The following is a 57671-nucleotide window of genomic DNA, read 5'->3' on the forward strand; positions in this document are numbered from 1 at the left end:
GGCCAGGGGCGGGTGAGGGTGGCCGGCACCTCAAGCTCAAGATCGATGCCCTGCTGATCCAGCAAGGGGGCGTGGGCCAGCACCAGCTGTTCGATCTGGGGCAGCAGGGCCTGCGGCTCGGCCTGACCCAAGATCGGGCTCGGGCTCAGGCTCGGGCTGGCTTCGCGGGACAGGGCCAGCAGCAACTCCACCGTTTGCTGCAACTGCCAGAGCGCGGCGCGCATGGAGTTGAGCGTGGCGCTCTGCGCAGGCGGCAAGCCCTGGCCGGCCAGGCGCTCGCAGGCCAGGCTCAGCACGGCCAGCGGTGTGCGCAGCTCGTGGCTGGCATCGCGGCTGAAGGCCTGTTCGCGGGCGATGAACTCGCGCGTGCGCTGGTTCAGCTGGGCCAGATGGGCTGCCAGCAGGCCGACCTCATCGTCGCCATAACGCGCCGCCAGATCGGTGGGTAGCTGTTCTGGCTGGCTCTGCGCCACGGTCTGCGCCAACCGGGCCAGGGGCGCACTGGTGCGCCGCGCCAGCCACCAGCCCAGGCCCAGGGCCAGCAGGGCCAGGCCGCCGCCCCAGGCGCCCAGCCAGACCAGCAGCTGCCGGCGCATGGGCCGCACGATCAGCTGGCCGCTGACCTCGGCGACCAAGAGGGCGCCCTGCTCGGGCAAGGGCCAGAGGTGGTAGTGGCGGCCTTGCTCCCCGCTGAGCTCGCGGGACCGGGGCTCGCGCAGGCGCGCCCGCGCCAGGTCTTCGGGCAGGGCCTGGCCAGGCCGGTACAGGCGGATGAAGTCCTGCGCCGGCTCGCGCCAGCCCTGGCCGGCACGAAGACTGATGTCTTGGGCTTGGGCTTCCTGGCGCAGTGCGCTGTCGAAGAACTGGTCTTCGACGGTGTAGACAAAGGCCATGGCAAAGAGGCCGAACAGCGCGCTGACCAGCACGGTGTAGCCGGTGAAGGCCAGCATCAGGCGCTGCCGCAGGCGGGCGCGGTAGCCGCTGGTGTGGAGGCTCAGGCTCATGCGGGAAGGTCCAGGCGCAGGCCGACACTGTGCACGGTCTTGACCAGGCCTTGCGCCGGCCCCAGGGCCTGGCGCAGGGTGTAGAGGTGGCTGCGCAGGGCGTCGGATTCGGGCCGCTCGTCGGCCCAGAGGGTGTGCTGCAGCTCGCTGCGGCTGAGCGTGCGCGGGTGAGCCTCGGCCAGGGCCAGCAGCAGGCGGTAGGCCTGGCGGGGCAGGGTCGGCAAGACCTGACCCTCGATGCGCACTTCGGCACTGCGCCGGTCGATTTGCAGCGGGCCGCGTTCCAGCAGGGGGCTGCGGCCCAGCTCGCCACGCCGGGACAGGGCCTGGCAGCGCCAGAGCAGTTCCTCGCCGGAAAAGGGCTTGAGCAGGTAATCGTCGGCGCCGGCGGCGAAGCCCTGACCCTTGTCGGCCAGGCTGTCGCGCGCGGTCAGCATCAGCACCGGGATGTGGCGATCGGCTTGCTGGCGCAGGCGCTGGCAGACCTGCAGCCCGTCGAGGCCTGGCAGGCCCAGGTCCAGTAGCAGCACGTCGGGCGGCTGCTCCAGGGCCAGCTGCAGGCCCAGGCGGCCGTCGCTGGCTTCCTCGACCCGCCAGCCGGCGGCCTGCAGCACCTCGACGATCTGGGCGCGCAGCGGCGCGTGGTCTTCGACCACGAGGATGCGCAGAGCCTGGCCAGTGGGTGGCGACATGGGGTGGGGTGGCTCGATCAGGGTTGCGTTTGGGTGACGGTGGCCAACGATTGTTTCGCTTCCTGGATGGTCAGGCTCAGACGCTCGTGCTTGAAGTGCGACTCGGCTAGGCGCATCAGCGAAAGCGCTTGGCGGCGGCTCGCATCATCGCCGGCATTCTTGAACTGGTAGACGCCCAGCATGGCGATCAGCTCCATTTTGTAGGCTTTGGCATCGGCGGCCAGCTGCGCTTGCACAGCGGCCTGTTCGCCCTCCAGCCAGCGCTGGGCCAGGCTCATGGTGGCTTCATCGCGGAAGGGCTGGCGAGCCTTGGGCTCCTGACCCAGCGCGCGCAGCACGGCCTCGGTCATGGCGGTGGTGGAGAAGGGGTTCTGGCCGGTGATCAGGCGGCCGTCCACCACCACCTTGGGCATCATCAGCGAGGCTTCGTCCCAGCGCGCGCCTTGGGCCTTGAGCTTGTCTTCCAGCAGCCAGGGAAACTGCGCCGCCCATTTCTTGCCGAAGGCGGCTTCTTCCTCGTTGCTGAAACCGGTGAGGCGGCGGCCGGCGACCAGGGGCTGGCCATCGGCGCGCCGCACCTCGGCCAGGGCGGCCGGGCCGTGGCAGACGGCGGCGATCACGCCGCCCTGGGCGTCCATCTCGCGCAGCAGGGTGTGCAGGCCGGGGTCTTTGGGCAGGTCGAACATGGCGCCCTTGCCGCCCATGACCAGCACGGCGCGGTAGTCGCTGGCCTTCAGTTCGGCGGTGCTGCGGGTTTGCTTCAGGGCGGCCAGGGCTTGCGGGTCGGCGGCCAGGCGGCTGTTGTAGTCGTCGCTCGGGTCGTAGCGGTCGGCCTCGACGGCGCCGCCCTTGGGGCTGGCGACCTCGACGTTCAGGCCGTTGGCACGCAGCAGCAGCCAGGCTTGGGCGAACTCGTCCATCTCAAAGCCGGGCCGGGTCTTGCCTTGGTCGCGGCCTTCACCGCTGACGACGATCAGGATCTTGCTGCTCGCGGGCGTGGCCAGGGCCGGGCTCCAGCTGGCGGCTGCCAGCAGGGCTGTGAGGGCGGTGAGTGCCGTGCTGAGACGGCGCAGGAAACGGGGTGCTTTCATTCGGGGATCTCCAGAGCTTCAGGGTGAACCCAGTCTAGAAATCCCCGTGTGAAGCCGATGTCAAGCCATGCCCTGATGCCTCAGCAAGGCATCGATCTGCGGCTCGCGGCCGCGGAAGGCCTTGAAGCTGTCCATGGCCGGCCGTGAGCCGCCGACTTCCAGGATGTTGTGCAGATAGCGGCGGCCGGTGTCGGCGTTGAACACGCCTTCCACCTCGAAGGCGCTCCAGGCATCGGCGCTGAGCAGTTCCGCCCATTTGTAGCTGTAGTAGCCGGCCGAGTAGCCGCCCGCGAAGATGTGCGAGAAGCTGTGCTGGCTTCGGTTGAAGTCGGGCGACTTCATCACCGCCACTTCGCTGCGCACCTCGTTGAGCACGGCCTGGATCTGCGCCGCGCTGCCGGTCTCGGCATGCAGGCGCATGTCGAAGAGGGCGAACTCGATCTGGCGCAGGGTCTGCATGCCGCTCTGGAAGTTCTTGGCCGCCAGCATCTTGTCGAAGAGCTCGCGGGGCAGGGGCTCGCCGCTGTCCACATGGGCGGTCAGCTGCTGCAGCACCTCCCATTCCCAGCAGAAGTTTTCCATGAACTGACTGGGCAGCTCGACGGCATCCCACTCGACACCTGAGATGCCGGAGACGCCCAGCTCGTCCACCTGGGTCAGCAGGTGGTGCAGGCCGTGGCCGAACTCGTGGAACAGGGTGGTGACGTCGTCATGCGTCAGCAAGGCCGGCTTGTCACCGACGGGCTGGGTGAAGTTGCAGACCAGCTGGGCCACCGGTGTTTGCTGCGTGCCCTCGGGTCGGGCCCAGCGGCTGCGCACCTCGTCCATCCAGGCGCCGGGGCGCTTGCCTGGGCGGGCGTAGAGGTCGAGGTAGAACTGGCCGACCAGGGCGCCATTCCGCTCCAAACGGTAGAACTTGACGGACTCGTGCCAGACCTCGGCGGCCTGCTCATGGATCGTCACCTGAAACAGGCGCTCGATGATGCTGAACAGGCCGGCCAGCACGCGCGGCACCGGGAAGTACTGGCGCACGGCTTCGTCGCTGAAGGCGTAGCGCGCTTCCTTGAGCTTTTCGGAGGCGTAGGCCGTGTCCCAGGCCTGCAGCTCGGCCAGGCCCAGCTCGCGGGCCGCGAACTCGCGCAGCTCGGCCAGGTCTTTCTCGGCAAAGGGGCGGGCGCGGCGGGCCAGGTCACGCAGGAAATCGAGCACCTGCTGCGGCGAATCGGCCATCTTGGCGGCCAGCGAAGCTTCCGCGAAATTGGCAAAACCCAGCAGCGCGGCTTCTTCCTGTCGCAGCTGCAGCAGCTCCTGCATCACGACGCTGTTGTCCTGCTCGGGCTTGTCGCCCAGCTCGCTGGCGCGCGTGACGTAGGCGGTGTAGAGCCGCTGGCGCAGGCCGCGGTGGCTGCCGTACTGCATGACAGGTAGGTAACTGGGGAAATGCAGGGTGAGCTTGAAACCTTCCTTGCCTTCGGCCTCGGCGGCGGCCCGGGCGGCTTGCACAGCGTCGGCCGGCACGCCGGCCATCTCGTCGGCGCTGGCGTAGTAGGCATAGCCGTCGGTGGCGTCCAGCACATGCTCGGAGAAGGTCTGAGCCAGCTCGGCGCTGCGCTCCTGGATGGCGGCGAAGCGGGTCTTGGCCTCGCCCTGCAGCTCGGCGCCGGAGAGCACGAAATCACGCAGCCAGAGCTTGAGCGCCTGCTGGCGCGCCGGCTTCAGCGTGGCTGCGGCCGGGCTGGCGGCGATGGCCTTGTACTTGGCGTAGAGCCGCTCGTCCGAACCCTGGCGGGTGAAGAACTCGGTGACGGCCGGCAGAGCGGCGTTGTAGGCCTCGCGCAGCTCGGGCGTGTTGGCCACGGCATTGAGGTGGCCGACGGCGCCCCAGGCGGCGCCCAGACGCTCGGTGGCCACGCCGAGGCTGGCGGACAAGGCCTCGTAGTCGGCCGGCGTGGCTTCCGATGTGGCCAGGGTCAGGGCTGCATCGGCTTCTTTCAGCAACTGCTCGACCGCCGGGGCGATGTGCTCGGGGCGGATGCTGGCAAAGGCCGGCAGGGCGGCGGTGGACAGCAGCGGATTGCTCATACGGCGCCTGCGGCTTGGGCGGCGGCGGCGGTGCGCTCGGCCGACTCGAGGGTGTTGACCAGCAGCATGGTGATGGTCATGGGGCCGACGCCACCAGGAACCGGGGTGATCCAGCCGGCCACGTCCTTGACGCCCACGAAATCGACGTCGCCGCAGAGCTTGCCTTCATCGTTGCGGTTCATGCCCACATCGATGACCACGGCGCCGGGCTTGACCATGTCGGCGGTCAGCACATCGCGCTTGCCCACGGCAGCCACGACGATGTCGGCCTGGCGGGTGTGCTGGGCCAGATCGGCGGTGCCGCTGTGGCAGACCGTCACGGTGGCATTGGCCTGCAGCAGCATCATGGCCATGGGTTTGCCGACGATGTTGGAGCGGCCGATCACCACGGCATGCTTGCCGCGCAGGTCCTTCATGCCGATGCTTTCCAGCATCTTCATGCAGCCGTAGGGCGTGCAGGCCTTGAAGCCGGTCTCACCCACCATCAGCGCACCGGCGCTCTCGATCGCGAAGCCGTCCACGTCCTTGGCGGGCGAGATGGCCTCGATGACCTTGTGATCGTCGATGTGTTTGGGCAGGGGCAGTTGCACCAGGATGCCGTGAATGGCGGGGTCCTTGTTCAGGGCCTCGACGCGGGCCAGCAACTCGGCTTCGCTCATGCTCGCGTCGTACTTTTCCAGCACCGAGTGCAGGCCGGCGTCGGCGCAGGCCTTGACCTTGTTGCGCACATAGACCTGGGAGGCTGGGTTGTCGCCCACCAGCACCACGGCCAGGCCCGGCTTCAAGCCCTGGGCCGTCAGCGCCGCGGCGCGTTGCGCCACCTCGGCGCGGACTTGTTGGGACAGGGCGTTGCCGTCGATCAGTTGGGCGGTCATGTTTGTGCTTCCAGAAATGCAACGAGGCCGCATTCAGCGGCCTCGTCAGGGTGAGTCGATATCAGGCCTTGGCCGGTGCGCCCAGGGCGATCTTGAGCAGATCAGCCACGGTGTTGGCGTTCAGCTTTTCCATGATGTTGGCGCGGTGCGCTTCCACCGTCTTGATGCTGATGCCCAGGTCATCGGCGATCTGCTTGTTCAGGCGGCCGGCGACGATGCGCTCCAGCACCTGGGATTCACGCGTGGTCAGGCGCGAGAGCAGGGCGTCGCGGCTGGCGGCTTCCTGGTGGGTGGAGAAGGCGTTGCGGGCCTGGTCCAGCATGCGCTCGACCAGGGCGACCAGCTCGTCTTCCTTGAAGGGCTTTTCGATGAAGTCCATCGCGCCCTTCTTCATGGTCTGCACCGCCATCGGCACATCGCCGTGGCCGGTGATGAAGACCACGGGCAGGGGGCTGTGGCGCTCGATCAGGCGATCTTGCAGCTCCAGGCCGCTCATGCCTTCCATGCGGATGTCGGCGATCAGACAAGCGACTTCGCGCGGGTCGTAGCGGCTGAGGAAGGACTCGGCGGAGTCGAAGCACTTGACCCGGTAGTCCTTGCCTTCGAGCAGCCATTGCAGCGAGTCGCGTACGGCCTCGTCATCATCGACGACGTAGACATTGCCCTTCTTCGGAATCAGACTCATGGTGTCGCTTGTTTGTTGTTCACTGCGGACCCCTCGGGGGATCCTGTCGTCGGTCCGAGCGATCCTGTGGGTACAGGCGGGTCCACTCGGGAGATGTCTACCGGGATGCTGAAGGCGAACCTGCAGCCCACAACAGCCTCCCCATTGTATAAGTTCTCAGCACGAATCCGGCCCTGGTGGGACTCCACGATAGACCGGCATAACCCTAGGCCGATGCCCAATCCGTCAGCCTTGGTGGAGAAGAAAGCCTCGTACATCCGGGAGATCACCTCCTCGGGCATGCCCGGGCCCATGTCGGTGACGCTGAAGTCGATATGGCCCCCGAGTTCGGGGGTGTGCTTGGGCACCACGCGCAGTTCGATGTGGCGGCGCGACACCGGCAGGCCGGCGTTGTCGATGGCCTCGGCCGCGTTCTTGAGCAGGTTCATCAAGACCTGCTCGATCAGGATGGGGTCCACCATCAGGGTCGGCAGGCGCTGCGCGATGTAGGTGTGGATGGCCACATTGCGGCGGCGCAGCTCGATGCCAGCCAGCTCGACCGCGTCCTCGACGATGTCAAAGGCCTGGGCCGGTTCGCGCTTGGGCTCGCTGCGTTTCACGAAGTTGCGGATGCGGTGGATGATCTGCCCGGCGCGCTGCGCCTGCTTGGCGGTCTTTTCCAGCGCGGCCAGCAGGTCTTCTTTCTGGATGCTGTCGTTGCGCACCCGCGAGACCATGCCGTTGCAGTAGTTGGTGATGGCAGTCAGCGGCTGGTTCAGCTCATGGGCCACGCTGGAGGCCATTTCGCCCATGGTCATCAGGCGACTGGTCATCTGCGCCTTTTCGGCCTGGCTGGCGGCCTGGGCCTCGGCATGGCGGCGGGTGGTGATGTCGGTGGCGATCAGCATCTGCGCCAGGCGGCCATCGGTCCACTGTAGATAGCGCGAGCGCACGTCGAACCACATTTCCAGCGACTCTACAAACACCTCGCGCGGATCCGAGCCCATTTCGGTCAGGGCCTGGGCGGGCAGGCCGCTGTAGTCGTCCACCTCTTCGTCGGCATCCGGGCCGCTGCTGCGGCCGAGCTGGCTGCCCGAGAGCAGGGCGTGGCCGGCCGGGTCGGCACCGAACCAGAGCCGGTAGCTGCGATTGGCGAACAAGAGCTCGCCTTGCTGCACCGAGAGCACCGACACCGCGGCGTCCAGCCCCTCCAGCACGGTGGTGAAGCGCTCGTGCGAGGCGGAGAGCTGGTCGCGCACGCGCTTGGCTTCGGTGATGTTGGTCATCGAGGTCATCCAGCCGGTCTGCTTGCCCTTGCTGTCCACCAGGGGCGAGATGTAGACGCGGCCGTCGAAGGTGGTGCCGTCCTTGCGCAGGATCTTCACTTCCACGCCGCCGGCCGGGCTGCGGCCCTGCAGCTCCTGCTGCAGCAGGCGGGCGTTTTCTTCCAGGCGGTCGGGCGGCCAGAAGGGGAAGGGTGGCTTGCGGCCGATCATTTCGGCTTCCGAGAAACCGGTCATGGCGCAGAAGGCCGGGTTGACGTAGGAGATGCGCGACTCCATGTCCATGGCCCGCATGCCGGTCAGCATGGAGTTCTCCATGGCGCGGCGGAAATTGGTTTCGCTGGACAGGGCATTCTGGATCTGCAGGCGCCGGCGCATGTGCTTCCAGGTGCCCAGCAGCATCCAGACGGTCAGCACCGAGAGCGCCACCACCATCCAGAACAAGGTGTTGCTGATCAGGCCGATGGAGGTGCGGTAGCCCTCGCCGCGCAGCACCAGGCCGTTCATGGCCGGGGCCAGGGGCACTTCGTGCTGGATCAGGGCGCGCTTGGGGCGCTTGCCCGGCATCTGCGTGACGGTGCTGGCCACGACTTGCTCGCCGGCGTCGAGGATGGCCACCACATGGCGGGTTGCCACCTCGCTGGGCACGTAGTAGCGCAGCAGGGCTTCGATCGAGTACTCGGCGATCACCACGCCGGCAAAGCCCGTGCGGTCGATCAGGGGCACATGGATCTGGAATACGCGGGTGCCGATGTTGTCGGCAAAGGGCGGCGAGTAGCTGGGCTGGCGGCGCTCGCGCGCGGCCTGGAAGGCCAGCTCGGCCGGGTTGCTCTGGTTGGCCAGGGGCATGGAGGGGTCGTTGCCCTCGGTCGTCATCAGCGACTCGTCCTGGAAGCCGGCGCCGCTGACGCTGGCGCGCGCCTCGCGGTGCTTGCTCAGCCAGGTGATGTGGGTGATCTCGGGCCGGTCGCGGGCAAAGGCCTTGGCCTGGGCGCTGAACTCCTGCGTGTCCACCGCGCGGGTGACGATCTCGCGGGCGATGCGCAGCAGCTGTTCCTGGTTGTCATTCAGGCGCACGCGGATCTGCTGCTGGGCGATCTCGCTGTCGCGCTTGACGGCCTCGGACTCGCGCTCGATTTCCTCGTTCCGCAAGTACCAAAAGGCCAGGATGATGGCGGTCAGGAAGAGCAGGACCGAGATCAGCGGGCCCAGGGTGGCGAAGCGGTCCTGCCGCGAGGGCGACTGGCTGAGCCACCAGCGCACCAGCACCCGGCGCAGCGGTTGAACCATCTGGCGCGCGGCGCCTTGGAGATCGGTAAGAAAAGACATAGCGGGCGATTATCCGGGTGCGGCCGAGCGCCTGAGTTTGACAACTTCATGTAATTGATTTCGCAATACGAAATGCTTTCGCACCATTTGAGAGTGGCGAAATCTTGTGCGACACTCGCCGCAAACGCACACGACGTTCAAGCCGTTGCCATGTCCGGAAGTTACGCCGGGCAAGGTTTTTTAGCCTGAGGATGCGCGGGTGTCGCCAGCCAGTGGCCGGCCGCCGCCATCCCCAAGAGTCAAATCTTCGGAGACAAGCCATGTCCGCGCAGCCCCAGTCCCTTCCAGGCGCCGCCGCCACTGACACCGACACGCAGGAAACCAAGGAATGGCTGGACGCGCTGTCCGCCGTCATCGGTGAAGAAGGCGGTGAACGTGCGCATTTCCTGCTCAACACCCTGATCGAGCATGCGCGCCAGTCCGGCATCGACGTGCCGTTCTCGGCCACCACGGCCTACGTGAACACCATCCCGGCCGACCAGGAAGCGCGCTGCCCCGGCAATATCGAGATCGAAAAGCGCCTGCGCGCCTATATGCGCTGGAACGCCATGGCCATGGTCGTGCGCGCCAACCGCCTGAACCCGGCGGACGGCGGTGATCTGGGCGGCCACATCGGCTCGTTTGCCTCGCTGGCCTCCATGCTGGGCGCCGGCTTCAACCATTTCTGGCATGCCGAGAGTGAAAACCACGGCGGCGATCTGCTCTACATCCAGGGCCACAGCTCACCCGGCATCTACGCTCGCGCTTTCCTCGAAGGCCGCTTGAGCGAAGACCAGCTCGACAACTTCCGCCAGGAAGTGGACGGCAAGGGCCTGTCCAGCTACCCGCACCCGAAGCTGATGCCCGAGTTCTGGCAGTTCCCGACCGTGTCCATGGGTCTGGGCCCCTTGATGGCCATCTATCAGGCCCGCTTCCTGAAGTACCTGCATGCCCGCGGCATCGCCAACACCGAGAACCGCAAGGTCTGGGCCTTCATGGGCGACGGCGAGATGGACGAGCCGGAAAGCCTGGGCGCCATCGGCCTGGCCGCGCGCGAAGGCCTGGACAACCTGGTCTTCGTCATCAACTGCAATCTGCAGCGCCTGGACGGTCCGGTGCGCGGCAACGGCAAGATCATTCAGGAACTCGAAGGCGAGTTCCGCGGCAGCGGCTGGAACGTCATCAAGCTGATCTGGGGCAAGGGCTGGGACGAGCTGCTGGCGCGCGACAAGAGCGGCAAGCTCAAGCAGCTGATGATGGAAACCGTGGACGGCGACTACCAGGCCATGAAGGCCAATGACGGCGCCTACGTCCGCAAGCACTTCTTCGGCAAATACCCCGAGACCGCCAAGCTGGTCGAGCACATGAGTGACGAAGAGATCTTCGAGCTGCGCCGCGGTGGCCACCAGCCCGAGAAGGTCTTCGCCGCCTTCCACAAGGCCCACCACAACACCACGGGCCAACCGACCCTGCTGCTGGTCAAGACCGTCAAGGGCTATGGCATGGGCAAGGCCGGTGAAGGTAAGAACACCGTCCACCAGACCAAGAAGCTGACCGACGAAGACATCAAGTACATCCGCGACCGCTTCGGCATCCCCATCCCCGACAGCGAGCTGCCCAAGCTGCCCTACTACAAGCCGGCCGACGACACGCCCGAAATGCGCTATCTGCATGAGCGCCGCAAGGCCTTGGGTGGTTACCTGCCGCAGCGCCGCGTCAAGGCCGAAGAGACCTTCAGCGTGCCCGCTTTGGATGTCTTCAAGGCCGTGCTCGAGCCCACCGCCGAAGGCCGTGAGATCTCGACCACGCAAGCCTATGTGCGCTTCCTGACCCAGCTGCTGCGCGACAAGGATCTGGGCCCGCGCGTCGTGCCCATCCTGGTCGACGAGGCCCGCACCTTCGGCATGGAAGGCCTGTTCCGCCAGATCGGCATCTACAACCCCAAGGGTCAGAACTACACCCCGGTCGACAAGGACCAGGTGATGTACTACCGCGAGGCCAAGGACGGCCAGATCCTGCAGGAAGGCATCAACGAAGCCGGCGGCATGGCCAGCTGGATCGCGGCGGCCACGAGCTACTCGACGAACAACCGGGTCATGATCCCGTTCTACGTCTACTACTCGATGTTCGGCTTCCAGCGCATCGGTGACCTGGCCTGGGCGGCCGGCGATATGCAAGCGCGCGGCTTCCTGCTGGGCGGCACCTCGGGCCGCACCACGCTGAACGGCGAAGGCCTGCAACATGAAGACGGCCACAGCCACATCCTGGCCGGCACCATCCCCAACTGCGTCAGCTACGACCCGACCTTCGCGCACGAAGTGGCGGTGATCATGCAGCACGGCCTCAAGCGCATGGTGGAAGACCAGGAGAACGTGTTCTTCTACCTGACCCTGCTGAACGAAAACTACGCCATGCCGGGGCTCAAGGTCGGCACCGAGGCGCAGATCCTCAAGGGCATGTACCTGCTGGAAGAAGCCCAGGCCGGCACCGCGCTGACGGTCAATCTGCTCGGCTCCGGCAGCATCCTGCGCGAAAGCCAGGCGGCCAAGGTCTTGTTGGAACAGGAGTGGGGCGTGGGCGCCCATGTCTGGAGCTGCCCGAGCTTCAACGAGCTGGCCCGCGACGGCCAGAACGCCGAGCGTTGGAACCTGCTGCACCCGACCGAGCTGTCCTGCGTGCCCTTCGTGACCCAGCAGCTGAGCCGCACCAGCGGCCCGGTTGTGGCCTCGACCGATTACATGAAGAACTACGCGGAACAGATCCGCGCCTTCATCCCGGCCGGCCGCAGCTTCAAGGTGCTGGGTACCGATGGTTTCGGCCGTTCGGACTTCCGCTCCAAGCTGCGTGAGCACTTCGAAATCAACCGCCACTACATCGTCGTCGCTGCGCTCAAGAGCCTGGCCGATGAAGGCAAGATCCCGGCCGCCAAGGTGGCCGAGGCGATTGCCAAGTACGGCCTCAACGTCAACAAGATCAACCCCCTGTACGCTTGATCGCACTCGCGGAGACAGACATGGCATTGGTAGAAGTGAAAGTTCCCGACATCGGGGACGTCAAGGACGTGGCGGTGATCGAGCTGCTGGTCAAGGTGGGCGACACGGTGGCCGTGGAGCAAAGCCTGATCACCGTGGAGAGCGACAAGGCATCGATGGAGATCCCCAGCACCCACGCCGGTGTGGTGCGCGAGATCAAGGTGGCCCTGGGCGACAAGGTCAATGAAGGCAGCGTCGTGCTGCTGGTTGAGGCGGCGGGCTCGGCGGCTGTGGCTGCGCCGGCTGCTGCGCCCGTGGCAGCGCCAGCTCCGGTGGCTGCAGCGCCTGTTGCCGCGCCGGTTGCTGCTCCAGTCTCTGCCCCGGCCGCGGCCAACCTGGTCGAGGTTTTTGTGCCCGACATCGGCGATTTCGAGTCGGTGGCGGTGATCGAGGTTTTCGTCAAGGCCGGTGACAGCATCAAGGTCGAGCAAAGCCTGATCACGGTCGAGAGTGACAAGGCCTCGATGGAGATCCCGTCCTCGCACGCCGGTGTGATCAAGGAGCTCAAGGTCAAGCTCGGCGACAAGGTGGCCAAGGGCTCGCTGCTGGCGCTGGTGGAAGTGCAGGGCGCTGAGGCTGCTCCTGCTGCGGCGCCGGTCGCTGCTGCGCCTGTCGCTGCGGCACCCGTGGCCGCGCCGGCCGCGGCTGCAGTGGCCCTTGCTCCTGTTGCCGCGCCGGTCTCCGCAGCGGTGCCCGCACACGACCCGACCGCCCTCAAGGGCAAGCTGCCGCACGCCTCGCCCAGCATCCGCCGCATGGCGCGTGAGCTGGGTGTGCCGCTGGACGAGGTCAAGGGTACGGGCCCGAACGGCCGCATCCAGGAGCAGGACCTGCAGGCCTTCGTCAAGGCCGTGATGGCCGGCGCGCTGCAGACCGCTGCGCAAAAGGCGGTGGCGCCAGCGGCTGCCCCGGCTGCGGCCGCTGGCGCGGGCCTGGCGGGCCTGCTGCCCTGGCCCAAGGTGGACTTCGAGAAGTTCGGCGCCATCGAGCGCAAGGACCTCAGCCGCATCAAGAAGATCAGCGGCGCCAATCTGCACCGCAACTGGGTGGTGATCCCGCATGTCACCAACCACGACGATGCCGACATCACCGAGCTCGAAGCCTTCCGCGTTCAGACGAACAAGGAGAACGAGAAGAACCCGGCGGCGGTCAAGGTCACCATGCTGGCCTTCATGATCAAGGCGGCCGTGGCGGCGCTCAAGAAGTTCCCCGAGTTCAATGCCTCGCTGGAAGGCGAGGGCGACGCTCAGAAGTTGGTGCTGAAGAAGTACTTCCACATCGGCTTTGCGGCGGACACGCCCAACGGCCTGGTCGTGCCGGTGATCAAGGATGCCGACAAGAAGGGCATTTTCGAGATCAGCGCCGAAATGGGCGAGCTGGCCAAGAAGGCGCGCGACGGCAAGCTGGGCCCGGCCGATATGAGCGGCGGCTGCTTCACCATCTCGTCTTTGGGCGGCATCGGTGGTCGTTACTTCACCCCCATCATCAATGCGCCGGAAGTGGCCATCATGGGCGTGTGCAAGAGCCAGATCGAGCCCAAGTGGGATGGCAAGGCCTTCCAGCCGCGCCTGATGCTGCCGCTGAGCTTGAGCTGGGACCACCGCGTCATCGACGGCGCGGCCGCGGCCCGCTTCAATGTCTACTTCGCTTCGCTGCTGGCCGATTTCCGCCGCATCGTGTTGTGACCCACCCCCGAAGCGCTTCGCGCCTCCCCCTCAAGGGGGCGAACCCAGCGGCCCGGCAAAGCCGGTTCCGCGGGTTCCGCTGGATCAAACCGGCAGGGCGCTTCGGCGCTTTGAGCTGAAAACATAGGATTCATGTCATGGCATTGGTTCAAGTACAAGTTCCCGACATCGGCGACTTCAAGGATGTGGCCGTCATCGAGCTGCTGGTCAAGGTGGGCGACACGGTCAAGGTCGAGCAAAGCCTGGTGACCGTGGAGTCCGACAAGGCTTCGATGGAGATCCCTTCCTCGCATGCCGGCGTGGTGAAGGAAGTCAAGGTCGCGCTGGGTGACAAGATCAACCAGGGCACGCTCTTGCTGGTGCTGGAGTCGGAAGCCGCGGCTTCGTCGGCGCCCGCTCCGGTCGCGGCTGCACCCGCAGCGACTGTGTCGGCCCCCGTGGCCGCACCCGCTCCCGCCTTCGTCCCCGCCGCCGGCAGCTACAGCGGCCCGGTCGATCTGGAAGCCGATGTCTTGGTGCTGGGCGCCGGCCCTGGCGGCTACTCGGCCGCCTTCCGCGCGGCTGACCTTGGCTTGAAGGTCGTGCTGGTGGAGCGTTATGCCACCCTGGGCGGCGTTTGCTTGAATGTGGGCTGCATCCCGTCCAAGGCCTTGCTGCATGTTGCGGCGGTGATGGATGAGGTCTCGCACCTCGGCGATCTGGGCGTGGAGTTTGGCGCCCCCACCGTCAACATCGACAAGCTGCGCGGACACAAGGAAAAGGTCATCGGCAAGCTGACCGGCGGCCTGGCCCAGATGGCCAAGATGCGCAAGGTCACCACCGTGCGTGGCTACGGCAGCTTCATCGACGCCTTCCATGTGGAAGTCGAAGAAACCGCCGGCGAGGCGCAGGCCAAGACCGGCGCCAAGAAGGTGGTGCGCTTCAAGCAGGCCATCATCGCGGCCGGCTCGCAGGCGGTGCGCCTGCCCTTCTTGCCCCAAGATCCGCGCATCGTCGACTCGACCGGCGCGCTGGAACTCAAGGGCACGCCCAAGAAGATGCTGATCATCGGCGGCGGCATCATCGGCCTGGAAATGGGCACGGTCTACTCGACCCTGGGCGCGCGCCTCGATGTGGTCGAGATGATGGACGGCTTGATGCAAGGCGCCGACCGCGATCTGGTCAAGGTCTGGCAGAAGATGAATGCCAAGCGCTTCGACAACATCATGTTGAAGACCAAGACCGTCGGTGCCGAGGCCACGCCTGAAGGCATCAAGGTTCAGTTTGAGGGCCTGGACGGCACCAAGAGCGAAGGCGTCTACGACTTCGTGCTGCAGGCCGTGGGCCGCACGCCCAATGGCAAGAAGATCGCCGCTGAGAAGGCCGGCGTGGCGGTGACCGACCGTGGCTTCATCAATGTGGACGTGCAGATGCGCACCAATGTGCCGCACATCTTCGCCATCGGCGATGTGGTCGGCCAGCCCATGCTGGCGCACAAGGCGGTGCACGAGGCCCATGTCGCCGCCGAAGTGGCCGCCGGTGCCATCCTCGGCGACGCGCACCTGTCCAAGAGCCAGTTCGATGCTCGCGTGATCCCGAGCGTGGCCTACACCGACCCCGAAGTGGCTTGGGTGGGTCTCACCGAAGACCAGGCCAAGGCCCAAGGCATCAAGGTCAAGAAGGGCTTGTTCCCCTGGTCCGCTTCGGGCCGAGCGATTGCCAACGGCCGCGACGAAGGCTTCACCAAGCTGCTCTTCGATGAAGAGACCCACCGCATCGTCGGCGGCGGCATCGTCGGCACCCACGCCGGCGACATGATCGGCGAGATCGCCCTGGCCATCGAGATGGGCGCCGACGCGGTGGACATCGGCAAGACGATTCACCCGCACCCGACGCTGGGCGAAAGCATCGGCATGGCGGCGGAAGTGGCGCATGGTTCGTGCACGGATTTGCCGCCGGCGCGGAAGTAATCTGCGGCTGCGCTGAACTGCATATCAAAGCCCCGGACGGGAAACTGTTCGGGGCTTTGTTACGTGCAGATTCCGGCTGCTGCGGCTCTGCTTCGCTCCGGACGGCAACGTGGTTTGGAGTCGGGTGGGGGCTTGACGGCTGAGGGTGGTTTGGTGTGTACTATAGCAACTAGTACAGCAAATACAGGTGCAGCATGGCCCGAACCATTCCCCTGATGATCCAGATCGCCACCGGCGATCCGCGCTCCATCACTCAGCAGATCGTCGATGCCGTGCGCCGCCAGATCGCCGCGGGCGAGTTGGCGGTCGGCGATCAGTTGCCCAGCGTGCGTGGCCTCGCGCAGCAATTGATGGTCAATCCCAACACGGTTGCCAAAGCCTACGGCGAGCTGAGCAGCGAAGGCTGGCTGGATGCCCGACCGGGCCTCGGCCTTTACGTGGCAACACCGCGCCAGCGCCTGTCCGACAGCGAGCGTGAGCGTCGCTTGGATGACGCCGTGCAGCGCTTTGTCAGCGACGTGATTGGCCTTGCCTTCCCGGCAGAGACGCTGGTCGCGCGCGTCAGCGAAGAGCTGGACGCGCTGCGCCCGAAAAAGCGGGCCTGAGCGTCCGGCCGGGCGCCGGGCCAACCGCACATGCAAACCCGGCCGCTGAAAACCCGGCCCCTGAATTTCCTGAAAAGGATCCCCCATGAACGCACAACTTGAGAACTGGCCGGCCCTGCGCGTCGTCGCACCGGCCAACGACGCGCGGATGCGCAGCATCGCAGCCAGCGAATACGTGGTCGAGACCGAGGCTTTGACGCTGCAATACGGCCGCAAATTCGCGCTGAAGGATTTGAGCCTGCGGGTGCCGCGTGGTCGCATTCACGCGATCGTCGGGGCCAACGGCGCGGGCAAATCGTCGCTGTTTCGCGTGCTGCTCGGTTTTCAGACGCCGAGTTCCGGCTCTGCACGCATCCTGGATCAGTCCTGTGCGCAGTTGTCGCCGGAGGTGCGCGGGCGCATCGGTTTTGTCAACGATGAGCACACCATGCCGGAATGGATGCGCATCGGTGATGTCGTCGCGATGCAGCGCCGTCAATACCCGCAATGGGATCAGGCGCGTTTCGATGAAACGGCCGGCCACTTCAATGTCTTGCCCGAACAGAAAGTCGCGCAACTCTCGCGTGGCGAACGGGCTGGCATCAATTTGGCCATGGCGCTGGCGCAAAGCCCGGAGCTGCTGATCCTCGACGAACCGACCCTGGGTCTGGATGTGGTGGCCAAACGCGCGTTTCTGGAGGCGCTGATGTTCTGCAACAGCGTCGATGCCTGCACGATCATCTATTGCTCGCACCAGATGGAAGAGATCGAACGGGTTGCCGACAACCTGATCATTCTGGAACGTGGCGAACTGAAGCACATGTCCGCGCCGGACGAATTTTGCGAGCGTGTGTCGCTGTGGGTGGCGGACCTTCCCGCTGCGGCCGTGACAGCGCTGCGTGCGCGACCTGAAGTGCTGCTGCTGCAAAAGCTCGACGGACTCGTGCATGTGCTGATACTCGATCGGGACGCCCAGTACGGCGAGGTTCTGACCGGCTTCGGCGCGCGCCATGTCCAAACCATGCCGGTCAGCCTCGACCGTGCCGTCAATGCACTCCTGACCCGCGATCACGCGGCCCCCGCTGAAGAAGGAGCCGGCCATGTCCGTACTCAATGGTGATGTCATGCGCAGCGAGTTGCTGCGCTTCAAATGGGTCACGGGCTTGCTGACGCTGGCACATGTGATGACCCTGGTGTTTCTGAACCGCCTTGCCGATATGCAACAGCAAACGTATCCGGTGGATCGGCTGTTCATGCTGACCTATATGGCTGTGGCTTTCTTGTGGGCCATTTTCCAGATCGGCAGTTACCGGAAAGCGTCCAAATGGCTGTGGCTGCTGCACCGCCCGGTGCCGCATCACACCATGTTTGCCTCCATGGTGGCCGTTGCGGCGATCAATCTGCTGATCTGCGTTTTCGTACCGATGCTGGCCACCTTGCTGGTACTGGATTTCGGCAGCGATCGCCTGATCGATGCGCATCGCTATGGGATGCCGGTGCATGGCTGGGTGTTGGCCTTGTCGGCGTGGCTGGCGGGCGTCTGCGCGGTCTTGAGTGTGCGGCCGACGGCGGCGGTGGTGTTGATCGTGCCGATCTGGTTGATGTGGTCGTTCGCCCACAGCGCGTCCGTGTTGTTCACCGAAGTGCTTGGCATGCTGGTGCTGTTGGCGATTGCCTCGACACAGTTCAAACCGAATCGCGATGAGCATGTGCGCAGCAACGCCTTGGTGGTGCTCACGGCACTGCCTTTGCAAATGGGCTTGTACTTTGTTTTGGTGATCGCCGCGATTGGCTACGAGTTCCTGATGATGTTTGCGGGCACGCATCCCCTGAACATGCCTGTGCCGCCGCGCGGCGGCTACACCGAAGCGGTCCGGCAGGAGCCTGCAGAGTTGTTGTCCGGCTTGCTGGCCGCCTCGAAGGATGAGCGCGCTGCAGTTTGGGCCGAGCAGATGCCGCTGCTGACGCCGCAGTCGATTTCCACACGGATGCGGAGCTATCCGGTGCGGCACCAGGCCTACCAAGAGCGCATCGTGCAATGGGAAGACAGCAAGCAGCGCATCGAGTGGACCTTCAGCCACGATGACATGATGTTCCATGGCCGTGATGTGCGCAGCGGCGCGAGCAAAGGCGTTTGGGGCGTGAAAGGATTTGCAGACCCCACACCGTTTGCGCAGGTGCCCACACCCTTCGATGGCCAGTACTTGCTGACACCACGCGTGATCTACCAAATCGACTTGGCACAGCAACGCACGCTGGAACAGGTGCGTTTGGCCGACGACGAGGTGTTCATCGCCGCACCACTGACGTTTGGTGAGCAGGTGCTGGCCGTCACCAGCCAGGGCATGCGCCTGTTTGGCCCGGACCGCGCCACCTACGATCAAACCGCCGGTACCGTGCGTCAGCTCAGTGAGCGCCAAGTCTGGCGCATACCGGGTGTCCCTTTTGTACAAGCGATGGGGCAGACCCAGGGCGCAGGTTCGCTGTCGCGTCTGGATGCTGCTGAGCTGGTGGACGGCTGGTTGATCGGTCTGACCTTTGGTGGCTATTACAACGGCGAATCCATCCGTCAGATCTTGTTGCACGTCGATGCGCAGGGCGCGGTGCAGGTGCTGGCTGAGCGCGCTTTGCAAAATGACTTTCCGGTTTGGTACGAGACCGTTGCCTGGTGGTTGTCGCCCGTCCACTTTGCCGTTCGACATGCGCCGGTGGTGCTGCTCGACAACGGCATCGTGCAAGGGGCTTCGGTGTGGGGCACCCCGGATGCGGCGCAGCTCACGCGTGCACTCGTCCTGAATGCCGCGAGCGTGCTGCTGGCTTTGTGGTGGATGCGGCGGACCGCGCTGCAGGCGCGCCGCAAGCTGCTTTGGCTGGTGATGACCGCCCTGGGTGGACTGCCAGCGCTGCTGAGCTTGCTGTTGATTGAAAAGCGTTTGCCGAAGCCCTCGCAAGCTGGCGCCGTGGCGGGAGTGCCCGCATGAGTCTGAGCCTGAGCGTCAGTCTGAGCCTGAGCATGCGCTTGCGCGTCTTGCCGGCACTGGCTCTGCTCCTGTTTGCCTACGATGCAGGTGCCAGCGTGGGCCTCGCAGCGGCCGACCGAGAAGCCTTGCAAGGCGCCGCGGCCGAAAGTGCCAAGCAGGCGCCGGCAGAGTTGCCAGGACGTGCGGCGTTTCTCGGCACACGTGGCTGGGAGCAGGTGAGCCTTTCGCCGGACGGGAAATGGTTGGGCGTCAGCCATCGGCTGGAGAGTGACATCGCGCTGTCGATCGAGGCGCTCGACGCCGGCAGCGCGACAAGCACGCGTGGGGTGCTGCTGAAGAACCTGAACGGTGCGCGCTGGCAATGGGCCGCTGACGGTGCGGGTCTGTGGCTGAGCTCTCCCACGCAGATCTCCTGGGTTTCGCTGAGTGGACAGGTGCGCACGGTGTACGCGCTGAAGAAGGAGCTGCGCAGCCGCGTGCTGAGTGTGGACCCGGTTCAGCAGGCGATGCTGATCGATGAACGCCTGCAGCCCGCGCACAACAGTGCGCACCGCTTGCTGCGCGTGTACAGCGATGGCCGCGTCGAGACCCTGTTGCAACGTGAAGAGGCCATCCGCAACGCGGTGTTTGATGGGCAGGGCGTGTTGCGCGGCTTGCGGCTTCGCAATGCGCAATACCGCGATGCGCTCTGGCACAACGCTGCGCCGCGCGGTGAAACGCCGCGCTGGCAGCTTGCCTGGGCCTGCCCGCCCTTGGACGCTTGCAGTCTGACGGCCGCGGATGAGCAAGGTGTCTGGTTTGAAAGCCCCAAGCTGACCGACCGCACGAGCCTGCTGCGGTGGCAGGCCAAGGCTTCATCGCTGTCCTTGGTCAGTGAAGATCCGCAGAGGATCTCCGATCTGAAGGAGGCGCTGCTTGACGGGCGGGGCGGGCCGCCTCTCGCTGTCGCCTGGTACACGGATCGCCAGCGTTGGCAGGCGCTGGATCCGGCGTTTGCACCCGTGTTGAAACAACTGGAGACGCGCTTTCCGTTTCAGGACCTCTATCTCAGCATTGACCGCACGCGCAGCCGCCTGCTGGTACTGGAAACACATGCGCGCCTGCAGTGGCCGCGCGCACATGTGATGGATTTGCGGAGCGCTGCGCTGCGCCCTGTGCTTGAAGACCTGCGTGCGCAGACCAAGCCCGTGAGCGAATCCGCCCTGGCGGCGGCCCGGTTTTTCAGCTGGCAAGCCAGTGATGGCATGCGCCTGCACGGACAGCTGTATTTGCCGCCGGGCAAGAGGGCGCGGGAGCTTCCTTTGGTGGCGCTGATCCATGGCGGCCCGTTCTCTCAAACGCGCAGCGAATACCACCGCTGGACGCAGTTGATGGTGAGTCGCGGCGCTGCGGTGTTCACCCCCAACTTCCGCGCTTCGGAAGGTTATGGCCAGCAGTACCTGCTTGCGCACAAAGGTGATTTCGGCAAGGGCGCGGTACTGCGCGATGTGCTCGAAGGCATGGATGCCTTGCTTGCCCAAGGCATTGGCGATCCGGACCGCCAGGCCTTGGTTGGACATTCATTCGGCGGCTATGGCGCCCTGATGGGCGTCACGCACCACCCGGGACGTTTCCGCTTTGCATTGGCATTGGCCGCGCCCAGCGATTTCGGCTGGGCCATGAAATGGTATGTCGACAACGAAAGCGATCCATTGCGCGGCGACAGCTTGCCGATGGCGCAGCGTGCGCCGTATCTGGGCGTGCCGATTGGTGATGAGACATTCATGCGCCGCATGCGCGAACAATCCGCCGCAACGAACGCGCGCCAGCTGCGCGTGCCGGTCTACCTCTGGGCGGGCGCGCAGGATGACCGTGTGCCACTGAAAAGCATCGCGCACTACGCCGCGACCCTCAAGAGCCTGGGCAAACCGGTGAGCTTGTGGGTGGATGACAAAGCCAGCCACAACCCCACCGAGCCGGTGCAATGGGAAGCCTTGTTCTATCTGAGCGAGCGCGCGCTGCATGCGCACTTTGGTGGGCCGGCACCGCAGCCGCCGTCCGCGGTCTTGGCGACCTATCTGCAGAAGGCGCAGCGGATCGGAGGCCTGCCATGAGACATGGACGGTTGTTGATGCAGCTCTGGAGCAGCGTTGGTGCAGGCGCCCGGACAGAAGACGCAGATTGAGAAGCGGCTGAAGAAATCCTGATGTGCGGAGAAGCAAACACCGTCACAGTGCGGGATCACGGTGTGGAGTGTTGGTCGGGTGCAGATCCGGCAGCTGCGCAGTGGCAGGACTGCGGTCATCGCTGAGGCGAGCTCGCCTCATGCCCGAAAGCTTGCCCGCGATGCCGGAGCGAGGCGCCCCACCCAAGAGCATGCCGATCATCGAACAAACTGCATCGGGCATCGAGCTCGATCGGCGCATTTGCTGGCCTTGTGCGCGCAGACCGACCCAGGGGGGCCACAGGTCGGCAGAAAAAATGTGCACGCGATGTCGAAATCCGGATCGTCGGCGGCGTCTTCATATGGCGGCCGTGTTCTTGCACGCGCTGCTCTTCGTGAAGGGCGGCCTGCTCGTATGCTCGCCAGGTTTGTGAGGCCGGCAGCCCCCATCTCATCATTGTTCCTCGCATCGTTTGGAGAAATCACCATGCAATACATGTTCTTGCTCTACAGCACGCCCGAGGCCGAGCCCGTCTACGGCACGCCCGAGTTCCAGGCCATGATGGCCGACTTCGCCGCCTTCAGCGCAAAGGCCCAGGCCGATGGCGTTCTGCGCGGCGGCGAAGGCCTGCAAGGCATTGAAACCGCCACCTCCATCAAGCTGCGCGGTGGCAAGGTCGAAACCATGGACGGCCCCTTTGCCGAAACCCGCGAACATCTGGGCGGCTACTACGTGCTCGATGTGCCCGACCTCGACACCGCCCTGCGCTACGCGGCGCAGATGCCGGTGGCCGCATTCGGCACCGTCGAGGTGCGGCCCTTGCTGAACTACGACCCGGCCGACGCCTGATCGCTGGCTCGCGAATGAGCGCCCCCGCCCAGGCCATCGCGCTTGTCCAAGCGCTGGAGCATGTGCTGCGCCACGACCGGGGGCGGCTGATGGCGGCGCTCACGCACCGGCTGGGTTCTTTCCAGCGCGCGGAAGATGCCTTGCAAGAGGCCTGCGTGTCCGCGCTGAGCCACTGGGCGCGCGACGGTCTGCCCCGGTCGCCCCAGGGCTGGCTGATCCAGGTGGCCTATCGCAAGGCGCTCGACCAGCTGCGCGCCGAGGGCCGCGACGGCGAGCGCGAGGCGGCGGTCCAACTGGTCCAGGACTTGCTCGGGCCAGACGAGCCTGAGCCCATTCCTGACGAGCGCCTGCGCCTGGTCTTCACCTGCTGCCACCCGGCGCTGGAGCTCAAGTCGCGGGTGGCGCTGACGCTGCGGACCGTGTGCGGCCTGTCCACGGGCGAGATCGCCCGCTTGTTCCTTGATCAGGAGGCCACCACCGGCCAGCGCCTGAGCCGGGCCAAGGCCAAGATCGCCCGCTCGGGCATCGCCTACGCCGTGCCCCCGCCCGAGCAGTGGGACGAGCGGTTGCAGGCCGTTCTCACCACCGTCTACCTGATCTTCACCACCGGCTACACCGCCGCGCCCGACGAGGCGCGGGATCTGTGCGCCGAGGCGCTGTTTCTGGCCCGCTTGCTCGATGCGCTGTGCCCTGAGCAGCCCGAGATCGAAGGTGCACTTGCCCTGATGCTGCTGACCGAAGCACGCCGGGCGGCGCGGGTCAACGCCAGCGGCGAAACCGTGCCGCCTGCGGAACAGGACCGTCGGCTGTGGCGACGCGAGCTCGAGGCCGAAGGTCGGCACAAGCTGGAGACGGCCTTGCGCCGCAAACGGGCGGGGCCGTTCCAGATCAAGGCGGCGATCAGTGCCTGCCAGATGCCCGAACCCGCGCCGGACTGGCCTCAGATACTGCAGCTGTACACGGCCTTGCTGCTTCTGGAGCCGACACCGGTGGTGCGCGTCAATCACGCCGTCGCGATGGCCGAGAACGGGCTGCTGGCCGCCGCGGTGGCCACACTGAACGAACTGCAGGAGCCCCTGGCAGACTTCCAGCCCTTTCATGCCGCGCGCGCCGCCGTGCTCGCCATGGCGGGCCAGTCCGAAGCCGCCCGGCGGGCGTACGACCGGGCCATCGAACTGGCGACCCTCGACAGCGACCGGCGGTTTCTGGCGGCACGGGCGGCTCGGCTGTGAACGACTCAGATAGACGCTCAGCCGGCGCGCAAGCAAATCCTTGGGTGGACGGCAAATAGTCGCCCCGGACGGGAGACTGTCCGGGGCGATCCGTTTGAACAAGATCAGGTGCGTGAACGCCTGAAGCGGGCTGTGCCAGCCAGTAAGCAGCGTCGGGCCCCCTTGTTGTGGGTGCAGGACGCCGTCAGCTGGGAAGCAGAAATCGCGCCAGCGAGTCGATGTCGCTCGCGCAGTGGCCGCCGTAGATCGGGTGCCATTCGGTCTGCCAACCCTGAGCACGCGCGCGTTCGATCAGGCGCTGGCTGCCCTCGAAATTGCCATAGCGGTCGTACAGGCCGTTGGAGACGTAGAGCTGCGGACGCGGGCTTGAAGCGGGGAGTTCTTGTTCGATCAAGGCCAGCGGGGAAACGCGCTGCCATTCCGCATCGTCGGCCACATACTGGCGCGCCAGACGGACGACGCCGAAGCCGATCTTGGGGTCGGCGCCCGTGCGCTCCAGCGCAGCCTTCAGCTGGCTCAGGGGTGCGAACGGCGAGTCCACATAGACACCGGGGCACAGCGCGGCCACCTTGGCAAAGTGCTCAGGCCGGCTCAGGCCCAGGATCAGGGCGTTGAGTCCTCCCATGGATTCCCCCAGCAGCAAGCGACGCGCCGGGCGACCGTGGCGCGCTTCGATGGCGGCCATGTCGCTGTGGACCTGCTCCATCAAGCCGCTGGCCTCGGCCTTGCCCTTGGGGGTGAGCAACCACACGTGTCCGTAGGACAGGGTCACCACGGTGGGAGGGCGTTGGCCCATCTGCTGCCAAGCGCCCTGGATCATGGCGGTCATGTAGGACGGGTCGTTCCAGATGGTTTCGTCGAGCTTGCGGCCATGCAGGTGGTAGAGCCAGTCGCCATTCACGCCGCCCACATCCCGGTTGATGCAGTAGCGAAGCTGCCCTTCTTGCCCGCATTCCTGCTGTGCCGGCGTAAAGCTCACGGCCTGATCCCCCCAGGGCTGGCTCCAGCGTTGCCAGAGTAGCGCGCTGATGCTGATGAGGGCCAGCAGCAAGACGGCGGCGACAGAGAAAGAGGTGCGGCGAGAGCGCTTCATGGTGGTTTGGCGTTTGATGGGTCTGATGCGTGCCTGGCTGTGCAGGCGGAGTGGCTGAGCGGCTGCGGGCAAGACGAGAAATACAAGCGGCCATGCAGCAGCCTCAACCGGGCTCGGGAGAGCTCAGTCAGAGATGCAGGGCCGCAGGTGAATGCGAGTCGGCGGGGCTAGGGGCGAGGCGAGGCGAGGCGAGGCGAGGTTAAGCCGGGACTAGCGAGGCTTGAGCCGTCGCCATGGGGCTTTGTGCGACTCTCGCCGGTGTCGGGGCGTATGCGCTACCTTGCTGGGCGCTTGTGGGCCGGGCTCGGGCCCCGAGACGGCCGCAAGGCTGAGCACATAGCCCAGGATGGCGCTGCCGCCCATGCCCAGCAGCGGCGTGGGCAGGAAGCCCGGCAGGCTCATCAACAGAAGGCCGGCCCAGAGCAGGCTGTGTTCGCGTGCGTGCCGGTGGCGCCATCCTGGCAAGACCAAGAGCAGCAGGGCGGCGAGCATCAGCCCCGTCAGCAAAGGCTGAGGGCTGTGCGACCAGGCTTGCAGCAGGACCTGATCGACGAAGGCCTGGCTGCTTGGCATCTGCCAGTGCTGGCTGCTCAAGCCCGCCGCCAGCAAGGCCAGGCAGGCCAGCAAAGCTTCAGCCTGATGAGCCGCTTGAGGCTCGCTTCTTCGCGCGCTGCGCAGCAGCAGCATGAGACCCATCAGCAACAGCCACATCGGCTCCGTTTGCGCCCAGAGCGCGGCGATGGCCAGGAGCAAGCCCAGGCTGCTGCACAGGGGGCGGCTGGCCTGTGCCTGTCCAGCCGGACGATTCGACAGCAAGAGCAGGCTGGGCACGAGCAGCCATACCAGCTGCACGCTCACAGGGCCCAATTGCAGCCAACGCCCGTTCAAGCCCTCGCGGGATTCCAATGCGCAACTCGCCAGCAAGAGGCTGCCCAGCAGGAGGCAGAGCCGCTCGCGCAGGCGCTGGTCTGTTTGTAGCCCTTGTTTGGGCAGCAGGGCCAGGCTGGCCAGGCCAAAGGCCAAGGACAGGCCGTTCATCCAGGGCCAGGCCTTGGGTGCGCCCGTCGTGGCCATGAACACGCCACCCATCAGCACCGCCAGGCAGGCGCTTGCGGCGCCGAGGCGTGCCGCGCTTGCTTCATGCACTTGCTTTAGCAAGGTGCCGCCCAGGCCCCGGTACGCAAACGCTCCGGTCATGCGCTTGGCGCTCGCTGCAGCCGATTGCCAGTTCGACAAGAGACGCAGCTTCAGCGCCAGTGCCAAGCAACCAAAGGCGAAACTGCAGGCCGCTCCGGCAGCGCGGATCTCGTCGAGCTCGGCCGCCATGGCTTGCGCCCAGGGCGCCTGTGCCTTGGGCATCAGGGCCAGGCATGCGCGCATCAGCCATCGCGCGAGGACGAGTCGGAACGCGCTTGGTGCGGGATTGCTCATGATGGCTTGGTCGATGAACGCGGCGCGACCGCCCAGCCGGTTTGCAGCTCAGCGGCCCGGCGCCGAGCCCGCGCGTGGTCGAGTGCATCGCCCATGCCGGCCAGCCAGGCACGGCCAGCTTCCGTCAAGCGGTAGGCGTGGCGTGGCGGCCGGCCCGGTGTGGGCGACTCCTGCCACACCGCCTCGAGTTGGCCTTGCGCTTCAAGCCGCATGAGCAAGGGGTACAAGGTGCCGGATTTGATGTCGGCCTGCGTCGCGATGTCGTAGCCATGACGCCATTCTTCGCCGGCGTCGGCCAAAACCAGCAGCACGGCCAGGGCCTGCTGTGAGGGTGCTCGTGTTCGTGTCATTCGATAACTCTACATATGTAGAGTTATCGGGTCAAGCGTCGACTGCAGCGAGATCGCCCTGGCCCTAGCGATCGGGGCGATCGGGGCGGACGTGGTGGACGTGGTGGATATGGGCAAGACCATTCACCCGCGGCCGGTGCTGAGCGAAGACGTCGGCATGGCAGCGGAAGTGGCGAGATCTTTGGCGAGACCCAAGCGGGAGGCCGGCATAGACTCCCGCCAAGCATTGCCACCGGAGACCGCCGCCATGACCACTCGACCCTCGATTTGCACCCTGGCTTGCATTTCCGTCTCGCTCTTGGTTGCTTGTGGTGGAGGGGGCAGTTCCGTCGCGGCGGAACCCAGCCCAACGCCTGCACCGACGCCCGCCCCAACGCCCGCACCCACCCCGGCCGCGCCGCAGCTGAGCACCTTGCGCAGCGATTTGCAAAGCCCCTGGGGCATGGTGCAACTGCCCGACGGCCCGTGGCTGGTGACGCAGAAAAGCGGCAGCCTGCTGAAGCTGCCGGCCAGTGGCCAGGGGGCTTCGGTCGCGATCAGCGGCGTGCCTGCGGTGGCGTCTGCGGGGCAGGGCGGTTTGCTCGATGTGGCCATCGACCCTGACTTTGCGAGCACGCCCTGGGTCTACCTCAGCTATGCCGAGCCGGGGCAGGGGGCGGAAGCCGGCAAGTCCGGCACGGCCGTGGCCCGCGGGCGTCTGGTCGGCAATGCGCTGCTCGATGTGGTGACGATCTTCCGGCAGGCGCCCAAGGTCAGCGGCAGCGGCCATTTCGGCTCGCGCCTGGTGTTCGCCCGGGACAAGAGCCTGTTTGTGACACTGGGCGAACGCCAAATGGGCAGCCCGGCGCAAGACCTGAGCCAGACCCTGGGCAAGGTGGTGCGCATCCAGCGCGATGGCAGCCTGCCCGGCGACAACCCCAGCTTCGGCGCGGGCGCTCGCGCCGGCCTGTGGAGTGTGGGCCACCGCAACCCTCAAGGCGCCGCCCTGCATCCGGTCACGGGCGAGTTGTGGGTCAGCGAGCATGGCCCGCAGGGCGGTGATGAGATCAACATCGCCCGGGCCGGCGCCAACTACGGCTGGCCGGTCAAGAGCTACGGTTGCAACTACGGGGATCCGGTCAGCGAGGGCTGCCGCCTCGGTGGTGGCGTCCATGCGCCGACTTATGTGGAGCCTCTGAGCTACTGGGTGCCGGTGTCGGTGGCGCCGGCCGGCTTGGTCTTCTACACCGGCAGCATGTTCCCGGAATGGCAGGGGCAGCTCTTCTCGGGCTCGCTGGCGGGACAGGCCTTGTGGCGCCTGCAATTGAACGGCAACACCGTGCAATCGCGCACCGAGATGTTCAAGGACCAGGGCGAACGCATTCGCGATGTGCGCCAGGCCGCCGATGGCGCCTTGATGCTCTTGACCGACAGCGGCAAGCTGATGCGCTTGGCGCGGTGACTGTGGCGGCGACATGATTTGCTGGGGCTGCGCCCTTGATGGCGCGCCCCGGCTTGGCGCTGCTGCGTCACTCAAGGCCCGAGCTGCCGTTCGCAGCGGCTTGCCGATCCTTGGGATTGATCCAGCCCTTGCGACCCAAGAGCCATCGCCCCACCACGCCATGCCGAATCAAGGCCTCGAAGCTTCCCAGTGCCAGCGCCAGAGTGAGCGCCAGCACCAGGGGCAGTTTGACCCACCAGGGCCAGGGCTGGTCCATCAGCGCCAACTGGAGCGCCAGCGCAATGGGCAGGTGCACGAGGTAGACCCAGTACGATGCATCTGCCAGATGCGTGAGCCAGGCTCGGCGGACCGAGCCGCCCAGCCGCTGTGCCCAGCCGAGCAGAGCCAGGCAGCCCCAGACGGAGCCTAGAGCCCCCGCGGCCGCCACCGGCCATGAAGCCGAAGCGCCAGGGGCAGGCAACAGCAGCAGGTAGGCGCAGGCAGCCAGTCCAAAGCCTGCAGCCAAGCTCCCGGCCCATCGGGCCTGGGCCAGGCGTTCCCACCACGCCGCGCTGCTCGCCCCCATGGCATAGAACGCACCGTAGAAGCACAGGGCCCAGAACTGCGGCAGCAAGGCCTCCGGTGCAGGGTGCGGGGCTGGCACTGCGTGCAAGAGTGGCAGCAGGATCAGGGGAAGCGCGCTCACCCAATACTTCAGCGGCATGTCACGCAGCCGCGCGGCCCAGGCGGGAGGGGCCAAAGTGCGCGTCACCCAGGCCAGCAAGGTGAACCACAGCAGATACAGCAGAAACCAGAGGTGGCCTGTGCCCGGTGGCGGCAAAGTCCAGCCCTGGTCCAAGGCGCGCCTGATCAGCTGCAACAGGGGTGAGGGGTGCGCGACGTGGTCCAAGGCCCACCTGAGCAAGGCGCCCATCGCCAAGTGCAGCAGCGGCACCCCGATGAGCAGCGGCACGGCCAGGCGACGCAGGCGAGAACTCAAGAAACCGGCCGAGCCCCGGTGCGCCCAATGCCTGGCGGCGAAGAAGCCAGCCAGCCAGAAGAACACCGGCATGCGCACCAAGTGCAGCGGCCACAAGAGCAGATCCAAGGCGGGGGCTTGGGATCGATCGGCGGTGGGCCACAGCGCAGCCACCAAAGGGCTGTGCGCCAAGGCGACGTGAAACACCACGCCGGCCAACATGGCCCCGGCCCGCAGGGCATCCAGGGCGTGCAAGCGTGGCGGCATGGCGCGCCGCTCAGAAGAACGCGGGCTTGCGGAGGTGGTGCCAACCGGTGTTCAGCATCAGCGCCAGACTCAAGAGCAATTGCGCGCCAAGGATGAGCAGCACTTGCCAGCTCCACACAACCACAGGGCCTGACCAATGTCGAGCGATGTCAGGCACCTGGCTCAAGCCGGCCATCAGCGGATTGATGAGTGCCGAGCCGGTGATCATCACGAAGATGTTCCAGCCCTCTGATTCCACGCGCATGGCCACGGCGAGAGAGAGGCAAAAGGCCAGCAGGAGGTGGCCGGCCAGCAGCAGCACCAGGGTCAGCAGGCCGTCGGGCAAGGGGGTCCACAGCGTGATGGCCACGGCTCCAGCTGTGAGCAGCACGAAGGGAACGCCAAAGGTCACGAGGTTGCCCAGCAGTTTTCCCAGGTAGAAGTCCAGCGGAGTGACGGGCAGGCTCATCACGAAAGCCAAGGTTTTCTCCTTGCGTTCGTTGATGAGGGCGGTGCTGACGGCGAAGCAGGACGCCGCCACCATCACGATGATGAGCAAGAGCGATCCCAGGTAGAAACTCCAGCTCTGCGCATGGCCCATCAAGGCCAGGGCCAGGACACCGGCGCCCACATAGGCGGCCAACTGCTTCTCGAACAATTGCCAGTCCTTCTGGACGAGTGCTCGGATGACAGGCCATTGGGGGGTGAAGGGTGAGGGGTTCATGCTGTCGCTCCGCTGTGCTCGCGTACGGTGCTTACGAAGATGTCTTCCAGGGTCAGGGGGGTGATTTGATGGATCTGCATGCCCCGAGCCTGCAATCGCTCTTGCAAGCCCGGACTGAAGGCGCGCACGCGCAACTCCACCAGAGAGCCATTGCGACGGCACTGCGCCACTTCGGGCCAGTCGCCCAAATCGTCCGGCGCGTACCCGTGGCCGACGATGCGGCGCCAGCGCTCCAGGTAGCTGTCCTTGGCCTCGTCGGTGAGCAGTCGCCCTTGATGCAAGAACGCGATGCGATCCGCCAAGCGCTCCACTTCGCCCGTCTGGTGCGAGGAGAACAGCACACTGCGGCGCTCGTCCATCAGCACCTCGGCCAAGGCGTCCAGCACCTCGGCGCGCGCCACCGGATCGAGTCCCGTGGTCGGCTCATCGAGCAAGAGCAGGCGAGTGCGACGGGCCAGCACCAGCAGCAAGAGCGCTTTGACGCGCTGACCATGCGAGAAGCCCGCCACGCGCTGGTCGGCCGGCAGGTCAAAGCGACGCCGCAGGTGCTCAGCGTAGGCGCCGTCCCATTGCGGCACCATGCGGCGCACAAAGTCGAAATGCCATGACAGAGTCTGCGAGCCATACATGCGCATGTCTTCCGAGGCCAAGGCCGTGTGCTGCTTGGCTTGCACCTGCTGCTCCGGCAAGCGGTGGCCCAGCACCTCCAGCTGCCCGCCATCGGCCAGGCTCAGGCCTGCAAGCAGGCGCAGCAGCGTGCTCTTGCCGGCGCCGTTCACGCCCACCAGGCCCATGATCTGGCCTTCGGCCAGCTCGAGATCCAAGGGATGCAGGGTGAATGCCTCATAGCGTTTGCTGACGCCCCGCAGGGCAAAGGCGGGAACCGGGGAGGGGCTCATGAGGAGGCTCCATCAGTGGCGCGTTGGGCGCGCCGGGTTTGGATGAGATCGTGGAACTCGGCGTCGCTCAGACCCAGGCGCTCCGCACTGGCCAAGGCTTGATCGAGGTGAAGGATCAGTTCGGCCTGTTGCTGCGCGCGTGGTGCGTCGGTGGAGTCGGCGACGAACGAGCCCTTGCCATGCCGAGTGATGATCACGCCGGCATGCTCCAGCTCAAGGTAGGCGCGTTTGACGGTGATGACGCTGACGCCGTTGGCTGCTGCCATCTCGCGGATGGACGGCAGTGCGGTGCCGGCTGGCCAATCACCGGATAGCACCTTGATGGTGACCTGCTCGACGATTTGCCGGTACATCGGCTGGGCGTCGGAGGCCGACAGAAACAGTTCAGCGCTCACTCGATCAATCACTGGGTATATTGTCTGTACACAGTATATACAGTGAAGCCTGTTGATTCCAAGCCGCACCGTGATCCCTCAAGAACCGGTCGGTGGCCTTTTACCCGGCCCAGCCGCGCGCTTCTTGCGAAACCGAGTACGGGCCTGAGACTCGGCAGGGTGCGTGATGCGCTTGGGGTGGAGCGCTGTTCAAGGCATGGAGGACCGGGCGTCGCCCAGCTCCAGCACGAAGCAAGTGCCCTGACCGGGTGTGCTTTGAACGCTGAGGCTGCCACCCAGCCGGGCCAGGGCCAGGTTGTGGCAGACATGCAGGCCCAGGCCGCTGCGGCCCTGGCCGAAGCGGGTGCTGAAGAAGGGCTCGAAGATGCGGCCCAGGTCGGCCTCGGCGATGCCGCAGCCGTTGTCGCTCAGGCTCAGGCGAAAGCCGGCTCTGCCGGGCCGTGGTTCGAGCTGCAGGCGCAGCCGGCCTTCGCTGCGACCCACGAACGCATGCAACCGGGCATTGCGGCACAGCTCGGCCAGCAGCTGTTGCAAGGCCACCGGGTCGCTGTCGAGTTCCAGCCCGGCATCGATTTGGAGCTCCAGTTCGAGCTTGAGCCCTTGCTCCTGCAAGGCCTCGTGCTGGCAGGTTTGCAGGGCCGCTTCACACAGCGGGCGCAGGCTGAAGCGGCGCCGAGCCTCGGTGGTGGAGTCCACCGCGATCTGCTTGAACTGCTCGACCAAAGCGGCGGCTCGGCTCAGATTGCGGGCCAAGAGCTCAGCCGACTGGCGGGCGTGCAGCAGGTAGTCGTCCAGGGCACTGCGGCGCAGGGCCTGCGCCTGAACGGCCTGACTCAGCGCTTCATTGCGCGCCTGCCAGTGGCTGGCGGCCATCATGCTGTTGCCGATCGGGGTGTTGAGTTCATGGGCAACACCGGCCACCAACTGCCCCAGGGCCTGCAACTTGCCTTGTTGCACCCGCTGTGCCATTTCGCGCATCAGGGCATCAGCGCGGCGAGCTTGCTCGGCCGCTTCGGCGCGGGCCTTGTCGGTTTGGTGCAGGGCTTGCATGGCCAGCACACGTTGGTTGGCCAGCTCGGTCTGGCTGCGCTGTCGGGCGGCGTTGGCGGCGCGTGAAAGCTGGTAGGCCTGGGCCATGTCGCCGGCTGCAGCCCAGGCGTCGGCGAGTGCTTCAGCCAGCTCGCTCGGGATTTCAAAACCAGGCAGGGTCTGGGCCAGGGCTTGAGCTTGCAACAGGTGGTGCAGGGCGGCGTTGGGCGCCGTGCTGCCGGGTGGGCATGGCAGCGCAGGGTGGCGTGTGTGGAGGCTGGCCAGTGCGCGCAAGGCCTCAATCTGGCGGAAGGCATGGCCGCTGGCGGTGGCGCGCTCCAGGGCCCGCAGGGCGCAGGCCAGGGCCTGCTCGGGCCGATCCAGCCGGGACAGGGCTTGCGCCTGGCCGCGCAGCGCAAAGATGGCCAGATCGGGCTGCGTCAGCGCTTGCGGGTGCTGCCCCAGCTGTTCGAAGGCCTCCAGTGCCGCCGCGGCTTCGGCGCGGTCCAGCGCAAGATCGCCCTCGCATTTCAAGGCAATCGCGAACGGGCGCGAGGTCGGTGCTTTGGACAAGAGCGCCAGCGCTTCCTGTACCGCCTCCTGGGCGGCGTCCAGCCGCCCGAGGCGGCGCAAGGTATCCCCCAGCTGCGCCAGGCTGTAGCCCATCAGCTGCGGCCAGGCGCGCTCACGCACCAGGGCCAGGGCACGTTCCATCCAGTGCAAAGACTGCTCGTAGGCGCCGAGATTGTTCAAGGCATCGGCCGCGTTGTGGATGGCCACCACGGCGCGCTGCACCTGGCCTGAGGCCAGGGCGAACTCGCAGGCCAGCAGCCGTTCGGCGGCGGCCCGCCCGTAGTCGCTGCGCTGGGCTGCCAGGGTGCCGCGCAGCTCATGGGCCCAGGCTTTGGCCCCGAGTGGCAATGCATCAATTGCTTCCTGGCCGGGGGCGCCGCGTGCCCGCCCTGCTGCAGGGTCGGCAAAGGTGCGCAGCAAGTCCCCCCACAATCCTGCCGCCAGTCCGCGCAGCGAATCTGTACCGGCCCGCTCACGGATCTCATCCAGAAACGGCAGGGCCTGGGGCTGGCGACCCTCGAGCACGGCTTGCAGGGCTTGCAACCAGGCGCAGTCCGCCAAGCCTTCAGGGTCGGCCGTCAGACTGAATCCCTCGCGGGCTTCATGCAAGGCTGCGCGGGCAGCGTCGGGCTGGATTGCCAGCAGGGCTTGTTCGGCGCGCACCAGCGCCAGGCGAGCGCGATCCCCCGCGCTCAGCGCGATCGGCTGGGCCACCAGGTCGCGGGCCAATTGCTGGGCCGCCGCCGGCTCGCGCTGGCGCTGATGCCAGCACAGTGCCACCCGTTCGTCCAGCGACGCGGCCCCCTGCCCAAGCTTGCTCAGCAGGGCTTGATAGCGCGCCTCGTCGATGAACAAGTCCATGGTGCCTGGAAGCATAAGCCAGACGCTGTGTCGGTGGGCGCGCGGAGGTGAGGGCGAGATGCTGGGGCCATGGAAGGTTGGCACCACTCAAATGAGGGGGTCTGACTGCAAGTGCGGACTTTCACCACGGGTTCCCCCTGACTAAGGGGGCGTTCAAGAAATGGTGGATGACGTACGCTTCCAAAGTTGCCCGGCGTGCCGGGCTTTGCCCTTTTTCAAAGCTTCATGGGACAGCATATGTACAACGACAAGCGAACCAGATCCGTGATCACGCTTCTGGCGCTCGGACTTGCCGCAGGCGGCAGTTGGGCCGGCAATTTGGTGGCCACCTGGACCAAAAAAGCGCCGCTGGAGCCCTTCCGCTCGGCCACCAGCCCGGGCCCGCGCGCCTGGACCTCCATGGACTTTGACTCCCTGAATGGCAAGCTGATGCTGTTCGGAGGCAGTGCTTCGGGCTTTGTGGCCGACATCTGGCAGTACGACACCGTCGCCGACCAGTGGACCGCCATCGAGAACCCCGCGGATCACTGCCCGGGTACCTTCGGTTTCTCCGGCCCGGACGGTCGAGACACCCAGGTCACGATTTACGACGACTACAACCACCTGTACTGGTCGCTCTCCGGCGGTGGCTACAAGTGCACCGGCACCCGTGCCACGATGCGCACCGCTCAGGCCGGGACTAACACGACCACCGTGGTGGACTCCTCGCTGCCCAGCGATGTGACCTCGGACCACTTCAAGGACTGGACCGTCGCCACCGGCTACGGCAAGGCCTATGTCCAGTCCTACGACTCGATCACCAAGACCCTGACCTTGGCCAGCCCGGTCTACGGCCTGGCTCCGGGCTCGACCTACCAGATCAAGGTGTGGACCGATGGCGGTTCGTGGTACTACTCGCCCGTCACCCGCCAATGGGCGGCGCTGCAGCTGGCCCACTACGGATACACCGGCCCGACGCCCCATGTGGGCTATGGCTCGAACACGCCGGCGGCGGCCTACTCGACGGCCGACAAGGCCATCGTCATGTTCGGCGGCTCCATCAACGGCGTGTCGCTGAATGAAACCTGGGTGCTGGATGCCCGCACCAAGACCTGGGCGCTGAAGAAGCCGAATGCAGAAGTCGGCCCGTACAAGCGCAATGAAATCAGTTCGGGCATGGTCTACGACTCGGTCAACGATGTCTTCATTCTGTACGGCGGCCGTTGCGACGGTTCCGACACCCGCTGCCCGGGTGGCAAGGGCCCCTTGGGCGACACCTGGGCCTACAAGCTGTCGACCAACACCTGGACGCAGATGATCACCCCCGTGAGCCCGCCGGCTCGCATGGGCCACCAGATGTCCTTCGACAAGGAGCATGGGGTGGTGGTGATGCACGGCGGTACCTCGGTGCGCGACTTCTACGCGACCGTGCCGACGACGGCAGAGCTGTTGGCTGACACCTGGATTTACGACTTTGCCAAGAACACCTGGACCGAAGTGACCCCAGCTGTGTCGCCGCCGGCGCGTTATCTCGCCATGATGGCCTATGACCCGATCGCCAAGGTGTCCGTGCTCTACGGTGGCCGCGAGCCGGGCCAGAGCATTCAAGGCAGCGTCTGGCATCTGAGCCTGGCGGATTCGGACAGCACGGTCAATCAGGCGCCCCAGGCTGCATTCAGCGTGTCGCCGGCCACGGGTTCGCTGAACACCACCTTCGCATTCGACGCCTCGACCAGCCGCGACATCGACGGCTCCATCGTGTCCTACGCCTGGAACTTCGGTGATGGCAGCGGCGCCGAAGGCGCCACTGCCAGCCACCGCTATGCCGCAGCCGGCACTTACACCGTGCTGCTGACCGTGACCGATGACCACGGCGAAAGCGCGCAGAAGTCCATCAATGTCGTGGTGACGGACAAGGACGTCACCCCCGACGCATTCAGCTTTGCCAGCGCCACCAATGTGGCCCTGAACAGCTGGGTGGTGTCGGCTCCGGCGACCATCGCCGGCATCGATGCTGCAGCCCCGATCCAGGTCACCGGCGGTGAGTACAGCTTGGACGGCGGCGCCTTCACCAGCGCCCCCGGCACCGTGCTGGCCGGTCAGGTGTTGCGCGTGCGTGTGATGAGCGCCAACACCAATTCGACCACCCGTGGTGTCACCGTGGTGGTGGGTGGCTTCTCGGCCAGCTTCAACAGCACCACCGTGGCCGCCAGCGGCGATGTCAAGCCTTTCGTCTTCAACCCCGAGTCGAACGCAGCCCTGAACACCCTCGTGTCTTCGGGCACGGCCACCATCACCGTCACCGGCCCGACGCCCATCTCGGTGGTGGGCGGTGAGTACAGCATCAGCGGCGGAGCCTTCACCAGCGCAGCCGGCACCGTGACCAACGGTCAGGGTGTGCGTGTGCGTCTGCTCAGCAGCACCAGCTTCGGCAGCACCAAGACGGCAGTCGTGACGGTGGGCTCGCTCAGCGTGCCTTTCAACGTGACAACCATGGCGGAAGACGTCACCCCTGACGCCTTCGCCTTCGTTCCGGTGCCAAGCGCTGCGCTGAACACCCAGATCATCTCGAACAGCATTGGCATTTGGGGTGTGAACACCGCCACGCCGATCAGCATCGTGGGCGGTGAGTACAGCATTGCCGGTGCCCCGTACACCTCCGCGCCAGGCACCGTGGTCAAGGGTCAGACCTTGCGCGTGCGAGTCAACAGCGCTGCTGCGTATGGAGAGACGACCCGTGCCACCTTGACCGTCGGTACGGTCAACGCCGTGTTCAATGTCACGACGGCCAATCTGGACACCACGCCCGACGCTTTTGCCTTCCCCGCAGTCACGGGCGCGGCCCTGTCGACCCAGACGGCCTCGGCCGGTGTCATGATTCGCGGCATCAACGGCCCGACGCCGATCAGCGTGACCGGCGGTGAATACAACATCAATGGCGGCGCCTTCACCAGCGCGGCTGGGACGGTCTTGTCGGGTCAGACCGTGCGTGTGCGTCAGCTGAGCAGTTCCAGCTACGGCGCGACCAACACCACGGTGCTGAACATCGGCGGCGTTACCGCAGGTTTTGCAGTGACCACCTCGGGTGTCGACACCACCCCGGCGGCCTTCAGCTTCGCTGGCCTCAGCAATGTCGACCTGGGCGTCTGGATCACCTCGCCGGTGGTCGTCGTCACGGGCATCAACGCGCCCACGCCGATCAGCGTGACGGGCGGTGAGTACAGCATCAATGGCGCAGCTTTCACCAGCGCGCCCGGTATGGTCAACAACGCTCAATCGGTGCGTGTGCGCGTCACCAGCAGCAGCCAGCATTCCACCGCCAGCACGGTGAGCCTGAATGTGGGTGGTGTGAATGGCAGCTTCACGGCCGTGACAGCGGCTCCCGATACCGAGCCACTGGCTTTCACTTTCCTGGCCAATGTGTCCGCATTGCCCAACACGGTGGTGGTGTCAGAAAGCAAGGTTGTGGCGGGCATCAACACGGCAACGCCGATCAGCGTTGTCGGCGGTGAGTACAGCATTGCGGGCGGTGCCTTCACCTCGGTGGCCGGCAGCATCACCAAGGGGCAGTCGGTTCGGGTTCGCCTGACCACCGGTCCTGAGTATCAGACCAGCCAGAGCGTGACCTTGACCGTGGGCTCTTACAGCACCCGCTTCGATGTCACCACGGCCGTGGCCGATCGCGTCCCGACGCCGTTCTCCTTCGACCCGATCTCGGGTGTGCTGGTCAACACGGCCGTGACCTCGTCGACCCGCACGGTCAACGGCATCAATGCGCCCACTCCGATCTCCATCGAAGGCGGTGAGTACAGCATCAGCGGCGCTGCCTTCACCAGCGCACCGGGTACGGTGTTGAATGGTCAGGGCATCCGTGTCCGCGTCATCAGCAGCAGTGCCTTCGTGTCCACCAAGCGGGCTGTGGTCACCATCGGTGGTGTCAGCGGCAGCTTTGACGTCACCACCGTGGCGGAAGACCCGGTTCCTGATGCCTTTGCCTTCACCGAGGCGACCAACGTCACCCTGGACACCTGGGTGTCTTCGTCGTCGGCCGGCATCTGGGGCATCAACACGGCAGCCCCGGTCAGTGTGGAAAACGGTGAGTACAGCATTGCAGGCGCGGCATTCACCAGCGTGCCTGGCACCATCACCAAGGGTCAATCGATCCGCGTCCGTGTGCGCAGCAGCAATCAGCCGCTGACCACCGCGACCGCCACGCTCAATATCGGCGGCTTCCAGGTCCCCTTCAAGGCGACCACCCGCGCCCAGTGAGGATGGCGCCCCGGGGATTGCACCCTGGGGTCCGCGAGCGACGCATCCGCTCTGGCGGCGAACTCGTGAGTGAGGAACCTTGAAAAAAAGGCCCGGCTCCTTCAGGAGTCGGGCCTTTTTTCTTGATGCAGCAAGTGGTAGCGCTTGAGGGAGGGCAAGGCTTGCCTGGCCTTGCCCCTGGGCTCACTTGAGATCCAGCGTCAGCCCTGAGAAGCTGCTGTAGGCCCGCAGGCCGATGTGGATGGTTTCACCGGCGTTGACGGTCAGCGTGCAGCTTTCCTTGTTGGTGCTGCCGTTCGAGCGACATTGGTAGTTGCTGGTGTCCGGGGCTTCGGCGCGGCGCAGGTAGAGGTCGGCATCGCCGCTGCCGCCACTGGTGCTGAAGGTGACACTGCTGCGGCCGGCCGGCACCGTGTAGACATAGCGCAACCAGTTGCCCTTGGTGGCGGCCAGGCCGGTCTTGGGATAGCCGCTGTTGCCGACCTGCAGGCTGGCCAACAGGTTTACGCCGGTGAAGGCACTGCTGGCCACCAGCTTGATGTAGGCCGTGCCCGGGGCGGCCAGCAGCAGTGTGCAGTTCTCGGTGTTGCCGCTCAGGGCCGGGCGGCAGTCGTACTGAGTGCTGGTCGGTTCGGCGCCGGCGCGCACATAGAGGTCGGCATTGCCGCTGTTGCCTGCGCCACCACTGATGCCGACCAGGACCTGGGTGCCCGGCTGTGTGGTCTTGATGAAGTAGCTCAGGGTTTGATCCTTGGCCGCGCCCAGGTTGTTGACCGGAACGCCGGACTGCAGTTCCAGCGGCGTGCTGCTGGACAGCACCAAGTCCTGGCTCTTGCTGCCGCTGGCGCCGCGGTCGTCGGTGACGCTCAGGGTGGCGCTGTAGCGCCCGGCCTGCAGATAGCTGTTGCTGACCTGGGCGCCGCTGGCGGTGCGGCCGTCACCGAACTGCCAGTCGTAGCGGGTGATGCGGCCATCGCTGTCGCTGGAGGCGCTGCCGTTGAAACTGCAAACCAGGCCGTTGCAGCTGCTGCTGAACTCGGCCACGGGTGGCCGATTGCTGCCATTGCCGCCATCGTCTCCACCTGGCACCTGGTTGTTGAAGTGGCTGGCCACCTGGGGCCAGATCTTGCTGATCTGCACGCCTTGGTTGGTGCAACCGCCGAAGTGGTGCAGGGCCAGCACCTTGCGGCTGCCGGCTGCAATCACCGGTGAGCCCGAGGATCCGCCCTCGGTGTCGCAGTAATAGGCGACATCGGTACCCGAGGCATTGCCCGCCACCGAGGCATTGTCGATCTGGCAGGCCGCACCGCCGTTTTGGTCGCTGGTGACGGCGAGCTGCTTGGGCTTGCCGCCCCCGTGCTGGGCAATGAAGATGGGCTCACCCTTGACCGCAGCCCGCGGATCCAGACCGAGGTAGCCGAAGCTGGCCACTTTGGCGAAATCGTTGATGGTGAACAGCGAGTAGTCCAGGGTGGCGTCGGTCTTGAGCAGGGTCTGACCGGTGACCTTGGTCACGGCGGCCAGGGTGCTGCCGCCGCAGCTGGTTCTCTCGTAGTTGAACCAGACTTCGGTATTGCTCAGGGTGTTCTGGGTCGACAGGCAGTGGTTGTTGGTGAACATGCGGTTGTCGGCGCCGACCCGCCAGCCGGTGCACAGGCCGCTGCCGGCCATCAGGAGCCGTGCCACCGGGCGGCTGCGATCCACGGCACCGGCGTGGCTGGCAGCCAGGCAGACCGGATCGCGGCGTTCGTCGCCGCCACACACGGACAGTGGGGCCGGGCCCGAGCCAGGGCCGCGTCCAGCGGCCTCGTCAGCGTCGATCTGCCCGGCATGGAAACGGTCGATGTGCAAGGCATGGTCGGGCCCCCAGCGCACGCCGGCCGGCAGCACCAGGGTCAGGCGGGCGCGCTCGCCGAACACCGACATTGCGGCAAACTGCCGCAATCCGTCTTCACCGAGGCTGCGATCGAAGGTGCGGTTGTCGGCGCGCGCCGGTTCGGCCTCATAACGATAAAGTTCCTGGCCATCGGCCGAACTCACCAGCACATAGGCACCCTTGGGCAGGCGGAAATCGGCGAAGTGCAGCTTGATGAAATCGGCGCCAGCCTTGTGGAACTGCCGCTCGATGCGGCGCTCGCGGGCCGTCTGAGCGGCTGAGGCTGAGGCCTCGCTTGCTTCGGCGTCCAGGCGCTGCTCGCTGGGCCAGCTGCGCGCCACGGTCAGTGGCCGGGCAGCGAAGGTGCCCGGAAGGGCCGCAGGGTTCGTCTTGACCGCGTCGGCCCGGCCTGTCTCGGCCTGCACCGTTACGGGCAGAAGGCTGCTCAGACTGGCAGCAAGGGCGAGCCCTGAAAGGCTCAAGCTGGATAGGTGTCGCATGGAAGAGGCTCTTTCTCGACAAACATGTCGCGTGAAGTGAAGCCGCAGGACGGACGGATGGGTGGATGGATCGCGCCTGCAGCGGCGCCGGGACCGCTCGACACCGGCCCGCGCATGATGGACACAAGCCCGTGCGGCGACATGTGTAAGTTCTGACAGGGCTGGGCCCGCTGCACTGTCCCCAGCCTCTGTGGACAAGTGCGTGGGCAAGCTGCGGGCGGTGGCTGCAAGTGTCTGATCCGATTGAGTTTTTCTTGCCCTGCTGCGAAATCGAGCAATGTGGATGCAGCCCCCGAAAACGGCCGGCCCCAGCCCTCGGCGGAGCTTGTCCCCGAGCGCTGTGGACAAGTCCGTGGGCAAGCTGCGGGCGAGCCCGGCAAGTGCTTGATGCCAAAGGGAGAAACTTGTCCTGCCGCGAAATGAGGCAGGTGCTGGGCTGGGGTGTCCGGCTTCAGCGGCCGCGCGCCGGCAGCCTCAGGGGCGGCAGGCTGGCGCAGTTGGCCACGCCGTAACGATCCACCCGAACGCGGTAGCGGGCTTTCTCGGGTCGAGTCTGCCAGTCTTCCAGGCTTTGCCGGCAGCTCCACTGCCGCCCGTCACTGGCACGCAGCTGCAGCTCGTAAAAGCTTTGCCGCTTGCCCAAGCGTTCTTCGCCCAGACCCTGGCGTTCGGGGTCGCCGGGGCGCAGATCGGGCCGGGGCCATTGCGGTGCCTCGGGCGCCTGGCCTTGGCGCAGCGCCAGGTACGAGGTGCGCCATTGCAGGGCGCGGTAGTGGCAATGCTCCAGGGCACCGCTGCGTTGGCCGCTGGGGTCGCTGTCGAGCAGGCGGCGGCTCAGCAACTGGGCGCCCTCGGGCAGCTCGTCACACCAGCCGCTGCCGGTTTCCAGGGTGCGGCGCTCCACCTCGATCTCCAGCCGCCAGGTCTTGGCCACCTGCTCCACCTTCAGCCCCTCGGGGCCGAACACCCAGCTCGACAGAGCCAAGAGCCCGCCCCCGGCCAGCATCAGCGCCAGGCCGCGCCACAGGCGCGTGGGCGCAGGTCGGGTGGCTGCGTGGGGGGCTTCAAGAAGGTGGGCATCGTGGCGCTTGCGCATGGTGCGATTGTCGGTGAGCGTGTCGCGCGGGCTGCACCGCCGCCATGACGGCGGTCTGTCGCCCCGCTTTGCGTCTATATTTGCGCGCAATCCAATCAGCGAGGGAGACCTGTGGCTGCGATCTCGAAGAGCAAGCGCGCATTGATCACGGTGGCGGTGGCTGCGGCCTTTGGTGGCAGCCTGTTCCTGGCGCTGCGGGGGCAGAAGCAGGAGGCTCAGGCGCAGCTGGAAGCGGCCGAGCAGGCTGCCGTGCTGCCGCTCAAGGGCTTGATCGCCTTGGATGTGGAGACCTTCTTCAAAGACCCGCGCGTGGTCCAACGTTTGGCTGCCGCGCGCCTGCCAGTCAGCGTGTCCCGGGTTGGCAGCCGCGACATGGCGGCCAAGCTCGACGGCGCCAGCCGTGACACCGCAGCCGACTTCTTCTTCCCCTCCGGCGTGGTGGCTGCCAACCAGGTGGTCGATGCGGCTCGCAAGGCCCAGCTGCCCGTGGCCCAGCTCGCGCCCTTCCACACGCCCATGGTGGTGGCCTCCTGGGAGCCGGTGGCGCGCATCCTGGTGGCCAACGGCCTGGCCAAGCCGCTCTCGCCCAAGGTCTATGGCCTGGACATGGCGGCCCTGACCCAGCTGATGCTGGCCAAGAAGAAGTGGAAAGAGCTCAAGGACGCGGGCGCCTACGAGGTCAGCCGCAGCGTGCTGGTCTCCACCACGGATCTTCGCCGCAGCAACTCGGGCGCCATGTACCTGGCCCTGACCAGCCAGGCCTTGAACGGCGATGTCGTGACCGACCGGCCGACCGCCCGCGCCACCGCCCTCAAGCTGGCCGAGCTGTTCAAGCGCCAGGGCTACCAGGAAAACTACGTCAACGGCAACTTCGACGATTACGTGGCCATCGGCATGGGCAAGACGCCGCTGGCCTTCATCTACGAGAACCAGCTGGTCAGCCATGCCCTGGCCAAGAAGGGCGTCAGCGCCGACATGGTGCTGCTCTACCCGCAGCCCACCATCGTCAACAAGGTGGTGTTCGTCTCGCTGAACGAGCGGGCCAAGGCCCTGGGCGAGCTGCTGGCCAACGATGCAGAGCTGCAGGGCATTGCGGTCGAGTACGGTTTCCGCATCGCCGACACGGCCCGCTTCGTCAAGACCGTGCAGGCCACGGGCCTGGGCGTGGAGCCGCGGCTGACCCAGGTGGTGGACCCGCCGTCTTTTGAATTGATGGCCGAGATGATCGAGGTGGTGGCCCAGGAGATGGCGCAATGATCCGCGTGAACACAATGCCTTGGATTCGAGGGCTGGGCCTGGCGTCCCTGAGCGCGCTCTTGCTGGCCACGGCCGGCTGCGGACGCAAGGCCGAGCCGGCCGCGCCGGCTGCCGACGCACCCAAGCTGGAGTCCGCAGCGGAAGACTTCACCGTGCTGGCCACCAGCGACCTCAAGGATGTGGAGCCGCTGCAGGAGATGGTGCGCAAGGCCACCGGCGTGCGCCTGAAGCTCAAGTTCGGCGGCACCATGGAGAGCACCGAGGCCGTGCTCAGCGGCGAAGCCAAGAGCGACGCCGCCTGGTTCGCCAATGCCAAATACCTGCTGTCCAGCCCGCAGGGCCAGGGCCGGGTCAAGCTCCAAGAGAAGATCATGCTCTCGCCGATCGCTATCGGCGTCAGCGAGTCCGATGCGCGTAAACAGGGCTGGGACCGGCCCGATCTCAAGCTGACCTGGAAAGACATCGCCAACGCCGCCAAGGCCGGCCAGCTGAAGTACGCGCTTTCCAACCCCGCCACCTCCAACCAGGGCTTCATGGCCTTGATGGGCGTGGTGGCCGCCGCCAGCCAAAAGTCCGAAGCCCTCAGCGCCGCCGATGTCGACCGCGGCGCCATTGCCGATTTTCTCAAGGGCTACAAGCTGCCCGGTGACAACTCGAGTTATCTCTCCGAGCAGTTCATCCTGCAGCAAGGCCCCAAGGTCAATGCCTTCATCAATTACGAGAGCTGGCTGCTCAGCCTCAATGCCTCGGGCAAGCTGCGCGAAAAGCTGACCCTGATCTACCCGCATGAGGGCGTCAGCACGGCCGACTACCCCTTCATGCTGCTCAACGAGGCCAAGCGGGCCGACTACCTCAAGGTGGCCGAATACCTCAAGAGCGAGCCGGCCCAGCTCTGGCTGGCGCGCCAGACCCTGCGCCGCCCGATCAAACCCGAGCTGAACGAGCGCGTGGCCGATGTGCTGCCGCGCCAGGGCCTGCAGGTCGAGCTGCCTTTCTCGCCCGACCGGGCGCTGGCCGATGGCCTGATCGCCGCCTACCTCAACGAGTTCCGCACTCCGATTGCCTCGACCTTCGTGCTCGACACCAGCGGCAGCATGGCCGGTGGCGGCCGGCGCCAGCAGCTGGTCGAGGCCCTGCATTACATCGCCGGTGCCGATGCCTCGCTGACCGGCCGCATCGCCCGCCTCAGCAACCGCGAGCGGCTCTGGTTGCTGCCCTTCTCGGACCGGCCCGGTGAGCTGCAGCCCTTCGAGCTGCCGGCCGCCGGCAAGGCCGGCCGCGGCGTGGCCGAGCAGGCCGACAGCGAGGCCAAGCAGCAGGTGCTGGCCCAGGTGCGCCAGACCGCCGACGAGCTGCGCATGAAAGGCGGCACCGCGCTCTACGACGCGGTCTACCTGGCCCTGGCTCAGATGCTGGAGCAGCGCAACCAGCATCCCGGCTACCAGTACTCGGTCGTGGCTTTCACCGATGGTGAGGTCAACAAGGGCCGCTCGCTGGCGCAGTTCGAGCGCGACTACCAGGCCCTGCCCGAGGACGTGCGCGCGATTCCGGTGTTTGTCGTCGTCTTTGGCGAGGCCAACGAGGCCGAGTTGAAGGCGCTGGTCAAGACCACCGGCGGTCGCGTCTTTGATGCCCGCCGCACGCCGCTGTACAGCGTGTTCAAGGACATCCGGGCGTATCAGTGATGGGGCTGGCGGCGGCAGTGTTTCGACTCGTGGCCTCGCCGGCCAACTGGTGCGGCCTGGGTCTGGCCAGCGGGGTGCTGCTGCTCAAGGCCGTGGGCCTGCTGGGAGCTGGCTGGGGCCTCGGTGTGGCGGCTCTGGGCTATGGCGCTGGCTTTGTCATCGGCGGGCTTTGGTGGGGCTTTCCGTCCCGCCGCGAGCCGGCCTGGGAGGCCTTGCAGTTCAGCGACGAAGGCGATGCCCGCGAGGCCATGGAGCGCGCGCTCGACGGCGTGCGCCGTCTGACCGAGTACAACCCCGAGCAGCGCATCCCGCCGGCCCTGCAGGGCCGCGTGCTGGCCCTGTGCACGGCGCTCGATGGCCTGCTGCAGCAATGGGAGCGCAGCAAGGGCAATCTCTCCCTGCAGGACAGTTTTCACGCGCGCCACATCGCCATCCGCTACCTGCCCGAGGCGCTCAACACCTACCTGTCCATTCCGGCGGCATTTGCCAGCCGCAAGATCCTGGACAACGGCAAGACCGCCGAAGCCACCTTCGCCGACACCCTGGCCGAGCTGGAGGCCAAGGTGCTGCAGCTGGGCGACGATCTGGCGGCGCAGGATGCCCACGCCTTTCTCGTCCATTCCAAATTCCTGAGCCAGAAGTTCGGCCCGCAAGGCCTGGACGCCCCGGCACTCAACACCGCCCCCGAGGAGCGCAAGCCATGAACTCTCCGTCCGCCCCGACCAGCACGGCCACGCCCGCCTTCCAGCTGCAGCCGCCCGAGGTCATCCACCCGGTGGCCGCCGAGGCCACGCGCGAGGCCGTGCCGCTCAAGCCCGAGCTGGCCCAGCAGGTCGATGCCCAAGTGCTGCAGTTCATCGACGCCCTGGCCCGCGAAGACCTGCACAGCGAAGCCTTCAAACAGCGCCTGGACAGCGCCTTCGCCCTGGGCAAGGAAGAGATCTCCAATGCGTCCTCGCTGATGCAGGGCCGCTTCATGAACCGCAATTTCGCCGGCATCGAGGACACGCCGGCCTACAAGGCGATTGCCGAGATCCGCGCCCAGCTCGACGAGCTCAACCCCGGCGCCGACGGCGACTTGCTTCAGCCGCGCAAGCTGCTGGGCATCATCCCCTTCGGCAACAAGCTGGAGGCTTATTTCCGCAAGTACCAGAGCGCGGCCGAGCAGCTCAAGACCTCGATGGGCCAGCTCTACGCGGCCCGCGATGACATGCAAAAAGATGTGATCGACATCGAGGCCACCCGCGCCAAGCTCTGGGACGCGATGCAAAAGCTCGCCGCCGCCGCGCGCTTTGCCGGCGCCCTGGACAGCCAGCTGGCCGACAAGGTGCAAGCCCTGGAGCTCAGCGACCCGCAGCGGGCCCAGGCCTTGCGCCAGGAGGTGCTGTTCTACGCCCGCCAGAACCTGCAGGACATCCAGACCCAGCAAGCCGTCTGCGTGAACGGTTATCTGGCCCTCGATGTGCTGAAGAAGACCGGCCGCGAAATGATCAACGGCTGCACCCGTGTGGCCACCACCGGCATGAGCGCCCTGGCCGTGGCCCAGACCGTGGCACGCGCCACCGGCAATCAGATCCAGGTGATGGAGATGCTGCAAGGCGTCAACGCCACCATCGGCAATCTGATCAGCGAGACCGGCCGCGCGCTCAACCAGCACGTCGAGCAGACCACCCAGTTCGCGCAGAACCCCATGCTGGGCATTGACAAGATGAAAGAGATGTTCAACCAGACCTTCCAGGCCATGGATGCGATGGACAACTTCCGCGCCAAGGCCATCGATGTGATGGGTCAGAACAATGCCATCCTGAAGACCGAGCTGGCCCGCGCCGAAACCTATGTCGACCGGGTGCGCCAGCAGCGCGCGCGGGAGGCGGCGGGCGGTCAATGACGAGGGCTTGCCTGGCCCGCTGACCTCGTGCGAGGGGCCAGGCGCCGGCGCAACCCCCGTTCGAGAGTTTTTTCAATCGATCGCCAGGACCTTCCCAGTCCCAAGGAGCCGACCATGTCCCAGATCTCCACCTGCCTGTGGTTCGACGGCCGCGCCGAGGAGGCCATGGCCTTCTACCTCGATCTGATTCCCGGCAGCCGCGTCGTCGATGTGATGCACTGGGGCGAGACCGGCCCCGGCACGCCCGGCAGCCTCTTGATGGCGCGCCTGGAGCTCGGCGGCATGAGCTTGCAACTGCTCAATGGCGGGCCTCAGTACACGCTGAGCCCGGCCGTTTCGCTGTCGGTCGATTGCGAGGACCAGGCCGAGCTCGATCGCATCTGGGGCCGCCTGCTGGACGCCGGTGGCAAGACCCTGCAGTGCGGCTGGATCACCGACCCCTGGGGCCTGAGCTGGCAGATCGTGCCCCGACCCTTGCCGGACTGGCTGCGCGACCCCGATCCCGTCGTGGCCGCCCGCGTGATGCACGCCATGTTTGGCATGGTCAAGCTGGAGTTCGAGGGGCTGCGGCGCGCCTACCTCGGCATTTGATCGGCATCGCTTTGGGCCGCCTTGGTCCGCAACCCTCAGGGTTTCCCAGAAGCTGCTTCACGTGACGTGGCGCGTCGGCGCTGCGGGCATCCGCCCTCCCAGCCCCTGGTCTTCCGGGCATAGCATGAAATCGCAAGTTCAGCTGGGACGGCGCTTTCGACGCCATGCCGTCTGGGCTTGAGATGTGTTCATTCCGGCGCGCCCGATCTGGTTTGCCTTCATGGCGCGACCGACCACAACAGCAAGACTGCAAGGGACCGTATCACCATGTTCACCCGCACCTGCTCCGACTCACGCCGCGCCGCAGCTCCGCTCCATCGCCTGGCCGTAGCTGCCGCCCTGATCTGTGCCGCCGCCGGCGCACAGGCCGAAGTGTTCACCGGCGACACCAGCAATGGCGCCATCTGGAACCGGCCTTTCGCCAGCTTCTCGGGCCTGTCCTCGGCCGGCACCGGCGTCAAGTACGAGGTGCTGCCCTTCACGGTCTCGGTGACCGGTGCCTACGACTTTTTGAGCACGGCGACGGCCAGCTGGGACAACTTCACCTTCATCTACAAGGACGCCTTCAACCCGGCCACTCCCTTGGTCAACGGGGTGGTCGGCAATGACGACCGGCCCAGCATTGGTTTGTCGGGCTTCAACGTCAATCTGACGGCCGGCACCAACTATTTCTTCATCACCACCGGTTTCGACCCCAGTGAGTTCGGCGCCTACAGCCTGAATGTCAGCGGCCCCGGCAGCGTCATCACCACCCCGGTACCTGAGCCCGCCACCTACGGCCTGATGGCCCTGGGCCTGTTTGCTGTGGCAGCGGCTGCGCGACGCGGCCGCCGTGCCGACTGAGTCCGACCCGTCCTGCCTCGCAGGTCAAGCAGCCTTCGGGCTGCTTTTTTCATGGGCTTTCGGTCTCACCTCAGCCCTTGGGCAGATCCTGAAAGCTGGGTTCGATGGCCTGGGCATGCTGCATCAGCAGCCATGGGTCATGCCGGCTCTTGAGCGCGCGCAGTCGCGGCAGATCAGCGCCGTAGTAGGCCTGGGCCCATTGCGGCAGTTCGAGATCGGCGTAGCCCTGGTAGACCCGGCCATTGCCGGCGGCGGCCACGGTGGCACGTGAGGCCTGGGCCCAGCGCCGCGCGTGGGCGCGCAGTTCGGCGTTGGAGCGCGCGCCCACCACCGCGGTGTGACGGATCATGAACTGGGCCTCGCGGTGACTGAACGCGCAGTCGGCGTGCGGCCGCTGGTCTGACGTGGCGGTGTAGGCGCCGCCCCAGGGGATGAGTTCCAGCTCCCGGTACTGGGCATAACGACGGTCAGCGGCGAAATGGGCCAGCAGGTCCTGGATGGCGCCAGCCGGCAGGCGCTGCGCGAAGAAGCCGGATTTAGTGAACTGGTAGCCATGTTCTCGGTAGGGCTGGCTGGGTTGCCACGCCGGCTCGCAACGCCGGTCCAGGCGACCGCACAAATAGCTGGCGGCGGCGGCGGCCGGCAGGCGCCATTCACACAAGGCCTCGGCCAGGCTGCCCAGGGCGCGGCGCCACGGGGCCAGCAGGGCCGGCACCTCCTCGGCCTCGGCCAGGACCACGCCGAACAGCTCAATCAGTGGCGGGCCCTCGTCGGCATCCTCGGGGTCATCGCTGGCGCTCAGGGACAGTTCCAGGTTCACGCGCGGGTCCGCCGCCGGCGCCAAGGTCTGCCAGGCCTCGATCACGTCCGCTGCGCAGTCCCAGGACCAGCGCCCATGGACCACATTGAGGGCCTGGGCTGGCTGGGTGTCGAAGAGCAGCTCGGTGACCACGCCGAACTGCCCGGCGCCCGCCCCCCGCAGGGCCCAGAACAGATCGGCATGGTGATGCGCACTGGCTTCGACCAGATCGCCGCCGGGCAGGGCCACGCGCAGGGCCTGAACCTGCTCACAGACCAGACCGTGGCTCCGGCCCAGCAGGCCGAAGCCGCCGACCAGGGCCAGGCCACCCAGGGCCACGCCAGGGCAGCCGCCGGTGGGCAGCAGGCGGCCTCGCGAGGTCAGGAAGGCACTGGCTTCACCGGCGCTGACGCCGGGCCCGGCGCGCAGGCCTTGCAGGTTCAGCTCCATGCGGCGCAGCTCACTCAGGTCCAGCACCACCTCGGCATGGCTGGACAGGTCGGCAAAGCAATGGCCGCCGCTGCGCACGGCAAAGCCCTGCTCGTGGCGGGCGAGAAAGTCGAGCGCACGCCGCACATCGCACTCGCTGCGCGCACGCAGCCACAGCGCGGATGTGGGCAGGGGGCGGCCCGCGGCGGCCAGCTGCTTGCCCACGCCGATCTCGGCGCGCTCACCCGGGCGAAAGACCTGACCCTGCCAGCGCTGCAGCAGCGGCGACCAGTCCAGCGCGGTCGCCGGGTGGGGCGCTTCAGTCATGGGTGGCACCCATGTCGGTGTCGGGCAGGGCATGCAAGCGGTTCTGCAAGCGCACCAGCTCGGCATAGCGGCCGTTCAGGGCCATCAGCTCCTCGTGCCGGCCTTGTTCGACCAGGCGGCCGCGTTCCATGAAGAAGATGCGGTCGGCCGCGCGCACGCTGGCCAGGCGGTGGGTGATCAGCACCACGGTGCGGCCCGCGGCCAGCTGGCGCAGCGAGTCGTAGACGGCCGCCTCGGCGCGCGCGTCGAGTGGCGCGGTGGGCTCGTCCCAGATCACCAGGGGTGCATCGCGGAACAGGCCGCGCGCCACCGCCAGGCGCTGCCACTGGCCGCCCGACAGATCCTGGCCACCGCGGAAGTAACGCGACAGCACCGTGTCCCAGCCCTGCGGCAGGCCGGCGACCACCTCGTCGGCGCGGGCGCTGCGGGCGGCGGCCCGCAGGGCGCGGTCCTCGGGATCCGGGCGGGTGTGGCGGCCGATGCGCACATTGTCGCGGGCGCTGCGCGGCCAGCGCACCGGGTCCTGCAGCACCATGGCAATGCGCTCGGCGCGGCTCTCGGCTTCGAAGCCGGCCATGTCCTGGCCGTCCCAGCAGATGCGCCCTCGGTCGGGCTGGTAGAGCCCGGCCAGCAGCTTGGCCAAGGTGGTCTTACCGCTGCCGTTCTCTCCCACCAGGGCCACAGTCTGGCCGGCCTGGATTTCCAGATTGATGGCCTGCAGCACCGGCCGCCCCGGCTGGTAGGCAAAGCTCAGGTCCTCCACCCGTATCGTGCCGGGCTGGGCCGGTGCGGGCAGGGCGCCTTGCGGGCAGGCCGGCCGGCGCTGTTCGGCCTGGCGCAGAAAGTCCTGGTAGTCGGCGATGTAGAGGCTTTTCTCGAACAGCTCGTGGGCTGCGCGGGTCAGGCGCTCCAGGGCGGCGCTGGCGCTGCGCAGGGCCAGCACGGCCGTGCCGGCCGCCGCCAGGGGCAGGGCGCCGGCCTGCAGCAGCAGGCCCAGTCCGGCCAGTGTGAGCGCCAGGCCGGCGCCGGCCAGCCAGCGCCCTTGGCTCTGGCGCCGCGCCTCGGCCAGGCCCAGGCTGACGAGATGGTCGCGCAAGGCATCGGCGCTGCGGGCATAGGCCTCGATCACAAAATCGGGCGCCTGCTGAGCGCGGATCTCGGCCGCCGCCTCGCGCTGGGTGGCCAGCTCGGCCATCATCTCGGTCTCGCGGCTCAGGCGGACCGTGGTGGCCATGCTGGCGTACTGCAAACGGGCCGCGCTCCAGACCGCCCAGGCCTGAGGCATCAGAACCAAGAGCAGCAAGGGTGGCAGCAGGGCGTGCAGCCAGGCCAGGGCCAGCAGGGCGGCCAGCACGGCGATGGCGCCGGCCAACAGCTCCAGCGCGCACTCGAGCGCGCCTTCCAGGTGCAGCACACCGCGGTCGCGGGCGCGGTGCAGCTGGTCGTAGAAGCCGGGGTCGTCAAACGCCGCCAGGTCCACCTGCAGGCTGGCGCGGAACAGGCGCTCCTCGGCCAGCCGGCGCAGCTGGGGCACCAGATGAGCGCGCGCCCGCGCGCTGGCGCTTTCCAGGGCCAGGCCCAGGGCCAGCAGGCCGGCCAGGCCCAGCAGATCGGGCAAGGCCGCCTGCAGGCGCTCGGCCGCGCTGCCGCCGGCCAGCAGGGGCTCCAGCACCCGGGTGCTGAGCAGCAGGGCGGCGGCGCTGACCGCGCCGACCAGCAGCTGGCTCAGCAGCAGGCCCGCACCGGCCCGGGGTGCGGCCGCGCGCAAGAGCTGCCACAGCGGCACCGCGGCCTGGGCCAGGCGCCCCAGCAGGCGGGTTGCGCTCAATCCGCCGCCGCCGGGGCGGGCGGCATCGGCCTCGTCCTGCAAGCGCCAGTAGGGGCGCTCCAGTTCCGGGCTGAGGGCGTCTCCGCTCATGCCGTGGCCGGGATCAGGATGGAGGGCAGTCGGCTGTCCGGGTGGGCGCGCAGCAGCTGGTAGGCCACGCCGCCCAGGCCTGGCATCAGGCCCGGCACAAAGACATCGCGGGCGATGCCGCAGATCGGGCCATGGGTCTCCAGGCTGCCGAGCAGGGTGGCGAGCAGCTGCTCGTGGCTCAGGCCTGCCGGGGCCAGCCCCAGATCCAGGGCGCGCGACATCAGCTCCCAAACGCCCAGATCCCCGTGACAGGCGCAGTGGTTCCAGCCCAGACCCAGGCGCCAGCTGGCAGCCGCGGCGCGGCGCACGCGTTCGGCCTGTTGTGGCTGCTGGGCTTGCGGGTCCAGATCCAGCGTCGCCAGGCCGATGCCCACGGCGCCGTGGCACCAGGCTGCGGCCGTCTTGGCGCCTTCCAAGCCGCGCAGGTCCAGCCAGTTGCCGTCTTCCTCGCTCCAGAGCTGGTCTTCAAAGGACTGGGCGGCTGCGGCGGTCTCGGCAAAGCGGGCCTCTCCGCTGGCCCGTGCCAGCTGTTGCAGGGCCCAGGCCATGCCGCTGGCACCGTGGGCAAAGCCGCCCATGCCCTCGGGCCACTGGCTGTGCGTCCAGCAGGCCAGTGTCTGGCCGCCGCGTTGCTCCAGCCTTGCCTGTGCGCAGAGCTGATCGCCGATCTCCACGGCCATCTGCAGGTAGCGCGCCTGGCCGCTGCGCCGGGCCAGCAGCAGCAGGGGCGGGATGGCGCCGGCCTTGCCGCTGAGCACATCGTGGATGTCATCGGCCGCGCAAGCCTCGGGCAGCAGCTCGGCCAGGGCGCAGGCCCGCTCCAGGCATTCCTGCGGCCGCAAGCCGCCGGGCTCGAGCAGGCGCGGGGCCAGCTCGGCCAGCATCAACCAGGCCCAGATCTGCGAGCCCAGGCCCAGGTAGGCGCCGGCAGCAGGAGGGCGGGTCTTGCCGCGCTGCCGGAAGCGCTCGGCATGGCGCTGGTCCTCGGCCCGGTGCAGGCTGTGCACCAGGGCGGGCAGCAGGGCGGCGAGGCCCGGCACCGGATCGGCGCGCCCGGCCGCTTGCTCGGCCAGATAGGCCGCCACCAGCAGGGCGATGCCGGAGAGGCCGCCGTAGAGATCCGGGTCCAGCGGCTGCACCGCCCAGCCGGTGGGGCTGAGCACCGGGGCGATCCAGGCCACGGTGGGGCCTGGGTCCTCGGTGTGGCCGCGCTCGCCCGGTGCCAGGATGGCGGTGGCGACCAACTGGCGCATGATGGCCGCGGCCTGCTGCCGCCGCCGCGTGTCCAGCCCGTGCAGATCGAGCTGCTGTGGTGTCAGCGAGCATTCGGCCGGCATCCAGCCCTCGTTGATGAAGGCGCTGACCAGGGCGGCGCGGATGCAGTGGCGCTCCAGGTCGAAGTCGGCCGCGCGCCAGTCCTGCAGCGCTTCTTCCACCCAGTTGCCAGCGGGCAGCCAATGGGTGCCGCCGGGGCCTTGCAGCCGGCCTTGGCCGGCCAGGGCGCTGAAGCAGGGCACATCGCCCTGGCACAGGTCTTCGACTTCGGCCGCAATCACGTCCGGGTCATTGGGAGCCATGGCCAGATGGGCCGCGGCGCGGGCCAGCAAGTCGGTGGCCCGCTCGATGGCCGGCGCGGGCCGGTGCAGAGAGACCGGGTGCCAGAGCATGCGGGCCAGCTCGGCATAGACCTCGGTGGCGCGCGGCACCACGCGGATGCGGCAGGGCTCGAAACGGCGCAGGCGTGGCGCCAGCAAGCCGTCCTGGTCCAGCGCTTGCAGCAGGCGGCTCAGGCCCTCGAAGCCCTGCAGCACCTGCGGCCAGTACTCGGCCAGATCGGGCTCGGCGCTGGGGTGGTTCTGGGCCAGCGGCGCCTCCATCAGGCGGTGGCCGATGTGGGCCTGGTCGGAGCCGCTCTGCAGGATGTCGGGCTGGGGCAGCAGGGGTTGCTGGCCCGGCAGGGCGCCGAGGGCGGAGTTGTCCACGCCGCGCCAGCCCAGGCCCATGCCGCGGCCGGGCAGCAGGCCGACGTTGAGCACGGTGCCGCCGACCAGGCGCGCAGCCCGGTCGGCCGCCGCGCCCAGGCCCGAGGGAATCGGCGTGGGCTTGGGTGTGAACAGGGTCTCGCAATCGACCACCACCGGATTCGGGCCGTGGGCGATCAGGTTCTCGGCATGCAGATCGCTGCCGGACAGCAGGCGCATCAAGGCCAGCCAGTGGCCGATGCCGCGGTAGAAGGCCAGCAGCTCGGCCCGACCCTGGGCATGGCGGTGGGGGATGAACTCGCTCCAACCGCAGTCGTCGTCAGCGCCGCGCAGCACCCGGGGCACGCGCATGCTGCTGGGTGCTTCGGCGCGGGCCTGCAGATCGGCCTGCAGTTCGGCGATGAAATCGGCCAGGGCCTGATCCACGGCCACCGAGCGCGGTTTGTAGACCAGGCGGCCGCCTTGGCAGCGCAGCAGGGCCACGGTCTCGCCGCCGCTGTGGCTGTCGCCGGCGCCGAACTCCAGCGCCTGCAGCGCGCCGCAGTCCTGGCCCAGCAGCTCGCTCAAGCCCGCCCGGTCGCGGGCAAAGCGCCGGGCAAAGCGGGCGGCACTGGCGCAGCGGGCCTCGATCAAGCCTTGCACGCGCTGGCGCAGATCGGGGTAGGGGCAGGAGGCGGGCGACTGCTCGCAGCCCCACAGGCCGACCCAGAACTCGGGCGTGGCCGCGTACTGAAGAAATTCTTGCCAGCGGCTTTCGCTGTCCTCGGCGCGGAGCTGGCCGGTGACGCGCGCTGCATTGAGCTCCAGCACCAGCAGGCGGCTGAGTTTGCTGTGCAGCTGGGCCAGCAATAGCTCGCGCGTGGCGGCGAGCAGCACCTGCGCTTCGGCAGGCTGGAATCCGGTGATCTCGCGCAGCTGGCTTGCCAGCCCGTCCAGCGCGGACGGGATCAGGCAAGCCAGAACGGTGTCGAATTCACCGGCGTCTGCAGGAACAGACGCCATGGTGAATCAGCAGCACATGCGGGTGCGCGAGCCCGAGCAGGCGGTGCCGCACTTGCCCGAGATGGTGCTGGTGTCGCCGACGATGTCGGCTTCGGCGTACTCGCCGCCGATGAACAGCGGGCCGGCCGGGTTGCTGCCGTCGGCCTGGCTGCGCCATTGGGCAACCAGGGCTGCGGCTTCGCTGTCGATGTGCTGGGTAACAGTGGTGCTCATATCAAACTCCTTGTGGGGTTCAAAGTCGATGGGCTTGTGACCGAGTCCGGTGTGAACCGGCCCCAACTGGGGGCAGAAGCGGCGAGAGGCTTGTGAGCCCTCGTCTCGGCACGGGCGCATTGTTCTCAGCGAGTGAAGACACTCCCAGCTGTAAGAGTTGACAGCGGGTTAGCCCCGATGGTCGGCGGCGCAGCACCGGAGCTGCCGTGGCATCGGCGTGGTGGCCCCAGGGGCGGCCAATGGGCGGGCAGGCAAGACCTGACCCCAAGTGAAACAGTGGTGCGCATAGCGCGCGAAACCCGGGTTCAGTTTGTGGTCTTGCGTGTCGAGGGGCGGGCGCTTGCCGAAGACAGCGCCGTCCACAGATGCTGTGCTGCGTAGGCCCGCCACGGCCGCCAGACTTGGGCCCGTTCGGCCAGCTCCCTGGCGCTGGGGCGGCTGCCTTCGAGCTTCTCGATCGCCTGCATCAGACCGACATCGGCGGCCGGGAAGGCATCGGGCTCGCGCAGCTGGCGGATGGCGATGTACTGAGCCGTCCAGTCGCCGATGCCCGGCAGCGCGCGCCACTGCGCCAAGGCGTGCTCCAGGCTGTCCTGGCGTTCCAGCAAGGCCGGTGTGGCAAGGCAGGCCTGGGTCACCGCCGACAAGGTGGCGGCGCGGCTGCGCGGCATGCCCAGGGGGCCGAGATCCACCGCGGCCAGCGCGGCGGGGCTCGGAAACAGATGGCTCAGCCCGGGAAGCTCCGGGTCGGGCGCGTGGAGGGGCGCCCCGTGTTGCTGCACCAGCTTGCCACCGAGCTGGATGGCAGCGCTCACCGTGATCTGCTGGCCCAGCACGGCGCGGATGGCCAGCTCGAAACCATCCCAACAGCCGGGCACGCGCAAACCGGGCCGCTCCTGCAGCAGGCGGGCCATCAGGGCATCTCGCTCGCCCAGCTGGCTGGCGATGGTTTCGGGGTCGGCTCCCAGGTCGAACATGCGGCGCAGGCGCGCAATCACCTGGGGCAGCAGCGATAGGTGGCTGGCGCGCAGCTGCACACGCAAGGCCTGTTGCGCGGGCGCATGGCTGACGCAGACCCGGCCCTGCTGACCGCCGATCTCCAGCACTCGCACATAACGCCCGCCCTCAATGGCGTCGTCCACCTGCTCCAGCCCGGGAATGGCGCGGGCGCGCAGAAAGCCCAGCATGGCCGGCCAGTCGTAGGGTGGCCGGTAGCGCAGCAGCAGGCTGACCTCGCCGGCCCGCGGCGCTGGCATGCGCGCGCCGGGCCCGTGGCGCAGCGCGCTGGGCGGCCGCTGGAACAGGGCTTGAAAGACCTCGTTGAAACGCCGGATGCTGCCGAAGCCGGCGGCAAAAGCGATCTCGGTCAAGGGCAGGGCGGTTTCGCGCAGCAGTTGCTGGGCCAGCAGCACGCGCCGGGTTTGCGCCACGCTCAGCGGTGAGGCGCCGACATGCTCGGCAAACAAGCGGCGCAGCTGCCTCTCGCCCAAGCCCAAGCGATCGGCCAGTTCGGCCACGCCTGCCTCGTCCAGTGCGCCCAGCTCGATCAGCTCCAGCGCGCGCGTGACCGCATGGGAGTGGCCGCTGTTGGCCACGCCGCGCCAGGCGCTGGATTCGGGCGCCGCCTCGGGCCGGCAGCGCAGGCAGGGGCGGTAGCCGGTCTCCTGGGCCGCCGCGGCATTGGGATAGAAGCTGACGTTCTCGCGCTTGGCCGTGGGCGCCGGACAGATGGGGCGGCAATAGATGCCGGTGCTGTGCACGGCGATGAAAAAGCGCCCGTCGAAACGGGCGTCGCGGCTGGCCAGGGCGCGGTAGCAGCTGTCGGGGTCCAGGGGCAGGTCCATGGGCGAATTCTCGTGGCTTGAGGTGCTGCGCACTGGCGCTTTTCGGACATCAAGGTCGCGAACGATATTGCTGTCCGAAAGGCGCGAGCCAAGCGGCGACGCATTCGCGACCATGGCGGCCCTTTCCCCTTCCATCACCCAAGGCAAGGCCTCCGCAAGGCCTTTCAATTCCATGTTGCACACCCAAGAACCTCAGGAACAGCATCAACATCAGCAATCCGACAAGAGCGACGAGCGTGAGGCCCAGCGCCACCGGGCGCTGGAGTTCGCCGCGCTCAACCGGCGTGGCGGCTTGCTCCTGGCCAATGTCTGGGATCTTGGCAGCGCCCGGCTGTTTGAGCAGCAGGGCTTCTCTGCCCTCGGTACCAGCAGCGCGGCCATCGCCTACTCCCACGGACTCGGTGATGCCGAGCGCCTGGGCCGCGACGCCATGATGGCCCAGATCGCCACCTTGGCCTCTGGCTTGCGGCTGCCCTTGAATGCCGACATCGAATCGGGCTATGGCCCCTCGCCCGAGGCGGTGGCGTTGAGCACGGCAGCGACCATTCGGGCCGGCGCTGTCGGCGTCAACCTGGAGGACCGGCGGCATGGCGAGGCAGGGCAGGGCCAGTACACAATCGCCGAGCAATGCCGACGACTGGAGGCCGCGCGTGCGGCTGCCGAGCGCAGTGGCCTGCCGCTGTGGATCAACGCCCGCATCGACAGCGTGCTGCTGGCAGAAGGTCAGGATTCAGACGAGCGTCTGGCCTTGACCCTGGCGCGGGGCCGAGCCTATCTCGCAGCGGGGGCGGACATGGTGTTCGTGCCGGGCCTGCTTGATCTCGGGCAGATCCGGGCGCTGGCGACTCAGCTGGGCGGTCCCTTGAACCTGATGGCCATGCCCGGCGCGCCAAGCGCCGGCGAGCTGTTTGAAGCTGGCGCCCAACGTGTCAGCCTGGGCCTGTGCCCCATGCTCAGCGTCATGGGCCTGCTGCGCGACCTGGGGCGTGAAGTGTTGCAGACGGGACGCTGGCAGGTGATGGGCGAGCGCTTCTACGGCTTCGGCGAAGCCGAGGCCTTGTTTGCCGCGCCGTGATGAAGCCCGGCAGCCCGCGCTCAGCGCTCTGCCTGGAAACGACGGTGAGGGCGAAGACGCTGGGTTTGTCATCGAGCGCTGGCTAGACTGCGGGGCCAACAAGCTCACCACTCCCTCACGCGCGAGTCCGCCATGACTGTCCTGCACACCGCCCGCCTGCGCCTCGAACCTTGCCGCCCGGAGCACCTCTCGGGGCTGCACGAGATGAACCGCGACCCGGCGGTGATGCGCTACATCACGGGTCGGGCCGAGACCCTGGAAGAGACCCAGGCCATGATCGAGCGGGTGCAAGCGCGCTGGGCCGAGCTGGGCTATTCCTGGTGGAGCTTCATCGATGTGGCCAGCGGCCAGGTGGTGGGCGCCGGCTGCATCCAGCATCTGGGGCGGGACCGGGCCCAGCCGCTGGAGATCGGCTGGCGCTTGCGCCAGGACCGCTGGGGTCAGGGCCTGGCCTCGGAGGCCGCGCAGGTCATGGCGGCCTTTGCCTTCGAGACCTTGCAAGCGCCGCTGCTCTGCGCGGTCTGTCACCCCGACAACCCGGCCTCCGCCCATGTGATGAAGAAGCTGGGCATGGTCTACCGCGGCCAGGAGCGCTGGTACGAGATGGACACGGCGGTGTACGAGATGGACCGGGCGGCCTGGC

The 57671-nt window shown here is 67.0% G+C and carries 41 protein-coding genes (2 of these 41 only partly in view); 19 read left to right on the plus strand and 22 right to left on the minus strand.

Translation table 11 applies throughout. The features are described from left to right. The 7 genes from C1O66_RS02255 to C1O66_RS02285 form a co-directional block, all read right to left on the minus strand. A protein-coding gene (locus C1O66_RS02255) for a sensor histidine kinase (RefSeq protein ID WP_102766361.1) crosses the window boundary here: on the minus strand, window positions 1–1004 show its 5' portion. The gene continues 358 nt to the left of window position 1, outside the view; the window shows 1004 of its 1362 coding nt (coding positions 1–1004); its start codon is at window positions 1002–1004; its stop codon lies beyond the left edge, outside the window. Next, complete coding sequence (locus C1O66_RS02260; protein ID WP_102766362.1) at window positions 1001–1696, minus strand: response regulator transcription factor; 696 nt, start codon at window positions 1694–1696, stop codon at window positions 1001–1003. Before C1O66_RS02260 ends, C1O66_RS02255 begins: the two co-directional genes overlap by 4 nt. A gap of 17 nt (window positions 1697–1713) precedes the next feature. Next, complete coding sequence (locus tag C1O66_RS02265) at window positions 1714–2787, minus strand: type 1 glutamine amidotransferase domain-containing protein (RefSeq protein ID WP_102766363.1); 1074 nt, start codon at window positions 2785–2787, stop codon at window positions 1714–1716. Between the two features lie 60 nt (window positions 2788–2847). After that, on the minus strand, window positions 2848–4869 hold the full coding sequence (locus tag C1O66_RS02270) for a M3 family metallopeptidase (RefSeq protein ID WP_102766364.1): 2022 nt from the start codon (window positions 4867–4869) through the stop codon (window positions 2848–2850). Continuing rightward, on the minus strand, window positions 4866–5744 hold the full coding sequence (gene folD, locus C1O66_RS02275; RefSeq protein WP_102766365.1) for a bifunctional methylenetetrahydrofolate dehydrogenase/methenyltetrahydrofolate cyclohydrolase FolD: 879 nt from the start codon (window positions 5742–5744) through the stop codon (window positions 4866–4868). Before folD ends, C1O66_RS02270 begins: the two co-directional genes overlap by 4 nt. A 61-nt stretch (window positions 5745–5805) precedes the next feature. Further along, a complete protein-coding gene (locus tag C1O66_RS02280) occupies window positions 5806–6429 on the minus strand; it encodes a response regulator transcription factor (protein WP_102766366.1) in 624 nt (207 codons plus the stop codon). Continuing rightward, on the minus strand, window positions 6426–9020 hold the full coding sequence (locus C1O66_RS02285) for a PAS domain S-box protein (RefSeq protein WP_102766367.1): 2595 nt from the start codon (window positions 9018–9020) through the stop codon (window positions 6426–6428). Before C1O66_RS02285 ends, C1O66_RS02280 begins: the two co-directional genes overlap by 4 nt. 260 nt (window positions 9021–9280) lie before the next feature. On the opposite strand from C1O66_RS02285, the gene aceE reads away from it, so the two are divergent. From aceE to C1O66_RS02330, 9 genes are all read left to right on the plus strand, one after another. Next, window positions 9281–11992 (plus strand): pyruvate dehydrogenase (acetyl-transferring), homodimeric type, encoded by a 2712-nt coding sequence (gene aceE / locus C1O66_RS02290; protein ID WP_102766368.1) that lies wholly within the window; start codon window positions 9281–9283, stop codon window positions 11990–11992. A 20-nt stretch (window positions 11993–12012) separates the two neighbouring features. Then, a complete protein-coding gene (gene aceF / locus C1O66_RS02295; protein WP_102766369.1) occupies window positions 12013–13716 on the plus strand; it encodes a dihydrolipoyllysine-residue acetyltransferase in 1704 nt (567 codons plus the stop codon). Between the two features lie 137 nt (window positions 13717–13853). Then, complete coding sequence (gene lpdA, locus C1O66_RS02300) at window positions 13854–15665, plus strand: dihydrolipoyl dehydrogenase (protein ID WP_102766370.1); 1812 nt, start codon at window positions 13854–13856, stop codon at window positions 15663–15665. Between the two features lie 215 nt (window positions 15666–15880). Next, entirely contained in the window at window positions 15881–16270 is a 390-nt protein-coding gene (locus C1O66_RS02305; protein ID WP_243392669.1) for a GntR family transcriptional regulator, read from the plus strand. Between the two features lie 85 nt (window positions 16271–16355). Beyond that, entirely contained in the window at window positions 16356–17369 is a 1014-nt protein-coding gene (locus tag C1O66_RS02310; protein WP_243392670.1) for an ABC transporter ATP-binding protein, read from the plus strand. Then, window positions 17350–19230, plus strand: coding sequence for a hypothetical protein (locus C1O66_RS02315; RefSeq protein ID WP_133155072.1), 1881 nt, complete (start codon window positions 17350–17352; stop codon window positions 19228–19230). Before C1O66_RS02310 ends, C1O66_RS02315 begins: the two co-directional genes overlap by 20 nt. A 32-nt stretch (window positions 19231–19262) precedes the next feature. Continuing rightward, window positions 19263–21323, plus strand: a complete 2061-nt coding sequence (locus C1O66_RS02320) for an alpha/beta hydrolase family protein (RefSeq protein ID WP_165794427.1) — start codon at window positions 19263–19265, stop codon at window positions 21321–21323. 537 nt (window positions 21324–21860) lie between these two features. Then, window positions 21861–22223 carry a YciI family protein gene (locus C1O66_RS02325; protein ID WP_102766374.1) on the plus strand — a complete coding sequence of 121 codons (363 nt, stop codon included), beginning with the start codon at window positions 21861–21863 and terminating at the stop codon, window positions 22221–22223. A 14-nt stretch (window positions 22224–22237) separates the two neighbouring features. Then, complete coding sequence (locus C1O66_RS02330; protein ID WP_102766375.1) at window positions 22238–23455, plus strand: RNA polymerase sigma factor; 1218 nt, start codon at window positions 22238–22240, stop codon at window positions 23453–23455. 184 nt (window positions 23456–23639) lie between these two features. Here C1O66_RS02330 and C1O66_RS02335 read toward each other — a convergent pair whose 3' ends face one another. The 3 genes from C1O66_RS02335 to C1O66_RS02345 form a co-directional block, all read right to left on the minus strand. Next, window positions 23640–24548: an alpha/beta hydrolase-fold protein gene (locus C1O66_RS02335; RefSeq protein ID WP_102766614.1), complete on the minus strand. Its 909-nt coding sequence runs from the start codon at window positions 24546–24548 to the stop codon at window positions 23640–23642. Window positions 24549–24758: 210 nt separating this feature from the next. Further along, window positions 24759–25928 (minus strand): hypothetical protein, encoded by a 1170-nt coding sequence (locus tag C1O66_RS02340; RefSeq protein WP_102766376.1) that lies wholly within the window; start codon window positions 25926–25928, stop codon window positions 24759–24761. A 47-nt stretch (window positions 25929–25975) separates the two neighbouring features. Next, on the minus strand, window positions 25976–26329 hold the full coding sequence (locus tag C1O66_RS02345) for a PadR family transcriptional regulator (protein WP_102766377.1): 354 nt from the start codon (window positions 26327–26329) through the stop codon (window positions 25976–25978). 247 nt (window positions 26330–26576) lie between these two features. Here C1O66_RS02345 and C1O66_RS02350 point away from each other — a divergent pair, with 247 nt between their 5' ends. After that, window positions 26577–27770, plus strand: coding sequence for a PQQ-dependent sugar dehydrogenase (locus C1O66_RS02350; protein ID WP_102766378.1), 1194 nt, complete (start codon window positions 26577–26579; stop codon window positions 27768–27770). A 67-nt stretch (window positions 27771–27837) separates the two neighbouring features. On the opposite strand, the gene C1O66_RS02355 is transcribed toward C1O66_RS02350, so the two are convergent. The 5 genes from C1O66_RS02355 to C1O66_RS02375 form a co-directional block, all read right to left on the minus strand. After that, window positions 27838–28995: an acyltransferase family protein gene (locus tag C1O66_RS02355; protein ID WP_102766379.1), complete on the minus strand. Its 1158-nt coding sequence runs from the start codon at window positions 28993–28995 to the stop codon at window positions 27838–27840. Window positions 28996–29005: 10 nt separating this feature from the next. After that, window positions 29006–29698 carry an ABC transporter permease subunit gene (locus C1O66_RS02360; RefSeq protein WP_102766380.1) on the minus strand — a complete coding sequence of 231 codons (693 nt, stop codon included), beginning with the start codon at window positions 29696–29698 and terminating at the stop codon, window positions 29006–29008. Further along, entirely contained in the window at window positions 29695–30597 is a 903-nt protein-coding gene (locus C1O66_RS02365; RefSeq protein ID WP_102766381.1) for an ATP-binding cassette domain-containing protein, read from the minus strand. The genes C1O66_RS02360 and C1O66_RS02365 overlap by 4 nt, the downstream gene beginning before the upstream one ends. After that, window positions 30594–30992: a GntR family transcriptional regulator gene (locus C1O66_RS02370; protein ID WP_223696650.1), complete on the minus strand. Its 399-nt coding sequence runs from the start codon at window positions 30990–30992 to the stop codon at window positions 30594–30596. Before C1O66_RS02370 ends, C1O66_RS02365 begins: the two co-directional genes overlap by 4 nt. A gap of 189 nt (window positions 30993–31181) precedes the next feature. Further along, on the minus strand, window positions 31182–33455 hold the full coding sequence (locus C1O66_RS02375) for a tetratricopeptide repeat-containing sensor histidine kinase (protein ID WP_165794428.1): 2274 nt from the start codon (window positions 33453–33455) through the stop codon (window positions 31182–31184). 264 nt (window positions 33456–33719) lie between these two features. Between C1O66_RS02375 and C1O66_RS02380 the strand changes: the two genes are divergently transcribed. Continuing rightward, window positions 33720–37703 carry a Kelch repeat-containing protein gene (locus C1O66_RS02380; protein ID WP_165794429.1) on the plus strand — a complete coding sequence of 1328 codons (3984 nt, stop codon included), beginning with the start codon at window positions 33720–33722 and terminating at the stop codon, window positions 37701–37703. A 183-nt stretch (window positions 37704–37886) separates the two neighbouring features. On the opposite strand, the gene C1O66_RS02385 is transcribed toward C1O66_RS02380, so the two are convergent. Together C1O66_RS02385 and C1O66_RS02390 are read right to left on the minus strand one after the other, a co-directional pair. Continuing rightward, window positions 37887–40079 (minus strand): pre-peptidase C-terminal domain-containing protein, encoded by a 2193-nt coding sequence (locus C1O66_RS02385; RefSeq protein WP_102766384.1) that lies wholly within the window; start codon window positions 40077–40079, stop codon window positions 37887–37889. Window positions 40080–40530: 451 nt separating this feature from the next. Further along, the gene (locus tag C1O66_RS02390; RefSeq protein ID WP_102766385.1) at window positions 40531–41175 is read right to left on the minus strand and encodes a hypothetical protein; all 645 of its coding nucleotides are present in this window, start codon (window positions 41173–41175) and stop codon (window positions 40531–40533) included. 111 nt (window positions 41176–41286) lie between these two features. On the opposite strand from C1O66_RS02390, the gene C1O66_RS02395 reads away from it, so the two are divergent. From C1O66_RS02395 to C1O66_RS02420, 6 genes are all read left to right on the plus strand, one after another. Continuing rightward, window positions 41287–42432 carry a hypothetical protein gene (locus C1O66_RS02395; RefSeq protein WP_102766386.1) on the plus strand — a complete coding sequence of 382 codons (1146 nt, stop codon included), beginning with the start codon at window positions 41287–41289 and terminating at the stop codon, window positions 42430–42432. Between the two features lie 14 nt (window positions 42433–42446). After that, window positions 42447–44117, plus strand: a complete 1671-nt coding sequence (locus C1O66_RS02400; protein WP_165794430.1) for a vWA domain-containing protein — start codon at window positions 42447–42449, stop codon at window positions 44115–44117. Between the two features lie 17 nt (window positions 44118–44134). Continuing rightward, on the plus strand, window positions 44135–44821 hold the full coding sequence (locus tag C1O66_RS02405) for a hypothetical protein (RefSeq protein WP_133155074.1): 687 nt from the start codon (window positions 44135–44137) through the stop codon (window positions 44819–44821). Then, complete coding sequence (locus C1O66_RS02410; RefSeq protein ID WP_102766389.1) at window positions 44818–46005, plus strand: toxic anion resistance protein; 1188 nt, start codon at window positions 44818–44820, stop codon at window positions 46003–46005. Before C1O66_RS02405 ends, C1O66_RS02410 begins: the two co-directional genes overlap by 4 nt. 114 nt (window positions 46006–46119) lie before the next feature. Then, on the plus strand, window positions 46120–46596 hold the full coding sequence (locus C1O66_RS02415) for a VOC family protein (protein ID WP_102766390.1): 477 nt from the start codon (window positions 46120–46122) through the stop codon (window positions 46594–46596). A 267-nt stretch (window positions 46597–46863) separates the two neighbouring features. Further along, window positions 46864–47439: a PEP-CTERM sorting domain-containing protein gene (locus tag C1O66_RS02420; protein ID WP_102766391.1), complete on the plus strand. Its 576-nt coding sequence runs from the start codon at window positions 46864–46866 to the stop codon at window positions 47437–47439. A gap of 70 nt (window positions 47440–47509) precedes the next feature. Here C1O66_RS02420 and C1O66_RS02425 read toward each other — a convergent pair whose 3' ends face one another. The 5 genes from C1O66_RS02425 to C1O66_RS02445 form a co-directional block, all read right to left on the minus strand. Next, window positions 47510–48994 carry an FAD-binding oxidoreductase gene (locus tag C1O66_RS02425; RefSeq protein WP_207795882.1) on the minus strand — a complete coding sequence of 495 codons (1485 nt, stop codon included), beginning with the start codon at window positions 48992–48994 and terminating at the stop codon, window positions 47510–47512. After that, window positions 48987–50912 (minus strand): ABC transporter ATP-binding protein, encoded by a 1926-nt coding sequence (locus C1O66_RS02430; RefSeq protein ID WP_102766392.1) that lies wholly within the window; start codon window positions 50910–50912, stop codon window positions 48987–48989. The genes C1O66_RS02425 and C1O66_RS02430 overlap by 8 nt, the downstream gene beginning before the upstream one ends. Then, a complete protein-coding gene (locus tag C1O66_RS02435) occupies window positions 50909–53896 on the minus strand; it encodes a type 2 lanthipeptide synthetase LanM family protein (protein ID WP_102766393.1) in 2988 nt (995 codons plus the stop codon). The genes C1O66_RS02430 and C1O66_RS02435 overlap by 4 nt, the downstream gene beginning before the upstream one ends. Window positions 53897–53902: 6 nt before the next feature. Then, window positions 53903–54109 (minus strand): DUF6229 family protein, encoded by a 207-nt coding sequence (locus tag C1O66_RS02440; protein WP_102766394.1) that lies wholly within the window; start codon window positions 54107–54109, stop codon window positions 53903–53905. A gap of 305 nt (window positions 54110–54414) precedes the next feature. Continuing rightward, on the minus strand, window positions 54415–55953 hold the full coding sequence (locus C1O66_RS02445; RefSeq protein WP_165794431.1) for an AlkA N-terminal domain-containing protein: 1539 nt from the start codon (window positions 55951–55953) through the stop codon (window positions 54415–54417). Between the two features lie 172 nt (window positions 55954–56125). Here C1O66_RS02445 and C1O66_RS02450 point away from each other — a divergent pair, with 172 nt between their 5' ends. Continuing rightward, window positions 56126–57028 (plus strand): isocitrate lyase/PEP mutase family protein, encoded by a 903-nt coding sequence (locus C1O66_RS02450; protein ID WP_165794432.1) that lies wholly within the window; start codon window positions 56126–56128, stop codon window positions 57026–57028. A gap of 132 nt (window positions 57029–57160) precedes the next feature. Continuing rightward, on the plus strand, window positions 57161–57671 hold the 5' portion of the coding sequence (locus C1O66_RS02455) for a GNAT family N-acetyltransferase (RefSeq protein WP_102766396.1). It continues 20 nt past the right edge of the window; 511 of the gene's 531 nt are visible here — the first part of the coding sequence; it begins with the start codon at window positions 57161–57163; its stop codon lies beyond the right edge, outside the window.

Origin of the sequence: Paucibacter aquatile (genome assembly GCF_002885975.1) — a bacterium.
Lineage (GTDB): Bacteria > Pseudomonadota > Gammaproteobacteria > Burkholderiales > Burkholderiaceae_C > Paucibacter_A > Paucibacter_A aquatilis.

What these genes read in the sequence shown, in the direction of transcription:
- C1O66_RS02415 (WP_102766390.1), top strand. Translation starts at nt 46,120, where the DNA reads ATGTCCCAGATCTCCACCTGCCTGTGGTTCGACGGCCGCGCCGAGGAG.
- C1O66_RS02385 (WP_102766384.1), bottom strand. Translation starts at nt 40,079, where the DNA reads ATGCGACACCTATCCAGCTTGAGCCTTTCAGGGCTCGCCCTTGCTGCC.
- folD (WP_102766365.1), bottom strand. Translation starts at nt 5,744, where the DNA reads ATGACCGCCCAACTGATCGACGGCAACGCCCTGTCCCAACAAGTCCGC.
- C1O66_RS02355 (WP_102766379.1), bottom strand. Translation starts at nt 28,995, where the DNA reads ATGCCGCCACGCTTGCACGCCCTGGATGCCCTGCGGGCCGGGGCCATG.
- C1O66_RS02265 (WP_102766363.1), bottom strand. Translation starts at nt 2,787, where the DNA reads ATGAAAGCACCCCGTTTCCTGCGCCGTCTCAGCACGGCACTCACCGCC.
- C1O66_RS02340 (WP_102766376.1), bottom strand. Translation starts at nt 25,928, where the DNA reads ATGCGCGCATGCCTGGCCCTGATGCCCAAGGCACAGGCGCCCTGGGCG.
- aceF (WP_102766369.1), top strand. Translation starts at nt 12,013, where the DNA reads ATGGCATTGGTAGAAGTGAAAGTTCCCGACATCGGGGACGTCAAGGAC.
- C1O66_RS02325 (WP_102766374.1), top strand. Translation starts at nt 21,861, where the DNA reads ATGCAATACATGTTCTTGCTCTACAGCACGCCCGAGGCCGAGCCCGTC.
- C1O66_RS02280 (WP_102766366.1), bottom strand. Translation starts at nt 6,429, where the DNA reads ATGAGTCTGATTCCGAAGAAGGGCAATGTCTACGTCGTCGATGATGAC.
- C1O66_RS02390 (WP_102766385.1), bottom strand. Translation starts at nt 41,175, where the DNA reads ATGCGCAAGCGCCACGATGCCCACCTTCTTGAAGCCCCCCACGCAGCC.
- C1O66_RS02285 (WP_102766367.1), bottom strand. Translation starts at nt 9,020, where the DNA reads ATGTCTTTTCTTACCGATCTCCAAGGCGCCGCGCGCCAGATGGTTCAA.
- C1O66_RS02435 (WP_102766393.1), bottom strand. Translation starts at nt 53,896, where the DNA reads ATGGCGTCTGTTCCTGCAGACGCCGGTGAATTCGACACCGTTCTGGCT.
- C1O66_RS02260 (WP_102766362.1), bottom strand. Translation starts at nt 1,696, where the DNA reads ATGTCGCCACCCACTGGCCAGGCTCTGCGCATCCTCGTGGTCGAAGAC.
- C1O66_RS02410 (WP_102766389.1), top strand. Translation starts at nt 44,818, where the DNA reads ATGAACTCTCCGTCCGCCCCGACCAGCACGGCCACGCCCGCCTTCCAG.
- C1O66_RS02400 (WP_165794430.1), top strand. Translation starts at nt 42,447, where the DNA reads ATGCCTTGGATTCGAGGGCTGGGCCTGGCGTCCCTGAGCGCGCTCTTG.
- C1O66_RS02330 (WP_102766375.1), top strand. Translation starts at nt 22,238, where the DNA reads ATGAGCGCCCCCGCCCAGGCCATCGCGCTTGTCCAAGCGCTGGAGCAT.
- C1O66_RS02310 (WP_243392670.1), top strand. Translation starts at nt 16,356, where the DNA reads ATGAACGCACAACTTGAGAACTGGCCGGCCCTGCGCGTCGTCGCACCG.
- C1O66_RS02445 (WP_165794431.1), bottom strand. Translation starts at nt 55,953, where the DNA reads ATGGACCTGCCCCTGGACCCCGACAGCTGCTACCGCGCCCTGGCCAGC.
- C1O66_RS02375 (WP_165794428.1), bottom strand. Translation starts at nt 33,455, where the DNA reads ATGGACTTGTTCATCGACGAGGCGCGCTATCAAGCCCTGCTGAGCAAG.
- C1O66_RS02305 (WP_243392669.1), top strand. Translation starts at nt 15,881, where the DNA reads ATGATCCAGATCGCCACCGGCGATCCGCGCTCCATCACTCAGCAGATC.
- C1O66_RS02270 (WP_102766364.1), bottom strand. Translation starts at nt 4,869, where the DNA reads ATGAGCAATCCGCTGCTGTCCACCGCCGCCCTGCCGGCCTTTGCCAGC.
- C1O66_RS02315 (WP_133155072.1), top strand. Translation starts at nt 17,350, where the DNA reads ATGTCCGTACTCAATGGTGATGTCATGCGCAGCGAGTTGCTGCGCTTC.
- C1O66_RS02420 (WP_102766391.1), top strand. Translation starts at nt 46,864, where the DNA reads ATGTTCACCCGCACCTGCTCCGACTCACGCCGCGCCGCAGCTCCGCTC.
- C1O66_RS02365 (WP_102766381.1), bottom strand. Translation starts at nt 30,597, where the DNA reads ATGAGCCCCTCCCCGGTTCCCGCCTTTGCCCTGCGGGGCGTCAGCAAA.
- C1O66_RS02360 (WP_102766380.1), bottom strand. Translation starts at nt 29,698, where the DNA reads ATGAACCCCTCACCCTTCACCCCCCAATGGCCTGTCATCCGAGCACTC.
- C1O66_RS02440 (WP_102766394.1), bottom strand. Translation starts at nt 54,109, where the DNA reads ATGAGCACCACTGTTACCCAGCACATCGACAGCGAAGCCGCAGCCCTG.
- C1O66_RS02320 (WP_165794427.1), top strand. Translation starts at nt 19,263, where the DNA reads ATGCGCTTGCGCGTCTTGCCGGCACTGGCTCTGCTCCTGTTTGCCTAC.
- lpdA (WP_102766370.1), top strand. Translation starts at nt 13,854, where the DNA reads ATGGCATTGGTTCAAGTACAAGTTCCCGACATCGGCGACTTCAAGGAT.
- C1O66_RS02430 (WP_102766392.1), bottom strand. Translation starts at nt 50,912, where the DNA reads ATGAGCGGAGACGCCCTCAGCCCGGAACTGGAGCGCCCCTACTGGCGC.
- aceE (WP_102766368.1), top strand. Translation starts at nt 9,281, where the DNA reads ATGTCCGCGCAGCCCCAGTCCCTTCCAGGCGCCGCCGCCACTGACACC.
- C1O66_RS02425 (WP_207795882.1), bottom strand. Translation starts at nt 48,994, where the DNA reads ATGACTGAAGCGCCCCACCCGGCGACCGCGCTGGACTGGTCGCCGCTG.
- C1O66_RS02345 (WP_102766377.1), bottom strand. Translation starts at nt 26,329, where the DNA reads ATGACACGAACACGAGCACCCTCACAGCAGGCCCTGGCCGTGCTGCTG.
- C1O66_RS02350 (WP_102766378.1), top strand. Translation starts at nt 26,577, where the DNA reads ATGACCACTCGACCCTCGATTTGCACCCTGGCTTGCATTTCCGTCTCG.
- C1O66_RS02335 (WP_102766614.1), bottom strand. Translation starts at nt 24,548, where the DNA reads ATGAAGCGCTCTCGCCGCACCTCTTTCTCTGTCGCCGCCGTCTTGCTG.
- C1O66_RS02450 (WP_165794432.1), top strand. Translation starts at nt 56,126, where the DNA reads ATGTTGCACACCCAAGAACCTCAGGAACAGCATCAACATCAGCAATCC.